Consider the following 57671-nt stretch of genomic DNA (forward strand, 5'->3'; position numbering starts at 1 on the left):
GCTGCAGCAAATTGTGGAATTGATTCGGCGAGCGGAGCTTCATAATGAGCTTGAGCGGAAGCTGGAGATTCAAGTGCTGCAGTCTCAAATAAACCCTCATTTTCTGTATAACACGCTTGGTTCGATCAGCAATGTTATACATCTCGGACAAATAGAGAAAGTAGATGTGGTGATCGGGTCGCTCATTTCATTATTGGAATATGGGATAGATGACGCTTCAGAGAAGGTCTCCCTTCGCCAGGAACTACGAAATGTAGCGGACTATATCGAAATCCAGAACATCCGATATAATAGAAATTTCCACTTGATTGAAAATATCGAAGCAGGGTTAATGGATTTTTCTGTTTTTAGAATGCTGCTGCAGCCCCTTGTGGAGAATAGTATCTTCCATGGCTACAACGGAGGGGGGATCGAAGGACCTATTACGATTCATGCGTACAGGGAGGGCGGCATCGTCATCATAGAAGTAGTTGATCAAGGCGAGGGAATTCCAGCCGATAAAATAAAGCTTATTTTAATTTCAGAACCGAGTGATGTGGAAGTGAAAAGAAAACGAATCGGGTTAAATAATATTCATGGCCGAATAAGACTTCACTACGGTGAACAATTCGGGCTCCAAATCATTAGTATACCTAAGGAAATAACCCGTGTACGCGCCATATTCCCGGCAGACTTGCTAAAAGGAGATGCATAATGGTGAGAGACTATACCTGCTTCATTGTTGACGATGAAGACCTAATCATTCAAAGATTGGAATTGTTTTTTAACGAGCTCTCCCACAGGGATAGGCGGTTTGTTCTAGTGGGAAAAGCGAATAATGGGCTGAATGGGATCGAGGAGATTTTAAAGCTTAAGCCGGATATCGTAATATCTGATATCGTTATGCCGCGAATGGATGGAATCTCCATGATTGAGCAGCTAAAGCTGGAGCTCCCCCATACCCAATACATACTATTGACCGCCTATTCATCCTTTGAATACGCCCAGCGAGCTATTCATGCCAACGTATTGGAGTACATTGTTAAGGTTCCGCTGAGGGAAGCGGATTTGGATCGGGCCCTAGCTAAGGGGGCTGGGATTTTAAATGAGGTTAAGAAAAAAGAAGCGGAATTTCAATCGTTAAACATATCCGTGCTTGAAAATAAATATAGAGTACGCAAGCAATTTTTTAACGAGCTTATCAGAGGCGAAATCCCTTCCCATCGGGCATCGGATTTTGCAAATCGCATGCAGTTCCATTTCTTTCAAGCCAACTATTGCTGCTTCATTGTTGAAATAAATACGTATGAAAGTTTTCGAAACGAATATTCAGCAGCTGATCAAAACATCTTGAAATATGCGATTACGAATATAATCGAAGAAACGGTGATGAATGGTGGCAGTGGCGTAGCTGCGGATCTGTCCGATAATCGTTTTATTGGCTTTCTATCCTGGGAAAATAACCGCAGTGATATGGAAACGGAATATGCTTGCCAATCATTGGGAGGGCAGATCGTCTCTCATTTGCATCAATATTTGAATCAAAGGGTATCCGTCGCTTTTGGAGGTCCGCACCGAGGCTGGGAATCTATCAAACAAGCGTACTCGGAAGCTAAAAATGTGAGTGAGGATTTCTATTATCATACAGAGAAAGTAGTAAAAACACCCATGCATCGGTTCCAATACCATAATGACAAAAAAGCAGACTTTCAACAGAAACTGGCTGATTTTCTAATATGGGTGAAAAGGAAGGTTTCCAAGGAAGAGCTGGAGAACGTATTCGCTGATCTGAACCAATTTGTTACGGACCATAAAATCCATAAGTCCATCGTGGCGCCGATGCTTAGAGACTTGTACAGAGACATAATCGTGAAGTTTAAATCGGGGAATAAGCTGGCCACGGAAGTAGAAGAATTTCCTATGGAATTTATGGCATTTCATGAGCAGCTTGCTTATATTGGCGACTTCACATTCGAATACGTACACGCTGGCCAACTATTACATCGTGCAGAAATCATGAGTGCTATGCATTTTATAGAGAAGAACCTGAAACAGCGTTTAACGCTGGAGGCTATTGCTGATAATGTGAATTTGGCTCCGTCGTATTTTAGCAGCTTATTCAAAAAAACAATGAATGAAGGCGTGATCAGCTACATTAACCGTAAAAAAATCCAATTAGCTCTCGAGCTGTTAAATGTTCAGGATTATTCTTTATTGGAATTATGCGAGGAAGTAGGCATCGTCAATGAAGGCTACTTTTGCAAACTATTTAAAGAATATACGGGTGATACTCCTAAGCAATACCGGATAAAAATGACACGGTACGAATCCAAATAAAGTTGCAAAAAATATATGATTTTTTCGCGAAATTATGTAAAAAAAAAGGGACCAAAAGAATTACCATGATAGAAGGATCTTATCATGGAGGTTATCAAAATGGAGCTTATAAAAGCAGATGTAACCGTCGTAGGCGGAGGTATTGCTGGGATATGCGCTGCCATTGCTGCCGCACGCCAAGGGCTGCAGGTTTCACTTATTAATGATCGGCCGGTTCTTGGGGGAAATGCGAGCAGCGAGGTCAGGGTTCATATCAACGGGTCGGCTTATCTCGGAAACAGTCCATCCTATTATGCACGCGAGGGCGGGTTGGTGGAAGAACTCAAGCTCAAGATCTTTCACTATAATCCGTTATACAACAAGAAGCTTATGCTTTCGCTTTCGGATACAGTCTTGCTCGACATGGTTTATGATGAGCCCAACATTTCTCTATTCCTGAATACATGCGTGCATGCAACGAGCATGGAGGACGGCAGAATTAAATGGGTGGAGGGCATTCAACTCGCTTCTGAAAGAAAATTTCGTTTTGAAAGCCGAACCTACATCGATTGCTCCGGCGATGGAGTAGTTGGATATCAAGCAGGTGCTCACTTCCGATGGGGAAGAGAGGCGAAGCATGAATACAAGGAGGAGCTGGCTCCTGAAGTGGCGGATCATTATACCATGGGCGATACGATTCTGTTTCAAGCCCGTGACGTAGACTATTCCGTTCCTTACAAAAGGCCTGGCTTTGCGTATGATATTACGAAGTTGGCCTTTTTCGATAGTATCAGAAAAGGCTTAAACCATCGGTCTTTTCCAAGGAAAATCAACGGGCTTGGCGGATTGTGGTGGCTGGAATACGGCGGACATATGGATATTATCAAGAATAATGAAGACATCGCATTGGAACTGCGAAAATTGGTATACGGGATTTGGGATTATATCAAAAATAGCGGTGAGTTTGATGATGTGGACAATCTCATCTTGGATTATGTATGCCCAATTCCGGGGAAGCGGGAATCGAGGCGGTTTATAGGGGAGCACATGCTGTCTCAGAACGATCTTACAGCAAAGCCACATTTCGAAGATGCTGTATCCGTCGGAGGATGGTATATGGATCTACATGCGAATAAAGGCATCTACGATGAGGGGCCGGCTACAGCGTGGAATTTCGTGCCGGGATTGTATAATATCCCTTTCCGCAGCTTATTTTCACGCAATATTCCTAATCTGATGTTCGCTGGCCGCAATATAAGCGCTACCCATGTGGCTTTCGGATCTACAAGGGTCATGGCAACCTGCGGTTGTATGGGGCAGGCGGTAGGAACGGCTGCTGCGTTATGCTTGAAATATGAGGCAGACCCCGCGGCCATAGTCAAAGCCCATATGGGTGAGTTTCAGGCGCAGCTGCTTCGAGACGGACAAACGATTGTAGGGCTTCAAGAGGAGTTGGATCCTTATTTCGCTGACGGATTAACTATTCGTGCCTCGTCTCAGCGCAGCTATGATAATCCTCATCCAATCGATGAGCTTCCCTTGGAGAAAGCGTTATGTTTGGTCTTGCCGATTCAGACATCCGTGGCTGAAAGCGTGCGGATCAAAATTAAAAATAGGTCCGAGCATTCGGAAACTTTGCAAGTGAAGCTGTTTGGCGGGGAGCGGAAGGAAAACTATATTCCCACCAGCGAGCTGAAAGACTACCGCTTGGTTATTTCAGCTGGTCACGATGACTGGATTACACTGGACTTGGGCTGCAAGAAGCCGGCTGACGACAAAATCTACATCGTATTGGAAGGTACGGCGAGCCTTGCCGTATACGGCAATGAAGAGAAAATGACAGGAGCGGTCAGCTTCCATTATAGACCGGAGGAACCGTCCAGGCTGAAGAAATTCAATAAGAGCATTTGCTTCAAGGATCTGATACCATCCCAGAATATGTATAATCCCGCGAATGTCGTTAACGGCTTCTCCAGACCTTATGGTCTGCCGAACGGCTGGATTTCTGAACGTACGGAAGGACAGGAATGGTTGGAATTCTGTTTTGCAAGCCCCAAAAATGTGGACGAAATTCATCTTGTTTTCAATTCACAGCTGAATTTGGAGCATTTCGACGATCCTATCGAGCCACTTATCCAAGATTATGATGTGACCTTAACCTTAGAAGACGGAACCGAGAGTGAAATTAAAATCCGTGGGAATTATCTTACGTTGAATAAACATAAGGTGGATGCAAAAGGTGTAAACCGAATCCGGTTTGATTTCTGTGCAACTTATGGTTCGCCTTATTTTGAAGTGTTTGCTGTAAAATTATTTGCTCCTAAAAACGCTCAGTGAGGTCAGGTGAAGTCGCGATGAAGGAATTCTTCCCTCGAAGAGGGCTGCCTAATGTAATTCAGAAGTTGGAAAATGGTGAAGCAGTGACAATCGTCTATTTCGGCGGCAGTAATACGCGTTCTGAAGGATACAGGGTCATGACGGCGGATTGGCTTCGAGGGCAATATCCCAATGCGGATATCCGTTCTGTGAATGCAGGCATTTCTGGGACAGGATCGGACCTCGGCTGCGCCCGTTTGGAGACAGATGTACTGCGTCATCAGCCTGATCTAGTGTTTGTTGAATTTGTTGGTAACGATGGCGGAGTTCCCGAATCCAAGGCGCGGATCGAAGGAATTGTCCGACAGATCCGCAAGCGGAGCCGTTTTACTGATATCCTGTTCGTTTATACGCTGAAGGAGCGGGATGTGGTCGGATTTCAATCCGGCGATTACCAGAAGGGGGCTCTTATGCAGGAGGAAGTGGCTGATTATTACGGTATTCCTTCCATTCATCTGGGCGTAGCGGTCAGTCAATTGGTATCCGAGGGAAAACTCATTTTCACCTCAAGGGCAGATCAGTCCAATCCAGGAGCCGTTATTTTTACGCATGATTCGATCCATCCGACAATTCCTGAAGGGCATCAGATTTACACGGATACGATCACCCGGTCGTTTGAGAAAATTAGCGAACTTCGAGATCGCGTGGGAAAGGTCGAACATCATTTGCCTCAGGACCCTTTGGTCCCGGCAAATCCTTGGGAGTATGCGACCATGCTGCCACTGGATAGTCTTACTCTTTTTTCGGCAGGATGGTCTTACATGACCCCCGATGATTTTGCTTTAGTGCGCGAGTACAATTGGTTGTTCCCTGGCCTATGGCGAGCGGTCGATCCTGGAGAAGCTATCACGGTGCAATTCAATGGGACTCATATCGGGTTATTTGATATCGGGGGGCCTGATTCTGGCAGATTGAAGGTGTCGGTGGATGGTGGTGAACCCTTTCTTATCGATCGATTCACACCATTTAACGATCATAATCGAAATCAGTATGTTTACTTGCCGGAACTACCGAATGGGAAACATACGGTTCGCTTCGAAATTGATAACGAGAAGACAGACAAAGCGGCCGTGTTTGAGGCAAGCGGCAATGAACGAAGTATGGAGCATGTTCGGCAGCAACCAGCTTGGTATGATCAAACGGTCATTCAGCTTGGGAAGTTGCTATTGGTGCAGCCGCCATTATAATTAATTATTAGGCTTTGTCCACTTGGAAGACCTACATTCTAACTGACTGCAATTGAGCGGTCAATTAGGATGTAGGTTTCTTTTTTTACTTAAAATCTTAAAAGAAATTCTTGAAATGAAAGGGAAATACGATAAGTATAGAAATCTCGGATGACAAGAATATGTACAAATTGCCGATAAAGGCCAAGACTGTGTACCGATTGCTGATCTGACTTTGAATTTGTAAAGCCGCAGCGCTGATTTTAGTTTTTCGTAGGAGGCAACTACTTATATAAGGTTCGATAAAAAATGATTATAAATATTTATTACCAAACGAATTATCGAAAAAACGGTAAAATAATACTGTTAAGCACGATGCTGGCGATAGGACTTTCGTTTAGCTTACCTTTATGCTTCTTTGTAAGCATATTTTTCCTTATAGAAATTATAATTCCTCAATGCAACATTGTGTTTATTTAAATCAATTGATTCATTTTTGGCAATTCGAAATGTTATAACATGAAATGGAGGGGGAATGGCGTTGATTGAACATAGCAATCTTGAAGAATATCAAGATCCGGTAAATTACGATCTTGAATTTGACGGTGAAATGGACAAATATCAGTTCTATCTTGAGCTTGCTAGATCGAGTCCTGGGGAAGTGTTAGAACTTGCTTGTGGTACGGGCTTAACAACGATACCCCTGTCGAAAGCCGGAATAACGATGACCGGTGTAGATATCTCTTCAGCGATGCTCGCATATGCGCGGTCGAAGGCGGAAGGGTTGACTGTTACTTTTATGGAAGGCGATGCCCGTACCTTCGAATCGGAAAAGCGATTTTCGATGATTTATTTGACTGGTAATGCATTTCAGGCATTCTTAAGTGATCAAGATCAAATCGATTTGCTCATGACCGTTCACAAACATTTACAACCCCATGGAATCTTTTCATTCGAGACCCGTAATCCGGAGGGAACGGATTTATCTGATCAAGAGGAGACAGAATGGGGATCATTTATTGATAAGGATGGGAATAACGTCAAGGTATCAGGCACACAATGTTACGATGCTAGCCGGAATATCATGCATTGGGTCACGATGCGTGATTGGGGGTATAAGCGAACGACTTCACGAATTGCTTGTCGGTTCACGGATCAGGATACGTTGGATTCTTTATTAACCCGTCACGGCTTTCACGTCGAACATCAATATGCTGACTGGGATAAAACACCGTTCTCTCCGTCATCTTCATCTATCATTAGTGTTTGTAGAAAATGTTAGGAGTTTAAAAGGGGTATCTACGTAATTTTATTACGTAAAACGATCTTATTACGGTAATTACGAATTGAATTTCGTAGATAAAAATTAATATGACATATCCGAAAACCAAATTTCACTTTTTACTATACTGTGACAAGATGTTAATCGTTTGGATGGAATTAGTAATTCTTGATAGAATAAATATGAAGATGATCAGGTAATAAATTTGTACCCATAAGGAGATAAAACTATGGCAAAAAACAAATTACTAAGAATGGACAATGTTGGCATCGTTGTAGAATCCCTTGATGACGCAATCTCTTTCTTCGAGGAGATTGGCTTGAAGCTTGAAGGGCGAGCTACCGTCGAAGGTGAATGGGCTGGTCGCGTAACCGGGCTGGGATCACAGTATGTAGAGATTGCTATGATGGTTACCCCAGATGGCCACAGCCGACTTGAACTTTCGCGATTTCTCACCCCACCTACTATATCAGATCACCGAACTGCTCCTGTAAATGCCCTCGGTTATCTACGCGTCATGTTCACCGTTGAAGACATTGACGAAATGGTATCCAGACTCACTAAGTATGGTGCTCAGCTCGTTGGCGAAGTGGTTCAGTACGAGGACTCGTATAAACTCTGCTACATTCGTGGAAATGAAGGTCTTCTAATCGGTTTGGCGGAACAACTCGGTAATAAATAAGTGAAGTTTAAAAGAAGACTTAACTGAAATATACATTACTAGAGTAATAATAGAAACAGAAAAGCAGTGTGAATGTGTCTCGAAGAAGTCGGGTACATCATATAAACACCGCATTCACGCTCCGGCTCTGGGCGACCCTCGGTCCCGGAAACAAGGATCGAGGAAGTAATTGCCTAGACTCATCCAAAACACCAAAACACAACAATCAAGGAGCAAGATCGCCGTGGATCTTGCTCCTTGTTCTACATGAGGGAACAAAAATAGAATCCTTGGCTGCGACATATAAACTCATAAGAAAAACAACTTAGTATTTCAAGCGGGGAAAAACAACTCATAAACAAACTATATAATATGGCACATCTGTCTAGTGACAAGAATATATATGCTTAACAGTCGCATAGTTGCGGCTTTTTTTAACGATATATGGACAAGAACAAATATTGTTATACGCAAATGATGACGAATATCAATTAGATTGTATTTACATGCATTTTCATTTAAGCAAAAGCTTACGGGAGACGATAGCTGAATAATGAAAATTTGCTGTGGTAGCTGCTCCCTTTCTTTGTTAAGTTAACGGGCAGGATAGTTGAAATGAAATGGATGAATTCATCCTAAGCAGTAGGATATGATCGAGAAGAAATTCCTCTGCTGAGCAAATAATGTACCAAGATATAACAAATCAGTTCCGATGTAGTATTATTCACTTGAGGTAATACATTTCTAAACAGAACTTCCGAATTCTAATCTAGCATGAAAAAAATTAGAAGGGTTGTTGGGTTTAATTAAAAAAATATTGATATCTTTAGTTGTTGTATTAATTGCAACTTTTAGATGCTATTAGAGTAGTGATAAATCCATTAAAATCTATTTTGGTTTTAACGAAACCTCCGAATTAATTGATATTCAAGTTAGGAAAACGATAGATTCACTTTAAATCAGACTAGACAAGTTCCCAGAATTCGACCTGCAATAGTTGAAGAAATTAGAAGTACTATTTCACTAATCAAATAAAAATCGACGCAGAAAACGTTAAGCTAACGAGGAACGATAGCTGAATAAACACGATGAAAAGGCTGCCATGAATCTTGCTCCCGTTTTCTCAACTAATGGGCAGGTTAGTTCCAATATGTGGTATAGTTTAGCTTTATAACCTTAGCATATTTCGCAGAATTCTGGCTGTGCAAGCGGAGCGTTGGACGAAATTTTGTCCGCGCTCCTGTTTTTTGTGACTATTTCGGAATGCGGTTGTCTAATAGATATGCAGTTCGGCATGGGCGGGGGGAGAGGTGAACGGTTTAACGATTTTACGGATATATATAACAAATATGCTGGGCCTGTTCGCCGATTTTTGTTGTCGTTAACGCAAAATGAAGAGTTAGCCGAGGAGTTAACGCAGGAGACGCTGTACCGAGCTTTCCTCCATATCAATAGTTTCAGAGAGGAGAGCTCCCTCTACAGCTGGCTGTGCCAAATTGCCAAAAATCTTTATTTGAACGAGCGTAAGAAGTTCGCTAAAAGGAAAGCTTCCGCTGCTGCGCACTTGCTTGAAGGTGTGAACGGCGAAGAATGGACGCAAACGCTACTTCACAGAGAGCAAGCGATGTTGGTCCATCAGGTGCTGCATTCGCTGCCCGAGCCCTATAAGGAAGTGTTTACTCTTAAGGTGTTCGGCGAGCTCAAGTTCAAAGAAATTGCAAATTTGTTCGGCAAGACGGAATCTTGGGCGAAGATGACGTTTTACCGGGCGAAGGAGCGAATTGTAAAAGGAATGGAGGAGAAAGCATGAGACAGCTTTGCAACGTGGTGTATGATTTGCTTCCGCTTTATATCGATGGGGCGTGTTCGGAAGAGAGCAAAGAACTCGTAGAAGAGCACTTGACGGAATGCCCGGCATGCAGAGTGAAGCAGACGGCGATGACCAGTGAGATGGTGGAGGGTAGCCTACTCCAACCTTCAGAAGATCAGCCCACCCTCATGAATCGCGATCTCGCTGCGAAGAGAGTGTTAAAACGAATTAAGCGAAGATGGACCCTTAGTGCGGCGGCTCTTCTGATACTTGTTCCGTTCATCTGGTTGGGCGTGAATCAGTATAGGGGTGAAGGGGTTTCGTACATGAATCTTTACGATCATTACAGCGCGTCCAGGTTTTTTCATAATATAGAAAAAGGGGACTATGAGAAAGCCTTCTCTTATGTGAATTTGAAATATTATTACGAGTCATTGCAAGAAGGTTTGCCACTCGTTGCGAAGGAGCTCCGCAAGGAAGATTTCCAACACGAGAAGCTGGAGGATGGCAAGTTTTATTATACGAACGAAAGTACGATGATTCCTGAAGAGGACATCGATGAATGGTTGAGGGATCGGAATGAATTTTATAATAAGAACAAAGATTTGACGTATGAGCAGTTTTATGCGATTAGTAAAAGCAAATTTATAAGGCATCTGCAGCAGTGGGGAAAAAACGGATACAAGATTACAGGGTTTAGCTGGGATTCCACCTGGGAGTCCACAAATGTGGATGCAGTACACCGTGATCAGGTCAATCATATTGATTTCAATGTGCATGTCCGGGATCGCGACCAAACGACGAGGGCAGGCTTTTATAGCCTCATTGGAAACAACAAAGGAAAATTTTTGCTCGCTGGAGATTCTTATTTAATTGGCGATGAGAAGAGAGAACTCCTAATCGGGAGCCTAGGCTCGGCATTATCGGTTACGGATTACGTAAGATAGCTGAATAAACACGATGAAACGGCTGCCATGAATCTTGCTGCCGTTTTCTCAATTAACGGGCATATTAGCGCAATACAAACATTCCAAATTATGGTACTATAATGCCGGACATATTCTTCGAACCAAAATATTCTGAGGAGTGAAGATTCATGCGGATACTTAGTATTAAATTACTTACTAAACAACTAGGGCAACTCAAAAAGTACTACATTAATGATCTCGGATTCTCATTGGTGGAGAGTTCTAACAATACGTTTACTTTAAAAGTGGGAAATTCAGAATTAATTTTTGAGCAAACGGATAATGTCGAGAAAAGCCCATATTACCATTTCGCCTTTGACATCCCGGAGAACAAAATTGATGAATCAATAGCTTGGCTAAATTCGGTCGGGGTTAGACTAAATGTATTACCAGACAACTCATATAAAGCTTATTCCAGTACCTGGAACGCAACATCAATTTATTTTTTTGATCCTGCAGGGAATATAGTTGAATTTATCGCTAGACACACTCTTGATAACGCAATTCTTACTCCATTTACAGGTAAGGAACTAATAAATATCAGTGAAGTCGGTCTTGTGGTTAATGATGTAAAAAGTATTAAAGAGTTATTAAGCATTAATCATTTAATCACCGGATATAAGGATAGCAATGAAACATTTGCTGCGGTAGGTGATGAAGATGGATTATTCATTTTGTCTGCATATAGAAGAGTGTGGTTTGGATCAGAAAAGAAAGCGGATATTTTTAAAACTGAAATTACAGTAGAAGGAACGCATGAAGGAGTATTTGCTATTGGACAATACCCATACTATCTTTCATTAGTTAATTCTTCGCTAAACTAACGGGTAGGTTAGCGTGGTGATTGATGGGTTACATGAGTTTCACGGATGTGGTAGAATATTCCAAATTAACCGAATTGAGAGGGGACTTGGAATGAGCACAAACAACATCCATGAAACTCAGCCCGAAATGGAACATTTGTATAGTAACGATAATTATGTCGATGAGAACCTTCGCTCTATTCAAAGTATTGAGGGTGGAGGACCAATGAAAAATATAGATATAAATTCAATGCAGCGTCCTCTAAAGATCTTCGGCTACTTTGTATTTTCAATTTTAGTGTTAATGGGTGCGGTAGCAGTCTTGATTAGTTTTATTCGTTAAATTTAACAACATCACCACGCTTCTCAACTAATGGGAGAATATAAAGGATAAGACGACAGCTGGACAGACTATGTTCCTAAATAATATTCGATGTAGGTGATACTAAAATGAGAGACATCTATACTTTTCCTGCTATTTTCCGAAGCTATGACGGTGGTATCGCAGTATTGTTTCCTGATGTTCCAAATGCAGATGTAGAAGGTGAGGATGAAGAAGAAGCTATGGAATTTGCGCATCAGTGTTTAGCAATGGAACTTTATCTCCAAGAGTGTGCTAATTTAGAGATACCTGAACCAACAGAACCTGAGGAAATCGAACTTAGATCGAACGACTGTATTAAAATGATTAAAATAGATATGAACATAGAACGACCGGAAATTGCTAAAGCAATTAATTTCACTAAGTCATTATTATTACGAAAAGACTTAACTAATGGGTAACGATAGTTGAGTAGCACATTGTTGAGCAGGCGCTAAAGCAGCCTGCTCTTTTTATTAAACTAACTGGCAGTTAAGCGGAACAAAATAAAATTTGTCTTCGTAATTAGAAGGAAGTATGCTGACTACAGCGACTCTTATGACGTTATCTAGGAGGAATGTCTCATATTCCAAAAAATCAGAAACCTATTCAAGACTCGACGACTTAAACATGAATTAGAATTACTCAAACCAATACATGTCATTTTGCATGAAAATAAAGAAGTCTTTGAAGATCATTGGCAAGCAAGAACAGAAGCTTATGAATCGCTACCGGAGGAAGATATTCAAAGCATTTTAGTCTATACTCAAAAGAAACTAAATGAATTATCAAATTATTTGAATACCATTAAGTTCAATAAACGGTCAAAGGATGTTTTATTCTTCTTTACGGACTATGTAGATCATTTATTGAAATATCACAAAAATAAATTTGATATGAGGTATCACCTACAATACATGTATTTATATAGTGAATTATTATTAGGATCGCAAAGGTATATAACGATTAAGAATAATTTAAGAGAAATTGAAGGACAGTTCGAGGAAGACGATTCATTAAGCAAACGGGGAACGTTAGTTGAATAACACACTTTGGAGCAGGCGTTACGATAGCCTGCTCTTTTTATTAAACTAACTGGCAGATTAACTTAACAAATAGTGGAAGTTTAATTACCGAAAAAGTACACTCAAATTATTGATGGTTCGAAGGGGGGTGGTCCAATGAGGCTTAATTATAGAAATGCAATTTCTAAAGATGAAGAGGTATTGTTTGATCTATCCGCTAAGCTTTCGACTAGTTTTAAGTTGAATAAAACGGATTTCAGACGAACCTTTCTTGATGTTTTGAGTAACAAAGATGCAGACTTATTAGTCGCAGAGATTGAAACAGGTATAATTGGATATGTACTAGCCTTCCATCACTCCACTTTTTATGCAAATGGTTTAATAAGTTGGGTTGAGGAATTATTCGTACTAGAAGATTACAGGGGTAAAGGTGTTGGGAAAAATCTTATGGTACTTATTGAAGAAAAAGCAGTTCGGCGTGGTTCAAAGCTGGTTGCACTTGCCACAAGAAGAGCAAGTGATTTCTATAAGGCTATTGGTTATGATGAATCCGCTGTATACTTCAAAAAGTCTTTATCAAGAGCTGACTAAGCTATCGGGAGACAAGAGGTGACAAAATGGATGAAAGAGAGGCTGCCGGCTTAGAGCGGCGACCTCGTTAAGCTAACGGGAAACAATAGTTGAACAAACAAGGAGCAGTTTGCCACGGCAGATGCTCCTTTTTTCATTAAACTAACGGGCAGTTTAACTTAACGGAGACAAAAATGAGACGGACTAAATCAATCGATTGCCTCTATTATAACGTGCATAACAGCGAAACTTCGTCGCAACTAAATGCGTCTAACTTAATTAAGAACGATTTACAAGAAATAGGAAAATATGATCAATTGGAGGGAGGGAATGTGAATCTTTTGCCGTTAAAATTCATTTCAATTCTAATTTGTTTCGCATTGGCGGTATGCGGATGTGCTGGCTTGAAAAGCAAAGGCACGGAGCATGCCGAGGCAAGTGATTTCATTATTCCCTTGAACGTTAGCGAAGTGTTGAAGCTTCCAGAGACTGAGGTTATTAAATATTTTCAAATTCGTCGTGAAGATTTTGATATTCTAGGCAGTTATCTGTTAGAGAATGAAAGAGTATTCCAAACTCGGCCTGTCATACTTCAACAAGATTATGCCATCGAGAAAATTCAAGACCCTGATATTCAACATTTCGCTCAAACGTTGTTCCAAGAAGGTATTGTGAAAAGGATATCTTCCTTAAATGATGACCCAAGTAAAAGTATTGATTTTTTGTTTGACACCGAAGACAACTTGTATCGACAAGGCATCACCTACCTCAGCCTACCGGAGATGGCCAAAGGCGATCCTTTGAAATTCAGCTATGTGAATGACTATAAGAATTTGGGCGGCGGTTGGTACTATTATGTCTTCCATTATGACAAACTTAGAAATGAAGATGAATTTCGGAATCTAGCTTGGACCAAAATCTCAGAAAAGGAACGTAGCACTTTAACCACGCCGAAAGAGAAAGCTATAGTAACCCTAGAGTCTGGAAAAAACGTTGGCAACTGGATAGATGACAGAAGGTTAGATGTTGTAGTATCTGTTCAATTTGACACGAAAATGAATGGCCAACTAGGACCGATTACAATGTTTTTCGATCCAGTGACCAAAAATTTGATCGGGGGCAATCCGCGTTTCTAATAGTCTAGAGTAAAATGCCCGATTGAACTAAAGGGAACTTTAGCTTAACAATCACCAAAACGAGGCTGCCGGCGTAAATCGGTAGCCTGGTTGAGCTAACGGGCAGTTTAGTTGAACAAGTTGCAACTTTGATGAAAGTCTTCACTATTAATTTTTGTTTTATTAGACATTTTAGTATATTGGGGGGCATTATGGTTAAGAAGATAATTGTTTATCTTGTATTATGTAGTTTTGTTTTTCTGATTGGTTGTAGTAAAGAGCCAACCGAGCAGAATTACGATAAACATTTTGAGTACCTTAAGTCATTAGGCTGGCATATTGAGGAAAAAATTGACGAAAGATCGCAAGATACAAAAAACTTTCTACCTGCAACAAACGTAGGTATTGATTTGAAACCGTATAAAGAAATTTATATTACAACCTACATGCTGAAAGAAAAACAAAAAACAGGAAAGAAAATATATGCTTCCATTTATCAAATTAATGAAGATATTATAGGAGGAAACGGACATTTAGAGACTTGGGAGCCTGGAGATTTCCCTTTGAAGGATAAAGAACGGTTAATCAACGAAGGAACAATAAATAAATAGCTTCATTACGCTAACGGGAGACATTAACTTAATAAAACACGACGGCAACCGGATAAAAAAGAGCGATCCTACAACTGAAAAAATTGGTTTCTAACTTCTAATAACAAAACATCCATTGAAGTACAAATCAATAACTGATTCCAATAAATATAATAAGTAATAAAAAAGCTGAGTCCAGGTAGGGTATGGATTCAGCGTTTTTATTAGAAGTGGTTAAACAAATGCCAAAATCATTAAGAGGAAGTGACAAAATAACAATGCTGAGAATATAAGATAGATTGTGACACAAGACTGGTATAGGAGGATTTCTGAGCAGACCCTGTTTAGATATTGCTTTGAAGATGAGGAATTTGAGCCTTTTGATAAGACAGCTGGATACTACATCTCTCGCCAAGTAGTGAAGCCTAAGTCAATTGAAAAATATGAGAATTTGTTAGAGAGTTATTTCAAAAAGGGATTGAATTAAGGTTTACAACAAATTTAAATCCACTTAGGGAAGCGATATTAGCTTCCGACTTCAAAGGATATGGGATACATAGATTTAACAACGCAAAAGCCTGTAATTTATTTCGCTCCCTCATAGAATAAGGTTGACGGGTGCGATAGTAGAGAGGTGGGATTAAAGCTTAATATAGATTTGCTTAAGAAGTATTGTTGAACCTTGAAGAAATGTTATTAAAGCCAGAAATCCGCACTTCGGAAGAAGAACTCTCAAATTTCCTTACGGCCCCAACGACACCTTCTAACCTTGTTTACGAAAAAAGTCATCATGTCGATGGATTAATTCAGCAAATTACTGCTGCAGGTGAGGAACGATCCCTTCCTCTAAATCTTATTTCGAGAATCCAGATCGCATGTAATTGAATGATTCAGGCTTACACTGACTTTTCAGGCTCAAGCAAGCTCATATTATTTATAACAGTTTTTAAGCATATGGGATTTTTCACTAAATTAGTGGACACGGTATCACTCTCTTATACTGCATATTTATCTGCATTGAGTATACGGATAACCCTATCGTAAATTATATAAAAATATTGGAATAATGCACTCAGAATACCAACTTATGGTCCTGAATATGATGAGTGGCGAAAAAAGACGGTTGCCAATCAGACAAATACAAATATGTGGCAAGTATATAAGATGTGTCACATGTTATATTATCAACAATTCACCGTCGACATGAGAGAATATAATTATTAATCATGGTTTATTTTGCAGTTGAAGCCTCTATTTTGAAACTTTTCCCAATGTTGCTTATATAATTTTTTTGTGGATGATGTTGAACATATAAATAAAATTTTAGTAAATATCAAGATTGAAGAAAAGAGCAATGGTCAAACTACAAAATGTCTAGTTTTAGAAAAAATCAATGAAAGATTAGAAGAATCATTGAAGCATATACAGAAGTAAGAGCTTCATTTTAAAGCGATCACAATTATTATTGATCGCTCTTTTTTTTCATCATAGGCTGAGTCCATATAAATGAGTAAAATGGTAATTTGACGAATAATTACAAAAAAGATATCCTAATATTAAGGAGGGATGATTCCAGAAATAAACAAATGATAATACATTATATGAATCGTATTGATGAAAAGCTTTCTGAATTCAGAACTTATCGACAACCGAAAGCGTAGACTTGCTCCCACAATACTTTTTAATTATTGTCTCTATTACTTAATAATAGAAAAATAGAGATGATATAACATCAGGAGGAAATTTGAAAATGACTGAAGCTCACGATAACAACAAAGAAATTCAAGGTATTGCTAAAGGGGTCAAAATTAACACTATTGCTTTCTATCAACCAGATCAAAAGGTTGATAATCAGTACTATATCGACCGTTACGACGGTTTAGGTGTCGATGTTCGAGGGCTAATTAATTCTCTCGGTAAAGATATTCGATATATTGTTAATAACGAAGATGAGAATGCTGTAACTATGGCTATTATTGCTGCTAAATCTGCTTTAGATAAGGCAGGGCTCCTTGCTGAAGATATTGATATGATTCTTTTCGTATCTCAAACCCCTGAGTATCTTATTCCTACAAACGCTCTTAAGATTCACGCAGCTATCGGTGGTAAGCTTACAACATCTTGCTTCGACTTGAACGGTAACTGCGCTGGCATTCTTGTAGCCGTCGAACAAGCAAGTAGAAATATCATCGCTAACAACTATATTAATCGTGTACTGGTTGTAGGAGCTGACTACATCTCAACTCATAGTTTAGGGGAGCCTATCTTCGATTGTAACTTTGCTGATTCCGCTCTTGCTGTTATTGTTGAGCGAGCAGAAGGAACTGGTTTCATCGATTCTGAGTATCAAACAGATACATCTGTAATTGATAATGCACTTTTCCCTGCAAAAGGGCTTTCCAGCTGGGGTAAACCTGAGGATGGTCCTCGGATGAAGTTTGAACCGTTCGATACCAGCGCACCTGTGAAAATCGCTGTAGCTTCAATCGAAAGGTTGCTCGAGCGTAACGGACTGACAAAAGATGATGTAGCTAGTTACTATCTATCTCAATTTGCTCCTGGCAATATCGAAGGTGTTATCGAAGGTCTGGGCGTTGATAAGGATAAAGCTCTATATATTGGCGACAAATACGGGTATACATCGACTAACAGTCCTTTCACCGCGCTGTACGAGGCTATTGAAACTGGTAAAGTTTCCCGTGGCGACTATATTATCCTGTGGACAGTCGGTGCAGGTTGGCAGAACGTAAGTCTACTGTTCCAGTACTAATAGAATTATTTATCATCATACTCAACCAGGTTTTAAAAAAAACAACAAGAAAACTTCGGAGGTAAATTTACATGACAACATATTTCACAACAGATAGTGCTACGGTATCATGGAATGAGAAAGCTAAGGCGGTTCACGTGGAATTCAACACTTTTGTACATAGTCAAGAACTACGTGACATCTGTGACAAAGCGATGGAGCTTCAGCAACAAAAGGGAGCACAACGAATGATTTCTGATAATCGCAAACTTAGCGTTATCAGTCAAGAAGATCAAAAATGGATCAGTACTGTACATAATCAACGTATTCAGGATTCCGGTATCAAATTTGTAGCTATCGTTCTGCCAGAGAAGGCCATCGGAAAAATTAGCATGAAGCGCGTTGTTGCTTCCTCAGTAGAATTTGATAACATCAATACTGCCTTTGAATCCTTCGATAGTGTCGAAGGTGCTGAAGAGTGGTTGAATTCCTAAAGTAATCTAAAAGTCAGGGACCGTTACTCGTCTAACGGCCCCTGACTTTCTCAAGTATAAAACTAAGCATCAACGATTAATGTTGTTTATTTTAGTTATGCACCTAACAGATGAACAGATTGAATTGTTTTAAATAACTTGGTGCTCTTTGAAATAGAAGTATGGTGTTATTAAATCTCTTATTCTATAAGGGATTTTTTTATTTGCACACAGTTTTGCTTCAACGGACAAAACGAGATTAATAGGTTCAATCAGCTTGACCTTCGGAACGCTGAATCAGGGGCGTGCTCAGCAACAAAGTTCTCTCTGTCCTGACGTACTTCGATGGAATACAGGCGCGCAGGCAGCCTCAGCATTAGAAGATGCATCTACCGTTACCGGAATGGGATAAAGTCAAAGGAAGTGACCAGCGCTCAGTTGGAGAAATTATAAAATTGTTCGTAAACAGTCTTATATATTTAAAATATACAAGCAGAGAACGTGGCCAGAAGACGGGAAACTCAAGTTGTAAATAATAAATTAATTGAAAATTATATTGGTTGTGCAAAGATTATTGCGTTCGATAAAAACGATTCATATTTTCAAAACGGATTACTGGAAATAAAGAAACCAGTCATTTGACATTCTTGAATTCCTACACGTATGTATGGCTATGGGGATTGCATATGTCGGATGACAAGAATATGAGCCGATTAATTACCGCGTAAATCGCGGCTTTTATATTTTATCGGTACACATTCTTGGCAAAGTGCAATGTCAAGAATATGTACTGATTGCCTAAAATGGCAAAGAATGTATACCTAATACCGATGAGCTAACGGGAAACGATAGTTGAAGATTACACATTGATGATCAGGTGTTATGGTATCCTAATATCTTAATTTCTAATAGGCAGGATACCCTAGTGATATACTTTCAGTGGAGGTGCTTGTATTGTTATATGATGACCTCTCTTTTCTCTAATAAAGAAGTCTAATAATAACAAATTTGGTATAAACAATCTATCGGAGAAGGGTGCAGTGCATGAACAAAACGGATCGTTTGTTAGCCATAGTGCTTGAGCTGCAGCGTAACGATGTGTTACGAGCCGAGGATTTAGCCGCTACATTTGAAACAAGCGTGAGAACCATCTACAGGGATATTCAAGCTTTGAGTGAAGCTGGCGTATCCGTGATAGGAGCGCCAGGGCAGGGATACTCCTTAATGAAGGGGTATTTCCTGCCGCCAGTCAGTTTCACGGTGGAAGAAGCAGTGACATTACTCATCGGGACAGATTTTATCGAGCATTGGTTTGATGTTCACTATGGCAGTAAGTCTCGAACTTCAAGAGGGAAGATTGAAGCCATCCTACCGGAACCGATCCGCAGTGAGGCATCCCGGATTCGCAAGAGCTTTCGTTTGCTTGCTTCCGTAGAAGATATAGCACGAATACAAGAGAAGGCATACTTGGAAGCGATTCGTCGAGCGATACTGGAGGAAAGAAAAATAAGATTCCGCTATTCCAAAAGAATTGCCGAGGCTGATGGGAACCGCCAAAGTGTTCGTACGGTTGCTCCCTATGGACTTGTGCTTCATCAAGGGGCATGGGTACTCGTTGCACGGTGTGAATTGCGTCAAAACATCCGTCATTTTCGGTTGTCCCGTATGTCGGAGCTTATCGAGCTGGAAGATAGATTTATGTTGCCAACAAATTTCCTTTTAGATGTATACCAGCCTCCAGACGATCGCGACGTCCTTGTGCGCATATGGGTCCAACCTGACATTGCTGATAAGGTAAGGGAATCGAACAACTTCTATATAGAAACCATAGAGGATCATACGGAAGGGTTGCTGGTGACCTTACGTGTTCGGCAGCCTGAGGAATTGCTGCATTGGGTGCTCGGCTGGGGATGCGGAGTGGTTGTGCTGGAGCCAGAATCCTTCCGACATCGGGTTAGAAACGAACTGAAAAAAACGTTAAAACGCTACTGACATAATGGTGTCAGTAGCGTTTTTGTATACTTAGAAAAAAAGATGATTAGAGGCGATGATAGATGATGATTACAACAAAGTTAGCATTACAACGATTTGAGGAAACAGCGACACATTATATTCAAGAACTGAATCAATTCAGTCTGGAGCAGCTGAGGCAAAAGCAAAGTGACAACGAGTGGTCAATCGGACAGATGCTTCAACATCTCATTAGCTCGGCGCTTTATATGCAGCTTCGTAATATTGATCAATGCCTGATTCCAAGCCAATATCCCATGGTACCTGGAACGGAAAAAACCGAGGTTGGTGTGGCTATATTTTCTCAAGGAAGCTTCCCGCCCACTCGTATTCATATTCCGCCTTCCCCACACTATACTCCGGAGCAGCCGGAAAGCAAAGAGCAGCTAATTCAAGGCTTACACACTGTTATCCAGAGAATGAAGGACATTGAACCTACCCTTGAAAAAGTGTCCAAACAAAATATAGTGTCCCATCCGAGATTCGGTGGATTGTGTGCAGAGGAATGGTTTCTGCTTGTTGAGATGCACTACCGTCATCATCTTCTGCAGCTGGACCGCTTAAAACAAGGATTGGTACGGGAAGCGACATAAACATTAATTAAAAAAGGAAGAGATTTCGAGGTATGCAAATGGATGAAATAAGCCAACAAAACCGCTTCTGGATTGGTGTCGTGTCCGCATCCCATGTGAAGTGTGGAGAGTTGGAGGGATTCGCTCAGCTCTGTCACGGCAAGTCAGCACCTTTACGTAAGATGCGAGCAGGCGATTGGTTGATCTACTATTCCCCGAGAACAGAAATGAGGAAAGGGGCACCACTCCAAGCGTTCACCGCTATCGGGGAAGTTGATGATGATAAAGTCTACGAATATCAGATGTCAGAATCATTTGTACCATTACGCAGAAATATCCGCTATATTTCATGCCGTGAGGTACAGATTAGAGATCTTTTAGAAAAGCTTAGCTTCACTCGCGGGAACCGAAATTGTGGGTATTCCTTTCGCTACGGTCATTTTGAGATCGGTCGGGAGGACTTTTTGACAATTGCCAGTGCGATGCTAAAATGAGCAGATGGAAAGTTCTTAAAACTTGCCATTATAAATAGCACGGAGAACCTTACCATAAGAAAAGTATCTGTCGTTGAACTAACGGGTAACGTTAGTTCAATCAAGTACCAGGACCAAGCTTCCAGCGGGATCGGCAACTTGGTTACGTTAGCAGGCAGTATTCCAAATTTAATGTAAAGAAGTTCTTTTAGTTCATAACAATAAGCCCGGCAGCGGATTTCTGATCCGCTGCCGGGCTTATTAAGCGTTAAGTTATCACTTAGAGGAGCAATTGCATAAATGAAATCAATCAGTCGATATGTTTGCGGGTAGTGTCCGCAATGCTGTACTACCAAATAATATTACCACAAAGTGGGTGGTATCAACCGCACTATCCATTCGGTTAGCTTACTGCCTTGCCCAGTAATACTATATTTTCCTAGTCTAATGGTTTATTTTCTTTTAACAGCTAATGGCAGCTTAGTTAAACAACCTTCCCTAATGCGTTATTTCAAAAATGAGCAATCGAAATGAAATCACATCAACCGTACCATGGTATAATATTCGTATACAAATAATTACATAAATCAAATCCTTTTAAAGAAGGGGAATGAGCAAAATGGCAAATATCGAGCACTTACAGACCGTGAATGTTCCAGCTTCAACGGTATATGAAGCATTAACCACTGCAAAAGGACTTTCAGAAATATGGACAAATGAACTAATAGTCAATAATCAGATCGGTTGTATAAATGAGTTCCGATTCGGCGGCAAAGGCTTAACAAAGATGCGAGTTGATGAGCTTGTTACCGATAAAAAGGTTTTGTGGCAATGTGTTGATTCAGATCCAGAATGGATCGGTACGACAATTTCTTTTGATATGGCGGAAAAAAACGGGAAGACTTCAATCACTTTTCGTCAGATGAATTGGGAGGAAGTGACCGCATTTTATCGTGTATGTAATTATAACTGGGCTATTTTTTTGTACAGTCTTAAACAGTATTGCGAAGAAGGCGAGGGTCTTCCATATCATAAACGGAACTTTTAGAACCATTGGAAACACGGATGGGTGGACTAAAGTACATGATCCTGTGAACTGATTTTTGAAGTATTGGGTAAGTACGAAGAAGTTGTCACCCAAGTCTTGACAATCATACGTTCAACTAACGGGCAGGATAGTTGAACATTGTACAGAAAATATAGTTAAAATCAAAGTCGCCCATTCTTCAATTATTCGCTGTGTTAAGATATTCTATATGATCGTAAAGTCTAAATATCAGTAGACTGATCTGAAGTTGGTAATAGTCTACTGGAAGGAACTTAAGGGCTGATGTCATTTTGCTTTAAAGTACGGATTACACATTGTTCCTGTACTATGGGAATTCAAGGGATTAGAGGGATGGTCATGACTGAGGTGCTTAAGATAGATTCTGAAAAAGAAATTAATCGGATTATTACACAGTCAAAACAAGCGGCTTTGATGGCGCTTCAAAACTATGATTTGGATTGGGAACAAATAAGTTTCAAGCAATTATCAGATACATGTACATTTATAATAAAAACAAGTAAGGAAGGGGATTTGTTACTCCGTATTCATGCAGGAATGAGTAGAGAAGAAATAGATTCTGAACTCGTTTGGCTTGATGCTTTGAATGAAGAGATGGATATTACCCTTCCTAAGGGGATATTAGACCGCAATGGATCCAAAACCGTAAGAATTAATTTGGAGAATGGGTACTTAGGTTACGCTTCATTGATGCGTTGGGTAGAGGGAGTGGAAGCGAGTGGCGGTCTTACTGAAGATCAAATCAATAGAGAGGGAATCCTCTTGGCAAAGCTCCATCAAGTATCACAAAATTTCGAATTGACCTCTAACTTCATACGCCCTTTTTGGGGTGAGGAAAGTTTTAGGCATGCTATGACTCGTTTAACGCAACATTACGATCGGTTCCTTGTAGATGCCGAATTCCAGTTGTATCAAACGGCGGCTGAAAGGATACTCTCCTGGATTAATAATCTTAGCAAAGATGATGAGAGCTACGGATTAATTCATGGTGATTTGCACCAAGGGAACATTGTATTTCATAATGGAGAACCTCGTCCAATTGATTTTGGGAGATGTGGATTTGGACACTTCCTATATGATATAGCACATACAATTTTGGGGCTTTATCCTTGGCAAAGAAAGTTACTAATTGAAGGTTATGAAAGCAAGAGGAGACTAGAAGGTGACTGGCTTCCAGCATTGGAAAGTTTTACAGTGATGGCAAGGATCGAGAATTATTGTCACCATGCCCCTGATCCAAGGGAAACCGAGGGGCTAAAGGAAGAACAGCCTTATGCACAAGCTATAATAAAAAATTATTTAGCAGGCGCACCATTTCTTTTTAATGCAATAGAAATTTAAGAAATAGCTATACTAATTCCCATAGGTCATTAAGCTAACGGGGAATGATAGTTCAATAGATTCAAGGAGCAGATTGCCGCGGCAACTGCTCCTTTTTCGTTAAGCGCGTGCCCCGAGGCACGCATCTTCTAGCCGGTATAAGTCCGGCCATAGGAGGGGCCAAGCCCCTACAAACAAATGAAGGTGATTGCTATGCGAATCAGTGATCGGCGAATCCTATTGGTGTAATTACGCGTTACGCGGATGACTTCGTGGTGGTGTGCAGAACAAGAAAAGATGCATCCGTTCGTATGAACTTATTCGAACGATCACGGAAAGATTAAAGTTAATAATACACCCGAATTGTGGGTCCTTTTTTTTGAATATAGTTCATCTAATGATTCTCGCTGTGCTAGCATGAATGCATTTTAAAGTGGTTCATTTCAGCTGAAGTGAATAAATAGTTAATACGTAATAAGATGACAAAGTATCAATGATATGAATGTTGAGATTACCGTTAAGACTAATCCGAAGACCGGAATAGTGAAGTTATTTTTATATCTGATTTAGAAATAATCATACAGTGACAACATATTGTTGGATGACAAGAATATGAGCCGATTAATTTCCAAGTAAATCGCGCTTTTTTTTTTTATCGGTATATATTCTTGGCAATATGCAATGTCAAGAATATGTACCGAATGCCGAAAAAAGTCCAAATTTTTCACAAAAAAACCACCCTGAAGGGCATGAAACATATCTATCACCCATCTTCGAGAAACTCTTTATATTAAATGCACTGGTAAGACAATGATATTTGTTATACGCCTTTTTTGTTAACAGTACATTTATATGTTTTATTTTTGGAATATAGTCTCGTTTTTACTTTGTGGATTGCAGAATAGAAGGATTTTCCTCCATTGTTGTCGAATTTGGTAGAACAAGTCTTTGAATGGAGGAAAGCTAGCTTTGAAACTAAGAAATCAATTATTGGGTGGAACCGTCATTTTTGCTTTATTATCCAGTGGAGCGGATGCTGCATATGCATCTATTCAGAGTTTATCGACAGGGAAGACGCTGAGCGGGGGAGCTGAACAATACGCGCAGATTGCATCTGCTCAAAATAAAGTAACCGTTGCAAATATTGTGGCTGTTACTAATTTACGCAATGGACCAGGGCTGGATTATGACGTTGTCGCCAAAGCGAAGGCAGGCGAATCCTACCCTATTATTGGCACCAAAGGAGAATGGTATAAAGTATCTCTTTCAGACGGCGGCGCGGCTTATGTAGCAAATTGGGTAGTGGAAACCGCGCCGAGTGACAGCAATCAATCTTCTACGAATAATGGACAAAAACCGGATAAAAATGAACAGACCAGCGGTTCAAAAGATAAGGAAGTAATAGTAAACATAGTGGACACCACGAATTTACGCAAAGGGCCGGGGTTAGATTATGAGATTGTTACCAAAGCAAGGGCGGGCGAATCGTTTCCTGTCTTAGGATTAAAAGACGATTGGTATCAGGTTTCGCTGCCAAGCGGAGGAACCGCTTACGTTGCCAAGTGGGTGGTGAATACAGGAGTTGTCAGCCAAAGCGGCAGTAAAGTGTATATCTACCATACGCATAATCGTGAGTCTTGGAAAAATGTTTCAAGCAGTACGAAGGGGACTTCCTTTGATGATCCGAAAGTGAACATTACGCTTGTAGGCAAGCAGCTGGCGGAGAGCCTGCAGAAAAAGGGGATATCTTCAATTGTTGAAGAAACCGATTTTACTGTAAAGCTGAATGAACAGAAATTAAGCTACACGAAAGCCTATGCCGAATCGCGTAAAGCAGTAGACAAGGCAATGAAGTCACATGCTTCCTTGACCTATTTCTTCGATATACATCGGGATGCGGATATTCCGCGCAACAAAACAACGGTAGTTATTAATGGGAAAACGTATGCTCGCATTATGTTCGTCATTGGAGACGCTAACCCTACTCATAAGGAAAACAAAAAGTTTGCCGAAGCGTTGAACGGGCTTTTGAACAAAAAGTATCCGGGCATTTCGAGAGGCATATTGCTAAAAAGTGCTAATCAAGGGAATGCTGAATACAACCAGTCCGTCTCTAACGGAAGCCTGCTGCTCGAATTTGGGGGAGTAAACAACACGCTGCAAGAGAATCTTGATACAGCTGTGGCTTTCGCAGACGTTTTTGCGGAATATTATAAATCAATGAAGTGAATGATCTACTATTCATTAACATCATAACAAACAATGTAAAAAGCAGGTGAAGTGCACCCCCTAGAATAGACATTGGAAAAACCCCTGGGTAAATCCGATGTAATTCTAGGGGGTGCATTTTTATGCCAGCAAAGAAAGTTTAGATGTTGGGATTCTGAGATTCAAGTAAATGAACATGAAGTAAAGCATACAACGATCTGATCTTTAAAGCTTCTGAGGAACAAATATTTTCAAATGATTTGGCTTTATTAGAATTTTACATTGTTATTGAGTAGCGGGAATCAAACTTTCTAATCTATGGATGCTGAACAAATAAACCGATAGAATTAACTATCGGTTTATTTGAGTTATTATCGACTTGGGTCAGACGGATCGGTTTCCTTTTTTTTGAAATCCGCGCTATGCCCAAGTAGCTAGATAGAATTTGTTCGTTTCGGAACGCTGGACGTGACTCCAAGATTCGACACTTTCATTTTTAATTAATAAAATATCGATTGAATTAAAAATTATGTCACAAAACAGCTCTTTGAACTGTTATAAGGGTACAGTCGACTGATAAATATAAGGAGGTGAGCTTATGGAGGAAATAGACATTGGAAAAAGGTTTGTTAATGGCGGAGAAGATGAACTGGAAGAGATAATCAATCTCTATGGTGAAAAACTCCTTCGCTATGCAACGGCGATTCTATGTGATTATCATGAAGCAGAAAATATTGTACAAGAAGTCTTTCTTTCAGCTTATCAAAATCGGAATAATTTTAATGGCAATAACCTATCCGCATGGTTGTACAAAATTACTTATAATCGCTGTTTAAATCAACTGAAAAAGCGTAAAATCCTATATTTTCATGATATTCGTAGTGAAGTCGTTTTACCAGAGAAAGATATAGGTTTGAGTGATGAGATGCTTCGTGCGTTACAGAAGCTTAAACCTATGGAACGTGCCTTGTTATATGGGCGGATTATGGATGGGCAGAGTTACGAGGAACTATCTCAGCTTACAGGAAGTTCTCCAGCTGCATTACGCAAACAATATCAACGTGCCAAAGATGAAATAGTTAAATATCTTAATATTGCATATGGTAGAGAGGAGTCTAACTATGGGCAAATTTAATATGGACGAAAAACATATACATGAAATGTTCTCCCAAATTACGGTTGATTCAAGTAAACTTGCAGAACAGGTTAAAAGCCGATTGTATGAAGGTAGTGTTGACATGCCTGCTAGACACCGCAAACGGTGGACAAGGTCAACAATTGCAGCTATTGCGATATCGTTCGCATTAGTTACTAGTGTAACTGCTGCATCTTTAGGGAATTTTGATTGGTTCATAGAGAGATTTAATCCTGATTTTGGTAAGATTGTTGAACCAGTAGGAGTCTATAGTGAGGACGAAGGAATTCGCATGGAAGTTATCGGTGCACAGAAATATGATAATAGGGCGATTATTTACCTATCTCTTCAGGATAGAACAGGTCAAAACCGATTGACGGAACAAACTGATTTTAGAGACGGATTCAATGTAAAAATGCATTCACCAACAAAAGAGGGAGCCAAAAGTGAAGACGAAGTTTTATCAGCCAGCATGTCATGGAAACAAAAAATGCTTAATTTTAATAAAGATACGAATACCATTTATTATGAGTTTAATATAACGGCTGATCCAAACACACCATTAACAGATCCGTTGGAGCTTGGCAGTTTCCTTATTTATTTTAGCGAAAAAGCCTATACAGACGAACCCATTTCCGTATCCCTTACAGGAATTGACGATGTAGAAACGATTCCTATTGAAAAAGCACAGATTTGGGGTGGCAGTAATGTACCAAGTGATCTCAGTTCATTAACAGAGGCACTTATGCCAGGGGATTATGCTTCCATGCCCCATGGTCAAAAAGATCAATGGGTTTCAAATATTGGTATTGTAGATGGAAAATTGCATGTACAGATTGGGAAAATTTTTAATAAAGAGTTTGGTCCTAGTGATGCCATGCTTTCTTTAAAGGGTCCAGACGGTAATTTAATCTCCTATGATTATAGTTTGGTATTTCTCAGTGATAAGAAAAATAACCTTCTTGATCTTGAAAATAACGATTATGATGACGCTAAATATAAATATGAAGAATTTGTATTTCCTGTAAGCAGCGAAAATCTTAGTGAATACACTCTTTATTATACTGGTTCCGTTTATTCTGGGGTTGAAGGCAACTGGAATGTGGCGGCAAATTCAAGTGATACAACTGCCAATTTACGTACTTGGAAAAATGATATTTCAGTTGAAGGTCATCTTTTTGAATATATAACCCTCAGTCCTTTAGGATTACAAGTAATCGGTACCTATAATGGTGAGAATTGCATGGTCAGTGATATGCTACTTGAAGTTGAAACAGTAGACGGTATTATCCCATTGGAAGGTGGTGGAGGAAGCCAAAATTCTGATAAACATACCTTCAATTCAAGTTGGGATACGAAAGCACCTTTAGATATTACCAAAGTTAAAGCAATAATTATAAATGGCACTCGAATACCGGCTAAATAACAAGATAATTAAAAAAAAAATTTCAACACACTAGTTTAACAAAAGCTTCATTTTGCTAAACAGGATACCCTTGATCTTGGATGGATCAAGGGTATTTAATGTTGTAATTTCATTAACGTTGTAAATCCGCATTTTCCTGATGCTACCCCGTTAAGAAGTGATGTAATAAGTGATGGGGGACAATAATAATGTCGGATGACACGAACATTGTCCGAATCAAGTCCGCATAAACTGCGGGCTTTTTTATTTATCGGCTCAAGTTCTTGTCAATTGACAATGTCAAGAACTTGAGCCGATTGTCGATTTGTGACAAGAACAATGTCCGAATGCCTATAAGTTAAATGTAGCGCTCAACTAACGGGCAGTTTAGATGAAGAATGGAAATGGATCCTTTATGTTTGTGCAAAGCAAGAATAACCCCTCCGAACAGATTAGAGGGGGTTGTGCTATCTAAATTCATCCGTTATTCCAAGCCCTTATTCTGACCAAGCAACCACTTGGTGACAGTTCGGACAAGTTGTATAGGAAATTACCATTGGAGATATTGATTTATAAGTTTGAAATAGCCTCCTGTGTCGTCCAAGTAGCACTGGCAAATGCTTTATAATTGGTAACGGCGGCTTGAAAATCCTCTTCACTAATTGTTGCGGTGGCATCGTACACAACAGCTGTTTCAAAACCAGTTTCGATTAGATGCCTCATATGTGACTCTACACAAACGTTGGAAAGTACCCCTGCAATAATTATCTTCTCTTTTCTATGTTGTCGTAACTGATATTCCAAGTCATTTGTTTGTGGGCTGGCAACCTTGTGAGGAGTTGCAATGACGGTTCTTCTATCAAAAATATAAGGTTTGAAAGAATGAACAAAATCAGCTCCAAATGACGGTGGTGTGTACGCATTTGCAACTTGATACATTCTAAGATCTAATAGCATCTTTTGTTCATTTCCTGTAAATTGCCAGCCATAATCATGAGGGTATAAATAATGGGGCGATATGAAAAGTTGGTATCCCTTATTCATGGCAGTTCTCATTAATAGTTCAAGGTTTTGTATAGTATTGTTTCGTTCAATAGTTCCTTTAGTCAGATGATAGCCTCTTCCCCCAGGACTCATAAAGTCATTTTGTGGGTCTGTGATTACAATAGCCGTATTATTGGGATGTGGTTTAAACGGCAAATTACTTACCTCCCTCGCAGCATAAGCATGCCGAAATGTTTGCATCCTGTTCAGCGATGATAGAGAAGTTGTTTTCTAAAAAAGTTCAGAATTGACACGACAGCTGCACCGAACAAGTACTCATTAAAAACTCTATAGGCATCTATATGTATTTGTAGTTTGTTTGGTTCCCTTTGTTATAGAAATTAGTGTGCAACTTTGACGAATTGTTTCAAGAAGGTATGCTAACGGGTAACATGTCCGCAGGAGCTGCTCTAACGTGGCTCTTATTGCTCATTGAAGTAACGGGCAGGATAATAAAATCAATTGTCGAATATTTCAGGTAAATATCGAAGTTCAAAATGAGGTTATCCCTATGCCTAAACAAAATGGATTGACTTACATAACCAAAACGACTTAGATCAATTAATGGATTCATCTGGATGGTTTCATGATTCCTGTATCAAAGAATTGTTTATGTGGACGAATCATTATGTAAATGAAAATTTATCAATGTCTATACCAGCAAACAGGGATCATAGAGTTAGATTATTAATTCAAAGACAGTATAGAAATCCAACTGCAATAGATTTAATGTTTGAAGAAGTTAACCAGATTTTTATTTTTCCAAGTCCTCTAAATTACGACTCAATTATTTTTGAGGCTACTTTCATATTTAAGAATGAATTGTCCGGACTGGATCTCAGATTACGAATCACCTAGGGGAATTTTTGGAAAATTTAAGTACGCAAATTGCATTACAACGAAAGATATTCTGCTCCAATTCGGTAATGGGGAAGTATTAAGTAGAAGATCCATAAGTTACAGTCAACAGAATTGCAATCTCATTGATATGCCCCGATTGAACGCCCTTATGCGTTTGCATATGTAACTTGGAAAAAATTTATTGAAGGACATACACATACGCGACAGGTAGACAATAAATATCGGCCTTCAAGAGAACGAAGCAAATATGAAATGGAGTTCATGTCTAAACAAGATGACTCTGCATTATGAGACATTGTTACCAAATGGGAATACGGCAAGCCCTATTGGAAGTATAAACATCTCACAGCAACAATTGGGTTTATCAACAGAGTACTTGCTCATTTTGCTCTCAATCATTTTTACAGCTGTTTAGAAATCACTAAGAATACGGAATCACTTGGTTTGGAGTTTGATAATGTTCCATTTCGTTACGAAAACATTCCGTTATTTCTGATCAAACTACCTTGTCACAATGAAAAGGAACTAGAGTTTCATTGGTGGCTTATGGAGCATCGGCAACACAAACCCGATTTGGTATGCCCGATCTAACTTGCCTACTTCTAAATTTCAATATTTTGAAAGGATTAATGGTTTTTGTATAGAATTCTTATTGATACTTGCGTTTGGCTTGATCTCGGGAAGGATTACCATCAACAGACGATTCTGGCTGCTCTTGAAGAACTAATTGATCAGAGACATATTGAATTAATTCTTCCAAGAGTTGTAGTTGAAGAATTTGCTCGAAATAAAGATCGTGTTATAGAGTAGAGTACTCGTAGTCTATCCAGTACTTTTAAACGTGTTAAAGAAGTTGTGGAAAAGTTTGGAGATCCACAACAAAAAACAGTGTAATAACACAGCTTAATGATGTTGATCATCGTCTTCCTATTTTGGGAGAGGCTGCATTTGAAACAATTGACCGGATTGAAAAATTATTTGAAAGATCTACAATTATTGAAATTTCAGATTCTGTGAAGCTCCGGGCACCTCAAAGTGCAATCGACAAACTCGCTCCCTTTCACAGACAACGCAATGGAATAGAAGATGCGATTCTTATTGAGGTTTACTCGGATATTATTAGAGAAGACGAAGTATCTGATAATCGCTTTGTCTTTATCTCGCATAACACTAATGACTTTAGCCAACCAAATGCGTGTAAAAAACTACCTCTTTGTGCTTCTCACTAACAAAATCGTATTATTTTATTACTCTTAGTGAAGCGCTTCAGCACATCGAACCAGAACATTTTGATGACTTAATGATTGAACATAATTGGTCAGAGGAACCGAGAAGGCTGACGGAAATCAGTGCACTCAGAGCGGCGGCTAAGGTCGAAGAAAGAATTGGCTTAAAAAACCATGGCCTCTGAGATGGCTTTGAGTGGGGAATGATTAACGGCAAGCTTTCTGCATTACGTTGGGTACTTGGTGATGAGTGGGATATGTTAGATACATAACTTTTGACATTAGTATGTACATGAATCAAAAATGAAGAATTTGAAATAAGATCGAATGTTCTATAGGAGGAGTAAGGTGTGACCAAACTATTATTTGACCCAATGAAACATCCCGATTGGACCCCGCCACAAACGGCTGAAAAGTATCGTTTTGTTGCCGAAAATACCCAGGATTTAGTCGGTGTCGTGGATATGGAAGGTATAGTTCTATACGCCTCGCCGTCCCATGAATTGGTCTTGGGGTTTCCGACCAGCGAATTTGAAGGGAATTCTGTTTTTTATTTCGTTCATCCTAACGATCTTGCGTACGTTAAGAGTCAATTCGATGACATGGTTACATTAGAATCAACGTTCGATTTTGAGTGGAGGTGTAAAAAAGCAGATGGCAGTTGGGTATATATCGAGACAAGAGGCACTCCTATATTTGATGAAAATCGCAAAGTAATGCAATGCGTGTACGGGTCTCGTGATATTTCGGAACGAAAGAAGGCAGAAGAACTCCTTCTACGAACTGAAAAGCTTTCGATAGTAGGACAAATGGCGGCAGGGGTTGCACATGAGTTTAGAAATCCTCTAACCTCGATCAAGGGATTCGCCCAGCTGTTACAACAAGGTAACGAAAAACCCGAGTTTATTGAATTGATTCTATCTGAGGTTGGGAGATTGGAAGCTATATTATGGGGATTTGTAACGCTTGCCAAACCCCAAACTCCGAAAATACAAGAAGTTGATGCGGCGGTTGTTTTACAACAGGTGGTGTTGTTATTCAGTACACAATCCATATTAAACACCATTGAAATTATTGAAGAACACGACTCAGAAGTACCACGTATCTACTGCGATGAGAATCAAATCAAGCAAGTATTTATTAACATTCTCCAGAATGCGGTTGACGCTATGCCAAACGGTGGAATCATCAAAACACAGATTCTATGCCTCGATTCAGAGTTTATCAAATTTCGATTTATAGACCAAGGAAGTGGCATTTCATCGGAACGAATTAAATCCATTGGAGAACCCTTTTATAGTTCCAAAGAAAAGGGGACGGGATTAGGCCTAATGGTCGGCAACAAGATTGTCCACGAACACGGAGGGAGTATTCACATCGAAAGCACGGTCAACGAAGGAACCATTGTTGATGTGATTTTACCCATCTACTCGTCATTACTCAAAAGAGATTAGAATTTGAAACTATTGTGATATTAGGAATGGATGAAGGAAACTTACCTAGTTACAGAAGTACAACCGAAAGAATAATAAAGGAAGAGCACAACATTTTTTATGTATGTGTAAGTAGGGCAAAGAGCGGTTGTTATCTAGTTAGGTCAAAAATAGAAAGAGGTTATTATCAAACGGCATCACATTTTGGACTTCTCTTTATAACTGGAATCTAGAACGTTCCGGTTCATGAGTGGATTCACCTGTTATTGAGATTGAGTTTGGGCTGATTTACTTAAACAGGCAAAATGGTTACTGATGTACATGGATCAAATTTAATGTAATCGCTTTCCGGGTGATAAACCAACTATAATGTAACTTAAAAATGTGAAAAAAAAACGAAATGCTTGATATCACTTGGGATCGGACAACGCCAACGAAGCGCGAGGCTCCCTCTGAGTTCAATAAGACAGCAACAGTCTAGGACTTTATTTTCTCGTCCGGGGCTGTTGCTGTTCCATTTGCCGCCGCCTGAGTGCTTTCCGTGTATTTTAGGCATCGTGAAGCACAGCAAACGCAAGCATTGAAAACCCAGATTCAGTGACAGGCCGAGCTCTTTGAACATGATTCCAACTTACTATTTCACGTTCGTCAGAGGCTCTAAATGTAGCCGCACTTTTACATTAATCTTCATAGTAGACCAATGCCGATCCCATGTATCTCTGGTTATTGGTTTGGAGAACGGTTTAGCAGTCAACGCCCCGATTTGAAGGGGGTCAATCTGCAATTTTTGCATTTGGGATAGCAAGCGGATGACATTCTCCTCCAAGTACCGTTCGATTTTTTGTGCGAGAGCGGCATATTGGAAGTTTTCCTCGATTCTTGCGAGCGAATCCAATTCATCAATTCTTCCCTTCATGTCGATTTCGATGGTCAGGGATGATAAATCCGGGGTTAGTTTCTTACGGGTATGCACGCGAATATGTCCTAGCGTAACCGCGAGTTCAGGAAGGACTAAATATCGTACGAATCTGTCCCTATACAACAATTGGTTGATTTGATCGTCCTTTCCTCGTATCTCCGCAACCATACTGTCCCGGTCAAAAAATGCTGTGCCTTCGTACAGGAACTGTTCGCCTTCTGCGCGAAATACTGGTAGTTGGGGATCGGAAACCTGAGAGTACAGCATTTTCATAAACTGGTGCAAATTGACGACAGTAATTTCGCCTTGTTTTTTCTTCTCATAATGTTTGAACATGCGATAAAGGTAATAATCGATATTATCTGTTTCATCCAAGTGTTTGGCGAGGAATTCATTAAAGTTGCCTCTCGTGATGACTAAGTACAGCCGTTGCGAAATGTTCGGATCGGTCAGGACGGTATTGATAAGACGGGTCAATCCCCGTTTCGCATAAGCTTCGTCCACGAACAGCAAGCGGATTTGACCGGCCTTCAGTTCGTTATAATAGTTCAAATTAAACCCCTTATTGCCTTCATTCAATAGAGAGACCTTAAGGGTAAGGACTCGCTTCTTCTCCTTGATAAGAGGAGGGACGAGCGTGCTGATTGTTATCTTTCCGTCTTCTTCTCCTCCACCCTGTACGGACCAGAAAATGATCGGCGTGATTTCTTCGATCATATTGTTTTCTGGTAAGAGGACGCAACCGCATGCGAATGTCAACAAAGAAAACGATAGCAGCACAAGCGTTGCTCGTACGAAGCGTTTCATGACGTTGTCCTGGCTTTGCGCTTGATCGCGATCCAGATGAGGAGAGGTGATAACAAATAAGTGGCGGATCCTGCCCACATCTGCAGGTCGAGCCAAAAGGCCTGTTCGAGCCCGGGCTCCCAAAACCATTTACTGATCGGAAGAGTGACGGCCATCGCCGCACAGCCGCTAACGATGAGCCCAATACGCGTAGTGCTTGTCTTCGTCTTGCCTAATATACGAGATGCGCCATATATCATTAACACGAACAAGGCGATCGAGTAAAGGAAGCTGAACATATATGCCGAGATCAGGATAATATCGACCCTTTCGAATATAGGAGATTGCAGGTAGCGCCCCATCTCCACGTTCGGGTATTTGATGGTTGGCAAGTATTTGGAGCCGTAGAAGAGCAAGGACGCAATGGAAATAAAGAGATACTCGCCGACCGAGATGGCGTTAGCGATCGTCAAATATTTTAGCATTTTCCGTGGCGGATTCAGCCAGTATGAAATAGCGATTAAAAATTCAGGTCCGGATAACGACGAAAAAACGAGCAGTAGTGATTTCCATGCAAACGGCTCTGGGCCAATCGGAATGAGAGGGTATAGATCGTGAATCGAATTTGATTGCACCAAAAAAAACGGAATATACAAAAAGAAGATCCAAATCGTTCCAATGAACACGATCGTTACGAACCGTACCATGTTTTCCATTCCAAACAGCGCCAAATAGCAGCTAAGGATAAAAGGAAACACAATGTGCCATTCTCGATCCATAGAAGGAAAAACAAATTGCTGCATGATATCGGCATAACTGACTGAAATGAAAGAGATCTTGAGCAAAAGGAGCGGCAAGCATGCCAAAGCTAAAATTTTGATGCCTGTTTTTCCGAATAAACTTTCAAAACCCTGGTACCCTTGGGCAGAGTAGGGGGTTGCGAACCACTTGGACAGCATATATAGGCAAAATTGGGAGGCTATGCCCATTGCTACAATCGCCAATAACATATACGGTTGAACGAGGGCTGAGGGCATGACAATCATATAATAAAGCATTTGAATCCTATTGGTGAGGAAGAGCGCGTAAAAACCGCTTTCTTGATGTGAGGTTTTTCGAAACAGCGATATAGCTTTCATGGGTTCATTTACTCCTTCGGTTAATACGATACTTGTTCAAAGGACGCAATGCTTCAGGACGAATGCGCATAGCGTGTAACGGCCCTCGGACAAAAAGATCGACCCAATCTCTCCAATAAAACGGAGATACCGGCGCCAAGTAGGGCTGGTTCAAGGACGTGAGCCCGTTCAGATGGGCTAACATGCCGACGACTCCAAGCACGATACCGGGAACGCCTAAATAGGTCGCGAGAATCAAGAATATGAATTGAAGCAGTAAACTGGATTTGGTGACCAGATAGTTTGGAACGAGAAAAGTGGAAATCGCCGAAATGCCTGCCAATACGATTAGCACTTTGCTTGCGAATCCGGCTTCTACCGCAGCTTGTCCTATAACGATTCCTCCAATTACCCCCAAGTTTTGGCTCGTTTTGGTCGGCATTCTTAGGCTGGCTTCCTTGATAATTTCTAGCGTAATAAGAATAATAAAAGCTTCCCAGAAGGGGGATAGCGGCAGTTTGCTACGAGACTCGATGATTACATATAAAATTTGCAGGGGAAGCATTTGATAATGATGAGTCGTTAATGCCACGTAAATTGGAATTAGAGTAATGGAAAGAAGAAAACTGAGATAGCGTAATGGCCTCAAAAAGCTAGCTACCAACCAGCGGTTTATATAATCCTCCGGTGACTGAAACAAGTGAAACAGCGTAATCGGAGCGACTAAGGCGAAAGGAGTGTTATTTACCAAAATGACCAATTTTCCGATGCCTAGTGAATACGCGCAGGAATCCGGTCGATCGGTCTGAAGATATTGAGGAAAGATGCTGTGATTATGGTCTTCCATAAACGCTGCAACATGTGAAGAGTCCAAAAACATATCGAAGTCGATGCTGGAAAGCTTATTTTTCGCGACCGCTACAAATTCTGGATTGATTAGCCCGTCGATGTACATAAGGACTATGGTTGTTTGGGTTAATGAGCCGACGGAGTATCTCTCTGTTTTGAGCGCTGTTAAAGGAAGCCTTCTTCTAATCAGCAAGATGTTTTGCTCCAGCTGCTCGCTGAAACTGTCTTTTGGGCCGAACATTATTGTTTCCGTCTCTGAGGTTTCGATAGACCGGCTGAGCGAGTTGGGGAGCATAATAGCGTACCATCGCCCGCTGAATGAATCGTGAACTAGCACTGAGCCCTTCATGAGATACTGGAGGGCTTGCTCCAAATTGGACAAACGTGCAATTTTGGCGGTAGTCAGGCTTTTTTCCACCGAACTTTGGAATGATCGAACGAGGGGCTCAAGAATCGATTCGTTAAGACGCTCCTGATCGATTAAGGTTCCAAGATAAATAAATGTCAAGCGAAGTCCGTCGGTAGTCTCTCGATCAATTATCTCCGAGTCCTCAATTAGGGCGAGGTGCTGCTCTAAAGCTTCTAAAGAAATTGCTGTCATCATTTCACCCCTTGAATCAGCGCGCGCTGAGATATCCTTTATTATGCCTTTCTGTATCGCGATTTAAACTAACGATTGGAAACCTTCGAATCGAAAGAATGTAATTCACTCAGACTACAGGTAATAGGGTAGCTTATAACTGTGCGAATGTTTTCTTATTAAAATAAAGGGAGAGGGACCTATTGAAGCAACTATACGTACTTGGTGATCGTGTATCTGCTTAGTAATTAAAAACTGAAGTGGGGCCTTTTTATATAAATCATATACTTGATCTTTCACTCGCCCTCGACTTGTCCCTTATGAATGAACTACTGTAATATCAGTTGGACAAGAGGAGCTTTTGGCAAGAAGGACCTTCTTCTTAGAGAACAAGAAATCTCAAATAATTGGGAGATTTATGACTCATGAACATCGGTTTTATGGTCTCCGATCTATGAATGATATAAAGCTGGCACTTACGTGTTATGATTCTCCGGAAATTTCAGCATATCCTGAAAATAGCGGAAGTAGCTATACCGACTACTTCTTTCCTGATGCATTCGACCGAGGGGAAAGGCTTGCAAAGGAAGCCAAGAATCTGTATCAGATTTTCATAGATGTTAGAAAGGAGTACGGATTATCAACCGATTTCGAAATTCCGATGGAGTATTTTTCCTTTACGGTTGAGAATGCGCTGAAGATAAATGGAGTGCATGTGACCAATGCGATTGGATAAGCAAAAACCAATGGCGAGATGCAATTCATTCGTCTGGCTATGTAGAATCTGAAATATACATGGCACTGGCACAAGGAGGCTGAAAATGAACTTTGTTTGGAGGAAGGAATGGATCAAGGCGTATGAAACGCCTTGGTCCTTTTTTGAAAAGTTGGCTTTTGCTAATCGCCTTGAAAGAAATGACATACTACGTTTTTTTGGAAATGATGTCGTTAAAAGAATTAAAAATCCCAATATCGGAGATAGCAGGAGGGAGTTAATCCAGTTAAGCGGATTTAACGCGACCTTGCTGAATAAGGTGTTTGAATCTGATTTAGTTGGGGATTGCAAACAATCAAAGCTCCCAATCGCTCGAACGATTACTTTCGATATCACTCACAAGTAAAGACATTTGAAACGTTTCCAAAAAAAATATTGAAACGTTTCCAATTTGATGCTATTATAAATTTCATAGAGAGTTCGGGGGTATAAAATGACAAGTATTAAAGATGTAGCAAACTTAGCCGGCGTTGCTGTAGGAACGGTATCCAGAGTCATTAACAACTCTGGAGCTGTAAAACCCAAGACACGGAAAAAAGTTGAGGAAGCCATACTAGAACTGAATTATTTCCCAAATGAAGTAGCCCGAAATTTCAAGATGCAGAAATCTAAGATGGTAGCTCTGCTGCTTCCAAGCATCTGGAATCCATTCTTTTCTGAATTGGCTTATTACATTGAGGATGAATTGGACAGGGAAGGCTTTAAGCTTATGTTATGCAATAGCGGCGGCAAACCTGAGAAGGAGCTATATTATCTGGATATGCTACGGCAGAACAAAGTGGCTGGTATTGTTGGCATAACATACAACGATATTGAGAATAATGTGAGCAACGACATACCGATTGTAAGCATCGACAGACACTTTAACAAGAAGATTACCTGTGTGACTTCAGATAATTATGAGGGAGGACGTCTTGCTTTGAGGGAGCTTGTGAAAGCGGGAGCTAAGAAACCGGCTTTTATGGGAAGCGTCACTTCCGTTTTCAGCGAAACCATGAACCGAAGACAAGGATTCATTCATGAAGCGGAAGCTTTGGGAATCGATTATATAATCTACGAGAAGCCAGATCCCATAGTGGATGAGAATGCCTATATTAACGAGTTCCTTAACGAGCATGGCGATGTAGATGGTATTTTTGCCATTACCGATATGCTGGCTGCCAACTATATAGACAAAGCACGCAGGCAGGGGATTCGTATTCCAGAAGATGTGAAGGTCGTCGGTTATGACGGCATTCAGGATAATCCTTATTTTCATCCTATCTTATCAACGATCAGGCAGCCGGTGGAAGAGATGGCACGCATGACAATCAGACTGCTCTATAACAAGATCGAAGGCATACCTTTAGATAAGCAAGTGTATCATATCCCCGTTATATTCAAGCAAGGTGAAACTACATGATCCCATTTGGAACGGAAAACTTCAGCGCATCCTGTGTAATTAATCTACTAACTGAAGTTTTTCTTTCTAAATTGGAAACGTTTCAAAAATAATCAGATTGCCCAGCTCTTATAAAAGAATTGAAAAAATCAGCTTAATCTGTTGATTCCTGTTATAGATCTTCAAACCTAGGTTTTTTCTAAAAAGTTGGAAACGTTTCAAAAATGATTAATTTTAAATGAAAGGGAGAATAAGCGTGAATTCAAAAACTAGCGGGGTGGATCATTCCATGATCAAACCAAAACATAACATATGGAGCAGGTTCAAACGCGACTATGAACTCTACCTGTTTTTACTACCGATCATTATTCTTTATCTCGTATTTAAGTATTATCCGATGTATGGGGTGCAAATTGCTTTTAAGGATTTTTCACCAAGTCAGGGGGTCTGGGGAAGTGAGTGGGTAGGATTCCAGCACTTTATAGATTTTTTTAATTCCTATAACTTCTGGAACATTATCACGAATACGCTTTCACTCAGTTTCCTTTCGTTGTTGTTTGGTTTCCCGGCTCCAATCCTAATCGCGATTATGCTGAATCAGATGCTGGGTAAGACGTACAAGAAATTTGTTCAGACAGTGATTTATGCACCGCACTTTATATCTACCGTTGTGCTGATCGGCATGCTTAAAGTTTTTTTGTCTCCAAATAGCGGAATTGTTAATCACGTCATCACCTTGTTTGGAGGAGATCCCATTCTGTTTATGGCCGATGCAGGCTGGTTCCGTCCTTTGTATATACTGTCAGGCATCTGGCAGGAAACAGGATTTGCCACCATTATCTACCTTGCTGCTCTTGCCGGAGTCAATCCAGAACTACATGAAGCGGCAATTATGGATGGAGCGAGTAAATGGAAGCGTGTATGGTATGTGGATATTCCAAGCATTTTGCCGACGATCGTTATCCTGCTGATTCTCGCACTCGGCAACATTATGAGCATCGGCTTTGAGAAAGCGTTCCTGATGCAGAGTGATTTGAATTATGCAACCTCCAATATTATCCCGACTTATGTATATGAAATGGGGATTCAGAAGGCTCAATACAGCTTTTCTACTGCAGTTGGCCTATTCAACTCTTTTATCAATATTATCCTGATTTTCACCGTTAACCGGATTGCCAAAAAAATGACAGAAACCAGTCTCTGGTAAGGAGGAGTACTTTTGAATTCATTATTGAAGCGAAAGAGCAGAGGAGACGCGTGGTTTGACATCATCAATTACTTTCTGTTAACCATCATTATGCTGCTCGTATTATACCCGTTGTACTTTGTACTGGTTGCATCACTTAGTGATCCCAATTATATCTACTCAGGTGAAGTCTGGTTATTTCCGAAAGGCTTCACGCTGGATGGTTATGAGCGGATCTTCAACGATTCCTCCATTTGGATCGGATATGCCAATTCGATTTTATATGCAACGCTGGGAACATTAATTGGAGTAACCGTGACTGTGTTTGCAGCCTACCCGTTAGCCCGCAGGAATCTGGCGGGGAAGTCAGTGATTATGTGGTTTTTGCTGGTCACAATGTTCTTTAGCGGCGGTCTGATTCCAACCTATTTGCTGATTAAGGATCTGCACCTGCTGAACACGATGTGGGCACTTGTCATTCCCGGAGCAGGCGGTGTATTCAACATCATCATTGTAAGAACCTTTTTTCAGTCGTCCATACCGGATGAAATGTGGGAAGCAGCCTCTATTGACGGATGTTCCAATACCAGATTCTTCTGGAGCATCGTCCTGCCTTTATCCAAGTCCATCCTGGCGGTAATGGTGCTGTATCATGTTGTCGGCTTCTGGAATGGTTTCTTCGATGCTTTGATTTACCTGAACGATGAGAGCAAGTATCCGCTGCAACTGGTGCTTCGCAACATCCTTGTCCAGAATCAGGTCAACTCCGGCATGATGATCGATGTGGAATCCTATGCAGCCAAGATGCGCGTTACAGAACTGATCAAATACGGTGTCATCATGGTATCCAGTCTGCCGCTGCTCATATTGTATCCTTTCCTGCAGAAGTATTTTGTTAAAGGTGTAATGATCGGCTCGATTAAGGGATGATACTTGCAGGTTCTTGAAAGGGGGGATGTACAGGATCAGATGAATACTGAGGAAAAGCAATATATGATTTACGCTTGTGGAACGAAATAAGGGGAGGTTATGTACAAATGAAATCTTTATTCAAAGGTGCTGGAATTGTAATGCTGGCTGGAGCGTTTGCGGTAAGCGGATGTTCGGGAAATGGTAACGGGGCAAATAATCAGGGCAATCAGAATCAGGAAGCAAATTTCAATCAAACCGGTCTTCCGATTGTTAACAAAGTAGTGTCATTAAGAATGGTATCCCCGAAAGCTTCATTGGCACCGGAGTTCTCGAAAATGGAAATTTTCAACCGTCTGGAAAAGGATACTAATATAAAAATTAACTGGGAGAACATTCCTGACACCGATTATACAGAAAAGAAAAACCTGTTGCTCGCGAGCGGTGATTTGCCGGATGCCTTTTATACAGCCGGATTCTCTGATTACGAGTTAATCAATTACGGTAAAGATGGAACTATTATTCCTCTGGAGGATTTAATTGATCAGTATGCGCCTAATTTGAAAGCGCTTCTCGATCGCCGGCCTGATATCAAATCATCGATCACAGCACCGGATGGACACATCTACGGGCTACCATCCTTTGAAGAGAATAATCTAGGAACCAACCCCTTCTTTCACGTCATCAATAAAAGCTGGCTGGATAAGCTAGGGCTGAAGGTACCACAAACACTGGATGAATATACGGAAGCTCTGCTTGCCTTTAAAACGCAGGATCCAAACGGTAATGGTAAGAAGGATGAAATCCCGTTAAGCTTCAGGCACATGCAGTGGTGTTCGGATATTGCTGGCCTTTTCGCGGCATTTGGACTTCCGGATAACCTCGAGCACCGGGTCGTTCGTGACGGGAGTGTTATTTTTACCGCGACACAGCCTGAATATAAGGAAGCTCTGAATTATTTCCATGAAAAATGGTATAAGCAGGGCCTGATTGATCCGGAATCCTTCACTCAGGATGATGCACAGTATCTTGCCAAAGGTAAAACTACGGATGAGACACTAGGATCTTATGTCTGGTGGGAAGTCGAAGAAGTTGTCGGAACTGAACGCGCTAAGGACTATGTTCTACTGTCTCCGTTGAAAGGACCGGATGGGGACCAAACGATTGGACGCGCCAATGGCGGTGGCCCGGGACGCGGATCTTTTGTAATTACCAAAGGGAACAGCAATCCGGAAATTACAATGCGTTGGATTGACCAGCAGTTTGAACCTTACATGACTGCACAAATTCACTGGGGTCCGCTAGATATCGTATACAAGAAGGACGAAAACGGAAAACTGGTGAATTTGCCACTTCCTGAGGGAACCTCTGCAGGTGAATTTCGTCAACAAGTTGCTCCGGGATCGGGCGCACCTGGCGTCATTACTTTCGATGACTTCGGAAAAGTTGTAGATATGGAGCCTCGGGCCCAACAACGTGCAAAGGATTTGGAGCAATACTACAATCCATATATGGAAAAGGAAAACTATCCGAATATCTTCTTTGAACCGGAGGAATTGGATAAAATCAACAAAATTGAGCCTGAACTGATTAAGTATGTAAATACCCAAAGAGGAAGATTCATTGTTGATGGCGGTGCAGATGCGGAATGGGACAACTATCTGAAGACACTGGACAAGATGGGCCTAAAAGAATTAATGGAAATTTATCAAACCGGTCTGGATCGTTATAACGCAAATCTGAAAAAATAAACAAATAGATGATAGGTGGGGAGAAACTATGCTTGATGTTATCGCCATAGGAGAAGTATTGATAGACTTTACTCCGGCAGGGCGTTCAGTCGGGGGGAACGAGCAATTTGAATGCAATCCGGGAGGGGCTCCGGCAAACGTAGCCGCTGCACTATCCCGATTAGGTTCCAGAACAGCATTGATCAGCAAGGTCGGAGAGGATCAATTCGGTTCCTTGCTGCACCGAACACTGCTTTGCAGCGGTGTTGATGTATCTGATGTATCTTTCACAAATGAAGTAAGTACAACGCTAGCCTTTGTTCATCTGGATGACAAAGGGGACAGATCGTTCAGCTTCTTCCGTAAGCCGGGAGCAGATACATTCTTGGACCCTACGGATGTCCCGCTGGACAGGATTGAAACCTGCAAAGCTTTACATTATGGCTCATTGTCCATGACACATGAACCGGCACGTAGCGCAACCAGAACGGCAGTTCTCAAAGCTAAGGAATCAGGAGTGTTGCTCTCGTTCGATCCGAATATCCGGTTTTCGTTATGGGAGAGCACGGAGGAAGCCAGACAAAATATTTATTGGGGCATGAATTATGCCGATATTTTGAAAATATCGGAAGAAGAGCTTTCTTTTATCACAGGTACCAGCGATGTTGAAAAAGGTTCAATGGAATTGGCGCAGCAATTTGATATTAAACTTGTTGTCGTCACTCTAGCGGAAAAAGGCTGCTATTACCGTTTGGGTGGCCAGGATGGATATGTACAGGGTTTTGAGGTCAATGTTATCGACACGACAGGAGCAGGCGATGCTTTTCTTGGATGCTTGTTATATAAAATTCTGGAAAACGAAAGTTCTTTGCATGATCTAACCGACAAGCAAATGATTAGCATGCTGACCTTTGCCAATGCTGGAGGAGCGTTAGTTACAACACGAAAAGGGGCTCTTGGATCTATGCCGACGACAGATGAGATTAACCAGAAGATAGAGTCCGATCAACAGAAAAATGCCGAGCGTTTCAGACCAGGGTTTCATTTCTCGCCTCCCTCCAACTGGGCGAATGATCCGAATGGATTAGTTTATTATGAGGGAAGCTATCATCTTTTTTACCAGAATCATCCTTACAGTAATATATGGGGGCCGATGCATTGGGGTCATGCTGTAAGTAAGGACCTGATTCACTGGGAGCACGCACCTATTGCTTTATTTCCGGATGAGCATGGGGCTATTTTTTCCGGATGCTGTGTAGTGGACTGGAAGAATAGCAGCGGATTTTTCGAAGATTCCCATGGACTTGTTGCGATCTTTACCCATGCGGATATCAATCCGGTGACGTGCCAGCCTCGCCAGCGGCAAAGCTTGGCTTACAGTCGCGATAACGGCCAAACCTGGCACAAGTATGAAGGGAATCCAGTCCTAGCAGAGGATGATCTGATAGACTTCCGGGATCCGAAGGTATTCTGGCATCCGCAAAGTGAGCGGTGGGTTATGGTTATTGTAGCAGGAGACCATGCCAGGTTCTATGGATCCACAAATTTGCTTGAATGGTCGCTGACCGGCGAATTCGGCAGTAGTGACGGCTCGCATGACGGTGTTTGGGAATGCCCTGATCTATTTGCATTGCCAGTTGATGAGACCGGATTATCTAAATGGGTGCTTATCATAAGTATCGGGGATCATCCTGATTGTCCGGAAGGATCGCGTACACAATATTTTATTGGAGAATTCGATGGACATACGTTTATTAATGATAATCCGGCTGAGAATATCCTATGGCTGGATCATGGCAGAGACAATTACGCGGGAGTTACTTGGTCGGATATTCCTGAGCAGGATGGACGGCGTGTAATTATTGGGTGGATGAGTAATTGGAAGTATGCCAACAAGACACCTACCGGTTCCTGGAGAGGCGCAATGACCCTGCCCCGCACCTTGTCGCTAACCAGCTTGGATGAGAGGGTAGTTCTGACCCAAATGCCTGTCCGGGAAGTTACGAAGCTGCGCAAGGATTCCATGAGTTGGAAGGCAGTCACAGTTACGCGGGATGTCCCGTTTTTGCAACGGACAAATATGGATCTGCTAGAGATTGAGGCTGAGATCGATGTCCGGTTGGGGGGCGAGGTACAGGTTCATCTGAAATCCTCTAGTCAGAGCGAAATCATAATCGGATATGACCCGGCTGAGCAATGGCTGTTCATCGACCGCTCAAAATCAGGCGTAACTGATTTTCACTCTCAATTCGGATGTAGGCACGGTACAGGTATTGCTGCTGTGAATGGACGACTCAAGCTTCATATTTGGCTGGACCGCAATTCGGTGGAAGTGTACGCGGATCAAGGGCTGGTTGTGCTGACAGATCAGATATTCCCTGACGCACCAATTGAGAAGTGTGAGATTAGTACGAAATCAGGGCAGATTGTAATAGATTCACTTCAGATCCATACTCTTGAGTCCATTCATAATCCGGCTGGCACAACTGCGCAGACTGTAGGGGGGAATGAGGCATGAGCCGCAAAGCTGACGACCTGGGGTTAATGATGCATTGGGCTTTTGACGAAGGAAACGGAGCAAGTGCTCTGGAGAGCGTATCCCAAGTCCGAAATGAAATTCAATATGTATTTAATCAAGCCGAATTTACCGAACCGCGCAATCCGCAGTGGACACAGGGAGTGACGGGAAGCAGTCTCCTCTTCGATGGTTACTCAACATACATTTCCCATCCCATGCACGGAGAAGAGAGAAATCCCATGACGATATCTCTTCCGGCACTAAGTATAGGAGTATGGGTGGCGCCACGCTTCTATGATTGGGGTCATGAAGGCAAACTGACTGCCATTGTGAACCGGCATGATATGGAGCGCAAACAGGGTTATCTGCTGGGTATGTTCCGGCACGGCACCTGGTCCTTTCAGGTTGGGCTGGAAGGAGGCGAGTGGAAAGAAATTTGGTCACCGGACGGTTACGAACTGCCCAAGAATCAGTGGTCTTATGTGAACGCTGTGTTTGATGGTAACGGGGGTGAACTCAAGCTGTATTTGAACGGTAGTGAGATCGCTTCGACGGGCTTACCCCGCGGTTCACGGTTGGCAGAGGCGGTCGGGAAAGAACTGCTCATTGGCAAGAATAATCACAGCAGCATGCTGGCAGGCGTGTTCAGCCTTCAGATGTTCAGCGGAATTATCGATGAGCTCAAGATTTATAACACTGCCCTAAGCATGGAAGAAGTGGCGGCTTCATATCGGCAAGTGCTGGATTCCCACAGGGAGATGCATCCTCAATTAAAATACGATGATATCAAGCTTGACAGAACGCCCCTCCTGTCGGACCGACACAGACCGCAATATCATGTCAGTCCACCTGCTCATTGGATGAACGAACCTCATGCGCCGATCTTTTTTGACGGGCAATATCATTTGTTCTATCAGCATAATCCATTGGGGCCGTTCTTTTATCATATCCATTGGGGACATTGGGTAAGTGAGGATTTGGTACATTGGCGTGATCTACCCATAGCCTTGGCTCCTGAAAAGGATCAGCTAGCACCGGACGGAATTTGGTCGGGAAGCGCGACTTATGATGCAGACGGCTTGCCTGTCTTGTTCTTTACAGCGGGAAATGACAGTGCTTCGCCGAATCAGAGTGTAGCGCTTGCCCGGAGCACTTATTCCCAAGATAAAGACCCGGATTTGGTTAAGTGGGTTAAACATCCGGATCCACTCATCGTACAGGAAAAAGGAATGGGCGCATTCGGAGATTTTCGTGATCCTTTTGTCTGGAAGGACGATGATGGTTGGTATGCCTTGGTCGGGTCGGGAATCGAAGGCGAAGGTGGAGCAGCGCTTGGGTTTGCATCAAAGGATATGCTGACCTGGACGTACAAAGGGCCATTTTATCAAGCAGATATTCAGAAGTCCCCGTATCTTGGGCCTATCTGGGAACTTCCTGTGCTTCTTCCTCTTGGTACCGATAAGCATGGTCATAATAAACATCTCCTATTGGTCAGTCCGGTAGGAAAGGGAGCCGATGTCGAAGTATTCTATTGGATTGGACAACTTGATAAACACAATCTTTCATTTATTCCAGATCAAGTAGAGCCAGAACTGATTGACGTCGGAGATTTCCATTTTACCGGGCCGAGTGGAATGGTGGATCCGAAGACAGGCAGAAAGATTATATTTACGATAGCTCAAGGCAATCGGACATCTGAGCTTGAATACCAATCGGGCTGGGCCCATAATGGTGGATTGCCGTTAAGTGTGTATCTGAGGGATGACGGGCGGTTGGGAATTGAGCCGATTCAGGAACTACAGTCCCTGCGTGGTACTAAACTGCTATCGATTCGTGACAAGTCTTTGGCTGAGGCAAATCTATCGCTAAGGAATGTTCGAGGTGACATGCTTGAGATCCAAGTGGAACTGGAACCTTGTAATTCTACACAACTTGGAATCAAAGTTCGGTGTACGTCGGATGGAGAAGAAGAAACGCTGCTGTATTATGATTTTAATGAAGCTAAGCTCTTGGTAGACCGAACAAAAACGACACTGGATCCGGGTGAAAAGTGTAGAGGGATTCAAGGTGGTAAGCTGGAGCTTCAAGGGGAGAATCTGAAGCTTCACATCTATTTGGATCGTTCCATGGTCGAAGCCTATGCCAACGGTTTGAAAAGCCTGACGACCCGGGTATATCCGAGCCGAATGGATGCCTTAGGTTTAGAAATATGGGGAGATGGCGAACCACTGATTAAATTCGTTGAAATATGGAATATGCAGTCTAATTGGTAACAGAAGCGCTTTGCGCTTCTTACCAATTTGTTCAGACATAAAGATTTGCAACTGTTTGAAATCGCTTTAATTGGTTACTCTCCTTTCATAATTATTTACAATTCATCCTTTTACAAGGAGAGCATTTCGAAATTAGGTGTCGAAGTTGCACGAATGAAAAATTATGAAGGAGGCTCTTGAATGAGAAAATTTAAGAGTAGAAAACCTTGGATATCCAAAGTAGTGATTTTGGTTATGTTTCTCCAGCTTGTTACTCCCGTAATTTCGGCAGGCGCTGATCCAGTGACTAACGCAGGAGAAGCCCCTTTTCACAAGGAAAACAAGGGACTGTCTGTTACGGACGCAGTCTATCAAATTGAGAATCCTGGTTTTGAAACAGGTGACATGACGGGCTGGACCGTTATGAGAGGGAATGCATTTGGTCCAAATAGCATATCAGTGGAATCCACCTAGTGGGCGGAACAAATCCCGTATAACCAGGAGGGCACTTATCATTTAAACGGCTGGAAGTATGACGAGGCTAAAAACGAGCTCTACATAGACAATTAATTTAAAGTTTCTTGAAGTAATCCGGGAGTATAACTCAGGTCTGAGGAACAAAAATCTCATCAGACTAACAAACGATAGATGAGGTTGCTAAACAAACCAAAGTACTTACTACCGAATGAATACATGATTAAATGCAATAGAGCGAGAGATGGAAGAACTGTCTAACAACAAGCTTACTTACTTGAACTATAGGTCGTTACACTGCATATGATAATAATTGGAATGAGCATTATGATTCGCTCATTCTTTACCGATCGTTCTCAATATGTTATATTGAGAATGGGAGGAGGGAAATGGGATGGCAAGAAGCAAAGAATTCGAAGAGAGCATAGTACTGGATAAAGCGATGAAGCTATTTTGGAAACAAGGATATGAGAAGACATCCTTGGCTGATCTGGTGGAGCATATGGGGATCCATCGTAGAAGTTTGTATGACACGTTTGGTGACAAACATATGCTGTTTCTTAAAGCTATGGATCGATTTTGCGCTAAAATCAATACGGAACTTACAGGAGTAGTTAAACGCTCCGAGACTGCTGAGGAGGCTCTTCAGTTGATTATTAGTTTCATGATAAATGGTGAAGAAGACTCACCATCTGGCTGTTTAATGGTGAATTCGGCAGTGGAATTGGCAATGCGCGATGCCGATGTAGATTCCAAGTCCACTGAATCATTTACACTATCAGAGCAAATGTTTAAGGATATTATTCTATGGGGGCAGCGGAATGGAGAATTCACCTCAGATTATGATGCCGGAGAACTCGCTGAACATCTGCATGCTGTATGTGTAGGGTTGAGGGTAATGACAAGAACCTCCATTCCCAAAGAAAAACTTCACCGTACAGCCAACATATCCATAAAACTTTTTGTGAAATAGTTTGATATCTTTAGAATGATTGTTCTATTATGTGTAAGTCTAAGCTGTTTTGTGAAGTTTACACTTAAAAGGACAACATTTCTTATTTCGTTTTTAGAATGATCGTTCTCGAATAGTGAGTCAACAAAGTTCCTTTCATGAAGGGATCATACTTATACATATTCTAGAATGATCATTCCCGTATTTTTAAGATTTCTCTCCGCCCAACACTTTAAGGAATTCATCACTTGCGTATTTTTAAAGAGAAAAAGAATATTGTACCAAAACACCATAATAGAAGGAGCAACCTATAATGAAAATTTCTGAACAAATCGCATTTGTCACCGGTGCGAACAGAGGCCTTGGCCGAGAGCTAACGCTTGAACTACTATCCAGAGGGGCTAAGGTTTATGCTGGAGCGAGAATTCCAGACTCCATTAATATTCCCGGTGTAATACCTGTGAAGCTTGATATTACGAACTCTCAAGAGGTAGTTGCAGCTGCTAAGGTTGCTAAGGATATTACACTTTTAATCAACAATGCAGGATCGTCTACAGGTGCTTCCTTGCTTGAAGGTGAGCTTGATCAAATACATTTGGAGTTTAATACGCATTTCTTTGGCACACTTTCCATGGTTCGCACTTTTGCACCGATTTTAGCAAATAACGGTGGTGGCTCGATTCTGAATATTCTTTCTGCATTATCTTGGGTTAGTTCGGGAACTGTCGGCGCTTATACGGCTGCAAAGGCAGCATTGTGGGCATTGACGAACGACCTTCGTTTAAATCTACATCCTCAAAATGTGCGAGTAGCTGGATTACATGTGGGCTTTATGGAGACAGACATGACGTCGGGCTTAGAAGTTCCCAAGTCCAACCCTGCGGACATCGCTAAAATTGCTATTGATGGTATAGAATCCGACAGCTTTGAAATTGTTGCGGATGATACGAGCCGACATATCCAAAGTATTCTTGCCGGTGGAGTATCTGCTATATATCCACATTTATCCTAATACAAAGTAATAATAAAGTAATTGGTGCAAGTTATCAATCTAATCAATAACAGCAAGAACCATACAAAATGGTAACGATTTTTAAAGAGGAGTGTAAAAAATGGATAAATTGTGGAGCAAAACAAGAATCGGAGAATTGGAATTACCTCATCGTTTAGCGATGGCGCCCATGACACGTAGTAGATCGAATGAAGATGGTACACCGGGAGAGTTAACTGCGCTGTATTATGCTCAACGAGCGTCAATGGGACTCATTATTACAGAAGGTACACAACCTTCTGATGATGGTCAAGGGTACTTATGGTCACCTGGAATATATACGGATAAGCATATTGAAGGATGGAAAAAGGTTACCGATGCAGTGCATGAAGCAGGTGGATATATGTATATCCAATTAATGCATGCCGGTCGCATGTCGCACCCAGACAATACACCACATCATCGTCAACCTGTTGCGCCATCTGCAATCGCGCCAGGTGCAGAATTGTTTACAGCTAAAGGTATGCAGGACATTCCTGTTCCGCGTGAGTTAAGTAAAGAAGATATTCAAACCACTATTTCCGATTTTCGAAAAGCAGCAGCTGCGGCTATTAAAGCAGGTGTAGATGGCGTTGAAATTCATGGAGCCAATGGTTATCTGATTAATCAATTTATCGGAGAAAATTCGAATACACGGACGGATGAATACGGGGGATCTATAGAAAATCGTACTCGCTTCGCGATTGAAGTAACGAAAGCCATCGTCGAAGAAATTGGAGCAGAAAGAACAGGCTTCCGGATTTCGCCAGGGACACCTCTTGGTGGGATACAAGATGGTGAACAAGGCCCTGAACTTTATCGTCATCTTGTAAAAAAATTAGCTCAGTTGGATTTAGCTTACCTCCATATCATGCATCTTGGAAACGAAGAACTGCTCCAAGACATTCGCTCAATCTGGACGAATCCTTTGTTAGTCAATCGTGCTGGACGAGCTCTGGAGGATCTCAGCGTGGATATAGATAGTGGCCTTGCTGATCTGGTGCCTGTTGGTGTATGGTCATTAGCCAATCCGGATTTAGTGGAACGACTTCAAAAAGGTGCGCCATTGAATGAAGCAGATCCGACAACATTTTTTGGTCTGGGAAGCAAAGGTTATACGGATTATCCCACAATGGTAGAATTAGAAACCCAATAAGGTAGTATTAGAGAATACGGTAATTAATGGCGTACAACTGAAAATTGTGCGCCATGATTATCTATTTGAAAAAAATTGGTATAGACTCAGTGATCGTATTCATTGTGTTCTATCCCAAAATTAGCAAAGGAAGAGGACGAAACATGAGAGCAGCACAAATACAGAGATATTCAAAGAAAATCCAAGTGGAATTAAATGATGTTAACATACCTGAAATCAATAGTCATGAAGTACTTGTCAAAGTAAAAGCTGCAGGTGTAAATCCACTCGACATTCTTAATTTGAATAGCAGCGTTCGATTGATTGCCGACTATGAGTTGCCATTAACTTTAGGAAATGAACTATCTGGTGTTATTGAAGCGGTTGGCAATGATGTTTTGAATTTTAAGGTTGGTGACCCTGTGTATGCGAGGTTACCACTTGCTAAAATCGGTGCTTTTGCTGAATATGCGGCAGTGAATGAAGATGCCTTATCCATCATGCCTAAAAATCTATCTTTCATTGAAGCAGCTGCGGTGCCCCTTACTGCCTTGACTGCTTATCAAGCGTTACACGTCGTACTCAATGCCCAACCGAATAAAAAACTATTCATTCCTGGAGGAACCGGCGGCTTTGGCGCTATGGCAATCCCCATTGCCAAATCAATGGGGTTATATGTAATTACAAGTGGCAGTGAAAGAGGCAGATCACGTACACTGTCTATTGGGGCTGATCAATTCATAAATTATAAGGCAGAGAACTATGCTGACATACTGTCCGATATCGATTATGTGATCGACACCTTAGGTACCAAAGAGATTAAAGCTGAACTTGGTATTTTAAAACCACATGGGAAATTGGTGTCATTGAAAGCTGGACCTAATTATCGGTTTGCGGTTGACAATCATTTTCCGATGTGGAAAAAAGCATTGTTTGGTTTAGTGGGTGCTCGCTTAGATTTATTAGCACATAAAAATCAAAATGAATATCGTTTTTTATTCGTACAAGCCAATGGAAGTCAATTACAAGAAATCACTAAACTTATTGAAAATGAAAATATAAAGCCCTCAATAGATTCATCTTATACGTTCGATGACATTAATAAAGCGTTGGTTAAGGTGTCGACGGGCCACTCCCAGGGCAAAGTGATTTTGACCTTTTAATCAAAGTGTACTGAAAAAACAAGTAGGGGGAGCTTCAAAATGAGAAAGACAGTCCTTATCACAGGAGTATCCGAGAGCGGAAATTTGGAATTCAAGCGACGCCCATTGCTAAGGACGTAACTGCAACCGGGGTTCCTGAGGAAATTTTCACTGTGCTTAAACATTAATAATGCCCGGAACTCGAAACCGGTTCATCGCGTTTTTGCCGCGGTTGCTGCCACGTAAGATGATGACCCGTATTATTAGATCCTCACAGGATAGAACGGGTCATTAATTCAATAATAAAACTATAAATATTGAATTATCCACTCTTAATGAGCGAGAGTCCTCATTATCAAGCAAGACATCATTATAATTACTATGTAATCTACATACACAAAAACGACAGAAACCCGTAAGTATTTCTACTAGTATTAATATGAAGCGTCACAGTCGAAGGAGTCATTTCATATGAATACTGAATTGAAGCTTGGGCAAGTGCATAAACTTATTAGAATACTCCTTATAAAAAAATGATGTCAGAGAACAACAACATATATGTATTGGAAACTGCCTAAACAGCGGTTTTTTTGTTGTAAGGATATATGTTCATGTCCAAGCCTGAAGACAAGAACATATATCCTTGGCCGAGATTGAAAAGAACATATACTCATAACCGATTAATCTTGAGATAAGGAACTATCATTAAGCTAACGGGCAGGATAGTTTAATCACTTCGCGAATATTTGAAATATGAAGAATAATTGATATTACAGGATGTGTTATTAAATAATGAGCCTACATTTGGTACCTTTAGAAATTCCATCGGATTGGACTGTCGTTTGTAATCATTTTTTCGAAATTAATCCTGATGACTTTCATGACGAATCATATCCTTATGAATTGGAACTACACGAGGATATATTCTATTTTAGAAATGAAAAGAAAGGATTGATTTTGGATTTAGGGTGGTATCCATCCATGAGTCCAGAAGGTGCGTATACATTATATTTAGTGAAAATTGGTGACGAAGAAACTGGACCTGAGTATTGGGACAACCCTATTTTGAAATATCGTTCCCGTAACATTAACGAGATAACTAATAAAATCCATGAAGTCCTCAATAAAGTTGCTAAAGAGTAGTCTGAAACGTCTGAAGGAAAATAAATCATTGAAGTAACAGGACACAATAGTTGAACGACAAAAGAAGCCGTTTGTAGTGGTTGCTGCTCCTTTTCTTTATTAAGCTAACGGGCAGGATAGAGGAACAGACGGTAAGGTTGTTCTCGAACAGAAGAACAAATTAATGATATGATGTTGTAAATGGAACAGGCTAGTCGAGCCTATTTTCTATTTTCGTGAGGGAGTCGATAAATGGGTATGGGAAGTACGAATCAATGGGATGCGGAATGGGAAGTATCAGAAGAATTGGCTCATAAATTAATAAGCAGTCAGTTTCCGCAGTTAGCTTCACAAAGCGTACAAAAACTAGGATACGGCTGGGATAACACTGTTTTTCTTGTCGGGGTCGAATATGTATTTCGCTTTCCAAGAAGAGAAGTTGCAATTAATCGTTTAAGGATGGAAGGAAAGATACTACCTAAGCTTAAAGATTATTGTTTCATTGCATATTCGTTACCGCTATTTTTTGGGGAAGGGGATTATAATTATCCTGCACCTTTCCTAGGCTACCCCTATTTATCAGGAGAGTTTCCAATCGGATTAACTGACAAGCAACGTGCGGTATCAGCAACAACGCTCGCGCAATTTTTAAAAAGCTTACATGCATTCCCTGTGCAAATTGCCCAAGAAAATGGAGTTCAACATGACCATAGAAATTTGATTGATATTGCAATGCGTAAAGAAAAGTTGCATAAATTCATTTCCGACCTTGCCCTTCATTTTACTGAAGAAGAGTATCGTGAATTATCGAACTATTTGGAACAGCTTGGAACTGAAAAAGTGAAACCCAAAAACGTATTCCTCCATGGAGACCTTCATTTTAAAAATATGCTGGTAGACGAGAATGGAATAATTTCAGGGATTATCGACTGGGGAGATATCAATATCGGACATCCTGCTTGCGACTTGAATGTCGCGTATAGCTTTTTGCCTCCGGATGCGCGTTCAGACTTTTTCAAAGAATATGGGGATGTCGATGAAGAAACGAAGATATTAGCTCGATTGATAGCCATATACATTCCCATTTTGATCATGATGCAGGCAATTGATTATAAAGATGAAAAGTTAGTTGCTGAAGCAAAAGCGATCATAAAACGTGCTCTCGCTGATTAAGAAATGTCATTCCGCTAACTGGGAACGATAGTTGAGTAGCACATTGTTGAGCAGGCGCTAGCAGCCTGCTCTTTTTATTAAACTAACGGGCAGATTACTTCAACAACTGTTCAAGCAAGAGAAGGTATTTTGAGGGTTTAATCGATTAAGACAACTTATAAATGAGGTTATATCTATTATTAAGTAACTCAATACAACATGACAGCAGCCGGTAATGAATCCGCTTCTATTATTCAATAAACAAACGGGCAGATTAATGGAATTAGTCCGTAACGTTATTTGCTGCTAATGAAATGAGGGAAAAGAGCGTAACCTTCGAACCTTAGGAAACGTATAAAGGAATAGTTAATGCAACCAATTTCATTTAATAATCGTTAATAAAAGATAATAAGTTCGTTGAAATGGAGAGGAGAGTTCAATTCATGAAAATAATTAAAAGCTGGGGAATAAGCTTTCTAATTGCAATCGTTGCGTCATTGACTATTAGAACATTTGTCGCAGAAGCTATGATTGTTCCGACTGGTTCGATGCTTCCAACCATTCAAATTAATGACCGATTAATTGTTGAGAAAATAATATGGATGGATGATTATCAGTTTGGTGATATTGTTGTATTTTATCCACCTATAACCGAGAAAGTTAATGAAAGGTATGTAAAAAGACTCATAGGAACTCCTGGTGATGTGATTGAAATTATGAACGGGGCACTGATTCGTAATGGTGTAAAAGTATCCGAAACTTACTTAAACGAGCCAATTCGGTATGAATTTGGTCCGATTACTGTCCCCGAAAACAAATATTTTTTTTTAGGCGACAACCGTAATGATAGTTTCGACTCTCATTCGTGGACTACCCCTTTCGTGGATAAAGAAAGGTTGATAGGGAAGGTAGTTATAAAAATTCCAACGCATTTAATTGATAAGAGGGATTTAAGGTAAGCTTATTACTATCTTAGCTTCGCTCCGCTAACGGGACACGATAGTTGAATAACAAAAGGGCTGCCACCTGGCAGCCCTTCGTCGTTAAATTTAGTTTTTATCAAACTTTATTTTAAAAATACTTGGTCTCCTTAACGAAAAACCAAGGGGATGTAGCTTTAAAAATTATCAAACTTTATTATAAAGCTACAACCGTTCATCTCAATTGTTGAACTAACGGGCAGTTTCACGTAGCAACCTATTCCAACAAATGGTATTTTATAGAAGAGCTACTTGCTAAAAAAGTAAATAAATCATTGAGGTGGTATTATGCTTTCGCAAAAGTCATAGATATCTTCCCGAACTGTGATACGGGTTCCCCATGTCCACACCTAATTTCCAATTCAAATAAAGCAATATTGATTTATTATATTGCGGGTGATCAGGAACAAATTGCACTTATTGAATTCATCCAGTGTTATGGACTTAAAATGACTCATATTAATGATGAGGTTCTTAATGGTCATCGCCTTTGGAAAAAAGGTCTACAATTTTATAGCGGACACATAATAGAACATTCAAACTGGATAAGTGACGAAATGAAAGTTCACAGTGTCCATCCTCGGCATATAGCAAAAAACTGGGAGGACAGAACACATTATCTTCTGACCTTCAAAGACGAAATCTATGAATTTATCGCTACTGATTACCAATTCACGGTTTATACAAATTCTATTGACTTTGTTTTACTTGAGGGATTGAAAAGAATTAGTCAGTGAGTAGGATTCATTCCGCTAACGGGGAACGATAGTTGAACACCGAAAGGGCTATTTTTAAGAAATTATAAGTAAAGGACACTCGCATGAATTTATGAAACACAATTACCAAGCAGAACATAGTATCGGATGTGAGTACATGGCAGAAAGAGATATTACCTGTACCAGTGTAGGGGTATATGGACACGCAATTACTAAGGGTAGGTTTTATGAAGTAGTCGCTGAAGATTATGAAAAGTTTAGAATAATCGGAAATCAGAAGAGAAGAATATGGATCGCTAAATACTATTTCTCTGAGGGGAAAGTGGATGTACCGATACTACAAAGTTGGAAGTTCGATGATGAATTGGACTCTTTTGATCTAATCGAAGTAACGATAACTTTTAATAATGGAATGAAGAGATGGTGTTTGGTAACCACCCCAGAAAGATTAGTAAAGCATTTTGAAGAACCTAATCTAGATCCACCAGGTTTTAATATTCAGCATTTAATAATTGTGAAGACCATGAATACTGAAGATGTTGATAGTACATTGAAATACCTAGATGCTCAAGGAGAAATAGAAAAAGCAACAATATTATTAGGGTAGATGAATCGAAGAAGACGCCGACATCTCATAACACCCAATTCACACTTCGGGCCATTCGACACTCGGTCCGCTCGAGGCATTTCGAAGATTTTTGACCCGATCTTCATTACGCTAACGGGACACGCTAGTGCAATACAACGATTAAAACCTCCCATTAGAAGCAAACCTAGACTTATTAGGCCTAATGGGAGGTTATTTTATGAATTTAAGTGAATTATGGAAGCTGTATGAAGCTGATAAACGGATTCAGGGATTTAGTCCACACACATTAAAAGCATACGCCTTACAGCTAAGGATGCTATTTGGAGAACTTGGTGATCTTGATATTGGAGAGGTCACATTACAGTTGCTTAAGGAATAC

At 40.9% G+C, this 57671-nt stretch carries 51 protein-coding genes and 1 pseudogene (2 of these 52 running past the window's edge); 48 read left to right on the forward strand and 4 right to left on the reverse strand.

The window, feature by feature from the left end:
• The 26 genes and pseudogenes from AC0YOD_RS05740 to AC0YOD_RS05865 form a co-directional block, all read left to right on the forward strand.
• On the forward strand, positions 1–694 hold the 3' portion of the coding sequence (locus AC0YOD_RS05740) for a sensor histidine kinase (RefSeq protein WP_475798253.1). Its footprint begins 1046 nt before the window's first position; 694 of the gene's 1740 nt are visible here — the last part of the coding sequence; its start codon lies beyond the left edge, outside the window; its stop codon occupies positions 692–694.
• Complete coding sequence (locus tag AC0YOD_RS05745) at positions 694–2316, forward strand: response regulator (RefSeq protein WP_475798254.1); 1623 nt, start codon at positions 694–696, stop codon at positions 2314–2316. Before AC0YOD_RS05740 ends, AC0YOD_RS05745 begins: the two co-directional genes overlap by 1 nt.
• Positions 2317–2415: 99 nt before the next feature.
• Positions 2416–4632 carry an FAD-dependent oxidoreductase gene (locus AC0YOD_RS05750; RefSeq protein WP_475798255.1) on the forward strand — a complete coding sequence of 739 codons (2217 nt, stop codon included), beginning with the start codon at positions 2416–2418 and terminating at the stop codon, positions 4630–4632.
• A 17-nt stretch (positions 4633–4649) separates the two neighbouring features.
• Positions 4650–5858 (forward strand): SGNH/GDSL hydrolase family protein, encoded by a 1209-nt coding sequence (locus AC0YOD_RS05755; RefSeq protein WP_475798256.1) that lies wholly within the window; start codon positions 4650–4652, stop codon positions 5856–5858.
• 514 nt (positions 5859–6372) lie between these two features.
• Positions 6373–7119 carry a class I SAM-dependent DNA methyltransferase gene (locus tag AC0YOD_RS05760; RefSeq protein ID WP_475798257.1) on the forward strand — a complete coding sequence of 249 codons (747 nt, stop codon included), beginning with the start codon at positions 6373–6375 and terminating at the stop codon, positions 7117–7119.
• 229 nt (positions 7120–7348) lie between these two features.
• A complete protein-coding gene (locus AC0YOD_RS05765; protein WP_475798258.1) occupies positions 7349–7801 on the forward strand; it encodes a VOC family protein in 453 nt (150 codons plus the stop codon).
• A gap of 1228 nt (positions 7802–9029) precedes the next feature.
• Positions 9030–9590, forward strand: coding sequence for an RNA polymerase sigma factor (locus AC0YOD_RS05770; protein WP_475798259.1), 561 nt, complete (start codon positions 9030–9032; stop codon positions 9588–9590).
• The gene (locus AC0YOD_RS05775; protein ID WP_475798260.1) at positions 9587–10537 is read left to right on the forward strand and encodes an anti-sigma factor family protein; all 951 of its coding nucleotides are present in this window, start codon (positions 9587–9589) and stop codon (positions 10535–10537) included. The genes AC0YOD_RS05770 and AC0YOD_RS05775 overlap by 4 nt, the downstream gene beginning before the upstream one ends.
• A gap of 149 nt (positions 10538–10686) precedes the next feature.
• The gene (locus AC0YOD_RS05780) at positions 10687–11382 is read left to right on the forward strand and encodes a VOC family protein (protein ID WP_475798261.1); all 696 of its coding nucleotides are present in this window, start codon (positions 10687–10689) and stop codon (positions 11380–11382) included.
• Between the two features lie 91 nt (positions 11383–11473).
• Positions 11474–11704 carry a hypothetical protein gene (locus AC0YOD_RS05785; RefSeq protein ID WP_475798262.1) on the forward strand — a complete coding sequence of 77 codons (231 nt, stop codon included), beginning with the start codon at positions 11474–11476 and terminating at the stop codon, positions 11702–11704.
• A gap of 107 nt (positions 11705–11811) precedes the next feature.
• On the forward strand, positions 11812–12144 hold the full coding sequence (locus AC0YOD_RS05790; RefSeq protein ID WP_475798263.1) for a type II toxin-antitoxin system HicB family antitoxin: 333 nt from the start codon (positions 11812–11814) through the stop codon (positions 12142–12144).
• 243 nt (positions 12145–12387) lie between these two features.
• The gene (locus tag AC0YOD_RS05795; protein ID WP_475798264.1) at positions 12388–12768 is read left to right on the forward strand and encodes a hypothetical protein; all 381 of its coding nucleotides are present in this window, start codon (positions 12388–12390) and stop codon (positions 12766–12768) included.
• Positions 12769–12903: 135 nt separating this feature from the next.
• A complete protein-coding gene (locus AC0YOD_RS05800; protein WP_475798265.1) occupies positions 12904–13338 on the forward strand; it encodes a GNAT family N-acetyltransferase in 435 nt (144 codons plus the stop codon).
• Positions 13339–13550: 212 nt separating this feature from the next.
• Positions 13551–14453 (forward strand): hypothetical protein, encoded by a 903-nt coding sequence (locus AC0YOD_RS05805; protein ID WP_475798266.1) that lies wholly within the window; start codon positions 13551–13553, stop codon positions 14451–14453.
• A 191-nt stretch (positions 14454–14644) separates the two neighbouring features.
• The gene (locus AC0YOD_RS05810; RefSeq protein ID WP_475798267.1) at positions 14645–15043 is read left to right on the forward strand and encodes a hypothetical protein; all 399 of its coding nucleotides are present in this window, start codon (positions 14645–14647) and stop codon (positions 15041–15043) included.
• Between the two features lie 280 nt (positions 15044–15323).
• A pseudogene (locus tag AC0YOD_RS05815) lies at positions 15324–15631 on the forward strand (DUF6886 family protein).
• A 1141-nt stretch (positions 15632–16772) separates the two neighbouring features.
• A complete protein-coding gene (locus AC0YOD_RS05820) occupies positions 16773–17792 on the forward strand; it encodes a 3-oxoacyl-[acyl-carrier-protein] synthase III C-terminal domain-containing protein (protein ID WP_475798268.1) in 1020 nt (339 codons plus the stop codon).
• A 71-nt stretch (positions 17793–17863) separates the two neighbouring features.
• A complete protein-coding gene (locus tag AC0YOD_RS05825) occupies positions 17864–18265 on the forward strand; it encodes a hypothetical protein (RefSeq protein WP_475798269.1) in 402 nt (133 codons plus the stop codon).
• A gap of 1023 nt (positions 18266–19288) precedes the next feature.
• Complete coding sequence (locus tag AC0YOD_RS05830; protein WP_475798270.1) at positions 19289–20236, forward strand: helix-turn-helix transcriptional regulator; 948 nt, start codon at positions 19289–19291, stop codon at positions 20234–20236.
• 68 nt (positions 20237–20304) lie between these two features.
• Entirely contained in the window at positions 20305–20847 is a 543-nt protein-coding gene (locus AC0YOD_RS05835) for a DinB family protein (RefSeq protein ID WP_475798380.1), read from the forward strand.
• A 32-nt stretch (positions 20848–20879) separates the two neighbouring features.
• A complete protein-coding gene (locus AC0YOD_RS05840) occupies positions 20880–21320 on the forward strand; it encodes an EVE domain-containing protein (RefSeq protein WP_475798271.1) in 441 nt (146 codons plus the stop codon).
• Between the two features lie 598 nt (positions 21321–21918).
• A complete protein-coding gene (locus AC0YOD_RS05845) occupies positions 21919–22347 on the forward strand; it encodes an SRPBCC family protein (protein WP_475798272.1) in 429 nt (142 codons plus the stop codon).
• 357 nt (positions 22348–22704) lie between these two features.
• On the forward strand, positions 22705–23706 hold the full coding sequence (locus AC0YOD_RS05850) for a phosphotransferase enzyme family protein (protein ID WP_475798273.1): 1002 nt from the start codon (positions 22705–22707) through the stop codon (positions 23704–23706).
• Positions 23707–24654: 948 nt separating this feature from the next.
• Positions 24655–25914, forward strand: coding sequence for a stage II sporulation protein P (spoIIP, locus tag AC0YOD_RS05855; RefSeq protein ID WP_475798274.1), 1260 nt, complete (start codon positions 24655–24657; stop codon positions 25912–25914).
• Between the two features lie 577 nt (positions 25915–26491).
• Positions 26492–27028 (forward strand): RNA polymerase sigma factor, encoded by a 537-nt coding sequence (locus AC0YOD_RS05860; protein WP_475798275.1) that lies wholly within the window; start codon positions 26492–26494, stop codon positions 27026–27028.
• Positions 27015–28454, forward strand: coding sequence for a hypothetical protein (locus AC0YOD_RS05865; RefSeq protein ID WP_475798276.1), 1440 nt, complete (start codon positions 27015–27017; stop codon positions 28452–28454). The genes AC0YOD_RS05860 and AC0YOD_RS05865 overlap by 14 nt, the downstream gene beginning before the upstream one ends.
• A gap of 549 nt (positions 28455–29003) precedes the next feature.
• Here AC0YOD_RS05865 and AC0YOD_RS05870 read toward each other — a convergent pair.
• A complete protein-coding gene (locus AC0YOD_RS05870; protein ID WP_475798277.1) occupies positions 29004–29633 on the reverse strand; it encodes a cysteine hydrolase family protein in 630 nt (209 codons plus the stop codon).
• Positions 29634–30974: 1341 nt separating this feature from the next.
• On the opposite strand from AC0YOD_RS05870, the gene AC0YOD_RS05875 reads away from it, so the two are divergent.
• The 4 genes from AC0YOD_RS05875 (at position 30975) to AC0YOD_RS05890 (ending at position 33230) form a co-directional block, all read left to right on the forward strand.
• A complete protein-coding gene (locus AC0YOD_RS05875) occupies positions 30975–31148 on the forward strand; it encodes a PIN domain-containing protein (protein ID WP_475798278.1) in 174 nt (57 codons plus the stop codon).
• Between the two features lie 122 nt (positions 31149–31270).
• Positions 31271–31567 carry a PIN domain-containing protein gene (locus AC0YOD_RS05880; RefSeq protein WP_475798279.1) on the forward strand — a complete coding sequence of 99 codons (297 nt, stop codon included), beginning with the start codon at positions 31271–31273 and terminating at the stop codon, positions 31565–31567.
• A 347-nt stretch (positions 31568–31914) separates the two neighbouring features.
• Positions 31915–33018 carry an ATP-binding protein gene (locus tag AC0YOD_RS05885; RefSeq protein WP_475798280.1) on the forward strand — a complete coding sequence of 368 codons (1104 nt, stop codon included), beginning with the start codon at positions 31915–31917 and terminating at the stop codon, positions 33016–33018.
• A 26-nt stretch (positions 33019–33044) separates the two neighbouring features.
• Positions 33045–33230 (forward strand): 3'-5' exonuclease, encoded by a 186-nt coding sequence (locus AC0YOD_RS05890; RefSeq protein ID WP_475798281.1) that lies wholly within the window; start codon positions 33045–33047, stop codon positions 33228–33230.
• Between the two features lie 401 nt (positions 33231–33631).
• Here AC0YOD_RS05890 and AC0YOD_RS05895 read toward each other — a convergent pair whose 3' ends face one another.
• The 3 genes from AC0YOD_RS05895 to AC0YOD_RS05905 are packed head-to-tail and all read right to left on the reverse strand — an operon-like array spanning position 33632 to position 37270.
• Positions 33632–34723, reverse strand: coding sequence for a Ger(x)C family spore germination protein (locus tag AC0YOD_RS05895; RefSeq protein ID WP_475798282.1), 1092 nt, complete (start codon positions 34721–34723; stop codon positions 33632–33634).
• Positions 34720–35841, reverse strand: coding sequence for a GerAB/ArcD/ProY family transporter (locus AC0YOD_RS05900; RefSeq protein ID WP_475798283.1), 1122 nt, complete (start codon positions 35839–35841; stop codon positions 34720–34722). Before AC0YOD_RS05900 ends, AC0YOD_RS05895 begins: the two co-directional genes overlap by 4 nt.
• A 4-nt stretch (positions 35842–35845) precedes the next feature.
• A complete protein-coding gene (locus AC0YOD_RS05905; protein WP_475798284.1) occupies positions 35846–37270 on the reverse strand; it encodes a spore germination protein in 1425 nt (474 codons plus the stop codon).
• Between the two features lie 397 nt (positions 37271–37667).
• Between AC0YOD_RS05905 and AC0YOD_RS05910 the strand changes: the two genes are divergently transcribed.
• The 18 genes from AC0YOD_RS05910 to AC0YOD_RS05995 all read left to right on the forward strand — a co-directional run.
• Positions 37668–37985 carry a hypothetical protein gene (locus AC0YOD_RS05910; protein WP_475798285.1) on the forward strand — a complete coding sequence of 106 codons (318 nt, stop codon included), beginning with the start codon at positions 37668–37670 and terminating at the stop codon, positions 37983–37985.
• An 85-nt stretch (positions 37986–38070) separates the two neighbouring features.
• Positions 38071–38370 carry a hypothetical protein gene (locus tag AC0YOD_RS05915; protein WP_475798286.1) on the forward strand — a complete coding sequence of 100 codons (300 nt, stop codon included), beginning with the start codon at positions 38071–38073 and terminating at the stop codon, positions 38368–38370.
• Positions 38371–38457: 87 nt separating this feature from the next.
• Positions 38458–39426: a LacI family DNA-binding transcriptional regulator gene (locus tag AC0YOD_RS05920; protein WP_475798287.1), complete on the forward strand. Its 969-nt coding sequence runs from the start codon at positions 38458–38460 to the stop codon at positions 39424–39426.
• 268 nt (positions 39427–39694) lie between these two features.
• A complete protein-coding gene (locus AC0YOD_RS05925; protein ID WP_475798288.1) occupies positions 39695–40612 on the forward strand; it encodes an ABC transporter permease in 918 nt (305 codons plus the stop codon).
• A 12-nt stretch (positions 40613–40624) separates the two neighbouring features.
• Positions 40625–41521 carry a carbohydrate ABC transporter permease gene (locus tag AC0YOD_RS05930; RefSeq protein WP_475798289.1) on the forward strand — a complete coding sequence of 299 codons (897 nt, stop codon included), beginning with the start codon at positions 40625–40627 and terminating at the stop codon, positions 41519–41521.
• A 107-nt stretch (positions 41522–41628) separates the two neighbouring features.
• The gene (locus AC0YOD_RS05935; protein WP_475798290.1) at positions 41629–43251 is read left to right on the forward strand and encodes an ABC transporter substrate-binding protein; all 1623 of its coding nucleotides are present in this window, start codon (positions 41629–41631) and stop codon (positions 43249–43251) included.
• Between the two features lie 28 nt (positions 43252–43279).
• Entirely contained in the window at positions 43280–45748 is a 2469-nt protein-coding gene (locus AC0YOD_RS05940) for a PfkB family carbohydrate kinase (protein ID WP_475798291.1), read from the forward strand.
• Entirely contained in the window at positions 45745–48021 is a 2277-nt protein-coding gene (locus AC0YOD_RS05945; protein WP_475798292.1) for a GH32 C-terminal domain-containing protein, read from the forward strand. Before AC0YOD_RS05940 ends, AC0YOD_RS05945 begins: the two co-directional genes overlap by 4 nt.
• Before the next feature lie 180 nt (positions 48022–48201).
• On the forward strand, positions 48202–48474 hold the full coding sequence (locus AC0YOD_RS05950; RefSeq protein WP_475798293.1) for a hypothetical protein: 273 nt from the start codon (positions 48202–48204) through the stop codon (positions 48472–48474).
• 394 nt (positions 48475–48868) lie between these two features.
• Positions 48869–49447, forward strand: a complete 579-nt coding sequence (locus tag AC0YOD_RS05955) for a TetR/AcrR family transcriptional regulator (RefSeq protein ID WP_475798294.1) — start codon at positions 48869–48871, stop codon at positions 49445–49447.
• Between the two features lie 292 nt (positions 49448–49739).
• Positions 49740–50438, forward strand: a complete 699-nt coding sequence (locus AC0YOD_RS05960; RefSeq protein ID WP_475798295.1) for an SDR family oxidoreductase — start codon at positions 49740–49742, stop codon at positions 50436–50438.
• 100 nt (positions 50439–50538) lie between these two features.
• A complete protein-coding gene (locus AC0YOD_RS05965) occupies positions 50539–51612 on the forward strand; it encodes an alkene reductase (RefSeq protein WP_475798296.1) in 1074 nt (357 codons plus the stop codon).
• A 143-nt stretch (positions 51613–51755) separates the two neighbouring features.
• Positions 51756–52754 carry an NADP-dependent oxidoreductase gene (locus tag AC0YOD_RS05970; RefSeq protein ID WP_475798297.1) on the forward strand — a complete coding sequence of 333 codons (999 nt, stop codon included), beginning with the start codon at positions 51756–51758 and terminating at the stop codon, positions 52752–52754.
• Between the two features lie 771 nt (positions 52755–53525).
• Positions 53526–53876 (forward strand): hypothetical protein, encoded by a 351-nt coding sequence (locus AC0YOD_RS05975; RefSeq protein ID WP_475798298.1) that lies wholly within the window; start codon positions 53526–53528, stop codon positions 53874–53876.
• 237 nt (positions 53877–54113) lie between these two features.
• Positions 54114–55028 (forward strand): phosphotransferase, encoded by a 915-nt coding sequence (locus AC0YOD_RS05980; RefSeq protein WP_475798381.1) that lies wholly within the window; start codon positions 54114–54116, stop codon positions 55026–55028.
• Positions 55029–55450: 422 nt separating this feature from the next.
• Complete coding sequence (lepB, locus tag AC0YOD_RS05985; protein ID WP_475798299.1) at positions 55451–55966, forward strand: signal peptidase I; 516 nt, start codon at positions 55451–55453, stop codon at positions 55964–55966.
• A gap of 894 nt (positions 55967–56860) precedes the next feature.
• On the forward strand, positions 56861–57310 hold the full coding sequence (locus AC0YOD_RS05990) for a hypothetical protein (protein ID WP_475798300.1): 450 nt from the start codon (positions 56861–56863) through the stop codon (positions 57308–57310).
• Between the two features lie 199 nt (positions 57311–57509).
• Positions 57510–57671, forward strand: partial view of a tyrosine-type recombinase/integrase gene (locus AC0YOD_RS05995; protein WP_475798301.1) — the beginning only. Its footprint extends 681 nt past the window's final position; only the first 162 of its 843 coding nucleotides appear in the window; it begins with the start codon at positions 57510–57512; its stop codon lies beyond the right edge, outside the window.

The sequence above is a fragment of the Paenibacillus sp. J31P13 genome (genome assembly GCF_056269295.1).

Excerpts from the sequence above, each read along its gene's own strand:
- AC0YOD_RS05970 (WP_475798297.1), top strand. The coding sequence starts at position 51,756 with ATGAGAGCAGCACAAATACAGAGATATTCAAAGAAAATCCAAGTGGAA.
- AC0YOD_RS05775 (WP_475798260.1), top strand. The coding sequence starts at position 9,587 with ATGAGACAGCTTTGCAACGTGGTGTATGATTTGCTTCCGCTTTATATC.
- AC0YOD_RS05920 (WP_475798287.1), top strand. The coding sequence starts at position 38,458 with ATGACAAGTATTAAAGATGTAGCAAACTTAGCCGGCGTTGCTGTAGGA.
- AC0YOD_RS05825 (WP_475798269.1), top strand. The coding sequence starts at position 17,864 with ATGACAACATATTTCACAACAGATAGTGCTACGGTATCATGGAATGAG.
- AC0YOD_RS05945 (WP_475798292.1), top strand. The coding sequence starts at position 45,745 with ATGAGCCGCAAAGCTGACGACCTGGGGTTAATGATGCATTGGGCTTTT.
- AC0YOD_RS05935 (WP_475798290.1), top strand. The coding sequence starts at position 41,629 with ATGAAATCTTTATTCAAAGGTGCTGGAATTGTAATGCTGGCTGGAGCG.
- AC0YOD_RS05750 (WP_475798255.1), top strand. The coding sequence starts at position 2,416 with ATGGAGCTTATAAAAGCAGATGTAACCGTCGTAGGCGGAGGTATTGCT.
- lepB (WP_475798299.1), top strand. The coding sequence starts at position 55,451 with ATGAAAATAATTAAAAGCTGGGGAATAAGCTTTCTAATTGCAATCGTT.
- AC0YOD_RS05895 (WP_475798282.1), bottom strand. The coding sequence starts at position 34,723 with ATGAAACGCTTCGTACGAGCAACGCTTGTGCTGCTATCGTTTTCTTTG.
- AC0YOD_RS05865 (WP_475798276.1), top strand. The coding sequence starts at position 27,015 with ATGGGCAAATTTAATATGGACGAAAAACATATACATGAAATGTTCTCC.
- AC0YOD_RS05980 (WP_475798381.1), top strand. The coding sequence starts at position 54,114 with ATGGGAAGTACGAATCAATGGGATGCGGAATGGGAAGTATCAGAAGAA.
- AC0YOD_RS05820 (WP_475798268.1), top strand. The coding sequence starts at position 16,773 with ATGACTGAAGCTCACGATAACAACAAAGAAATTCAAGGTATTGCTAAA.
- AC0YOD_RS05830 (WP_475798270.1), top strand. The coding sequence starts at position 19,289 with ATGAACAAAACGGATCGTTTGTTAGCCATAGTGCTTGAGCTGCAGCGT.
- AC0YOD_RS05905 (WP_475798284.1), bottom strand. The coding sequence starts at position 37,270 with ATGACAGCAATTTCTTTAGAAGCTTTAGAGCAGCACCTCGCCCTAATT.
- AC0YOD_RS05780 (WP_475798261.1), top strand. The coding sequence starts at position 10,687 with ATGCGGATACTTAGTATTAAATTACTTACTAAACAACTAGGGCAACTC.
- AC0YOD_RS05950 (WP_475798293.1), top strand. The coding sequence starts at position 48,202 with ATGAGAAAATTTAAGAGTAGAAAACCTTGGATATCCAAAGTAGTGATT.
- AC0YOD_RS05850 (WP_475798273.1), top strand. The coding sequence starts at position 22,705 with ATGACTGAGGTGCTTAAGATAGATTCTGAAAAAGAAATTAATCGGATT.
- AC0YOD_RS05745 (WP_475798254.1), top strand. The coding sequence starts at position 694 with ATGGTGAGAGACTATACCTGCTTCATTGTTGACGATGAAGACCTAATC.
- AC0YOD_RS05900 (WP_475798283.1), bottom strand. The coding sequence starts at position 35,841 with ATGAAAGCTATATCGCTGTTTCGAAAAACCTCACATCAAGAAAGCGGT.
- AC0YOD_RS05890 (WP_475798281.1), top strand. The coding sequence starts at position 33,045 with ATGGATGAAGGAAACTTACCTAGTTACAGAAGTACAACCGAAAGAATA.
- AC0YOD_RS05965 (WP_475798296.1), top strand. The coding sequence starts at position 50,539 with ATGGATAAATTGTGGAGCAAAACAAGAATCGGAGAATTGGAATTACCT.
- AC0YOD_RS05840 (WP_475798271.1), top strand. The coding sequence starts at position 20,880 with ATGCAAATGGATGAAATAAGCCAACAAAACCGCTTCTGGATTGGTGTC.
- AC0YOD_RS05975 (WP_475798298.1), top strand. The coding sequence starts at position 53,526 with ATGAGCCTACATTTGGTACCTTTAGAAATTCCATCGGATTGGACTGTC.
- AC0YOD_RS05765 (WP_475798258.1), top strand. The coding sequence starts at position 7,349 with ATGGCAAAAAACAAATTACTAAGAATGGACAATGTTGGCATCGTTGTA.
- AC0YOD_RS05785 (WP_475798262.1), top strand. The coding sequence starts at position 11,474 with ATGAGCACAAACAACATCCATGAAACTCAGCCCGAAATGGAACATTTG.
- AC0YOD_RS05915 (WP_475798286.1), top strand. The coding sequence starts at position 38,071 with ATGAACTTTGTTTGGAGGAAGGAATGGATCAAGGCGTATGAAACGCCT.
- AC0YOD_RS05755 (WP_475798256.1), top strand. The coding sequence starts at position 4,650 with ATGAAGGAATTCTTCCCTCGAAGAGGGCTGCCTAATGTAATTCAGAAG.
- AC0YOD_RS05845 (WP_475798272.1), top strand. The coding sequence starts at position 21,919 with ATGGCAAATATCGAGCACTTACAGACCGTGAATGTTCCAGCTTCAACG.
- AC0YOD_RS05925 (WP_475798288.1), top strand. The coding sequence starts at position 39,695 with ATGATCAAACCAAAACATAACATATGGAGCAGGTTCAAACGCGACTAT.
- AC0YOD_RS05810 (WP_475798267.1), top strand. The coding sequence starts at position 14,645 with ATGGTTAAGAAGATAATTGTTTATCTTGTATTATGTAGTTTTGTTTTT.
- AC0YOD_RS05955 (WP_475798294.1), top strand. The coding sequence starts at position 48,869 with ATGGCAAGAAGCAAAGAATTCGAAGAGAGCATAGTACTGGATAAAGCG.
- AC0YOD_RS05960 (WP_475798295.1), top strand. The coding sequence starts at position 49,740 with ATGAAAATTTCTGAACAAATCGCATTTGTCACCGGTGCGAACAGAGGC.
- AC0YOD_RS05760 (WP_475798257.1), top strand. The coding sequence starts at position 6,373 with ATGGCGTTGATTGAACATAGCAATCTTGAAGAATATCAAGATCCGGTA.
- AC0YOD_RS05990 (WP_475798300.1), top strand. The coding sequence starts at position 56,861 with ATGGCAGAAAGAGATATTACCTGTACCAGTGTAGGGGTATATGGACAC.
- AC0YOD_RS05800 (WP_475798265.1), top strand. The coding sequence starts at position 12,904 with ATGAGGCTTAATTATAGAAATGCAATTTCTAAAGATGAAGAGGTATTG.
- AC0YOD_RS05860 (WP_475798275.1), top strand. The coding sequence starts at position 26,492 with ATGGAGGAAATAGACATTGGAAAAAGGTTTGTTAATGGCGGAGAAGAT.
- AC0YOD_RS05790 (WP_475798263.1), top strand. The coding sequence starts at position 11,812 with ATGAGAGACATCTATACTTTTCCTGCTATTTTCCGAAGCTATGACGGT.
- AC0YOD_RS05910 (WP_475798285.1), top strand. The coding sequence starts at position 37,668 with ATGACTCATGAACATCGGTTTTATGGTCTCCGATCTATGAATGATATA.
- AC0YOD_RS05940 (WP_475798291.1), top strand. The coding sequence starts at position 43,280 with ATGCTTGATGTTATCGCCATAGGAGAAGTATTGATAGACTTTACTCCG.